We start from the raw sequence: 57,466 nt of genomic DNA on the forward strand, positions 1-57,466 counted from the left end.
AAGATGGCAGATTTGCCGTATATGAAGATCCTTACATTAGTAAATTAATGAACACCATTGGTTCTATGACCTTTGACGGCCTCGGATTTACCCTTTTAGAGCTTTATAGAGATTTAGTGATATCAGCCGACAATCATTTAGTGAACTATATAAATAATGGGGAAGCACCCCATGATATCGGAGAGGAAAGTATTGAAGATCCAATTTACGGTGCGTCATATCCATATTGGTGGACTGACTTGGGACCAACCTTAGTCTTAATGCTATACAGAGACTATATATTTACTTCTGATAGGGGAATTTTAGAGAAAAATTATAATAAAATAAAGGAGATAATTGATTGGCTCATAAGAAAGGATATGGATAACGATTGTATACCTGACTCAAAGGGTGGTTACGACAATTCTTATGATGGAACTCATATGTATGGAGCCTCATCCTATGTTGCATCAATGTTCCTTTCAGCACTAGCTGCATTTATTAAAATATCTGAAATACTAGACATTAAGATTGACACTAAATATTATAGATTTTTAGAGTGTGGCAAGAAGACATTTAACTCATTATGGAATGGAAAATATTTCGTTTTGTGGAAGAAGAACGATGAGGAAAACAGATCGTGCCTAAACTCACAATTACTAGGTCAATTCTGGTGTGATATTTTGGGATTACCGCCTATTACTGATAATGATAAGATAAACACAGCTTTGAGAAGTATTTATGAGCTGAACTTTAGAGCTTCTAAATACTGTTTAACCAATGCAGTGAAGGAAGATAGAGACATAGATACTTCAACAGGTCAACTTAGATCATGTTGGCCTAGAGTTTCCTTTGCAGTAGCGGCACATATGATATTAAGGGGTATGGTTAAGGAGGGAATGGAAGTAGCGAAAAGGGAATGGGAAACGATTAAGGAGCTCAACCCTTTTGATCAATCTTCTAGAATAGACGCAATAGAAGGAAAGTATGTAGGGTTAATGTCATATATAGGAAGTACTTCGGTTTGGCTAGTGAAATTAGCTTTGGATAAGCTACGTTAAAAAATATTCAATAATAATGTATGAATATTATGATGGATTTGTACAATATCAGTGAATAATCCTTAGTTTTTATAATTATTTTTTAAAAATTGAGAAGACTACACTGCCACTTTTTAACGTCATCAACACGTTAAGGTTTTCGTCCAATATAACTAAATCTGCAACATAGCCCCTAGATATCTGTCCTATATCATCTATGTTAAGTAAGGATGCTGGAGAATACGTTGCATATTTAATTGCCTCTTTCAATCCAACAACTTTACTAACCCTTCTTACACCTTCATCTAAAGTTATGTTACTACCTACAAGCTTGTTATTACCTTCAAAACAAGCCTTATTACAGATAATTTTTTCGCCATAAAGTAAAAATTCACCTTCGCCTAACCCTGCAGCTTGTAAGGAATCTGATACTAATATTGTATTATTTCCTTTTAACTTACTTATAATATTTATTGTAATTTCATTAACATGCACTAAATCTGGTATTACTTCAGTGTATATTGGAGAAGTCAACGATACACCAATTATTCCAGGGTCTCTATGATGAAATGGCCTCATCGCATTAAACAAATGCGTAACTGATGATGCACCAAAGCCTATAGCTCTTCTGGTATCATCTGAGTTAGCATCTGTATGACCTAAAGAAACCTGAAAGTTGTCTACGAGGGTCTCCAATTCTCTATCACTCAGAATCTCGGGTGCTACAGTAATCCTCTTAATTTTAAATAGTTTCGAAATTTCTAAAATTCTTTCATTGAATCTAGTGAAGAATTTATGTGCCCCAGCTCTATTCGGATTCATTATAGGTCCTTCAAGGTGTATTCCAATACTTTTAGCTTCATTCAGAATTCCCGCTATGCTAATCAATTTTTCAACATTCTCAGAAATTGTAGATGGAATGAAAGTCGTTACGCCATGTGAATAGTAGTATTTTGTCAATTTTTCATAACTTTCAACACTCTTAACGTCATTCACTAGAATTCCTCCTATACCATGGGTGTGAATGTCAATTAACCCAGGTACTACATACTTGCCTTTCTCTATCTTTATTTCCTCATTACATACTTCACTTCCAATTTTTCTTATTTTTCCACCGGATATTATTATATCATCTCTAAAACTTTCTAATGGTGTTATTATCTCTAACCCTCTAATGCACTTGTTCACTTTCCTTCACCTTGCCATATAGGAAACAAGCAACGTCATGGGAGTATCTAAATAATCCAGGCTCTTCATTATTACATATATCCATTGCAAATGGACATCTTAACTTATACGGACATCCTTTTTCTACCCTTTCGTAATTTATCTTAACGTCCACTTCCCTATATAGGTTATCGATAGATGGTGTAAGTTTTATCAAGTCCATTGTATAAGGATGTAATGAGTCCTTCAGTATTTCCTCCAAATCTCCACTCTCTACAATTCTACCAGCAAACATTACTATTGCATTACCCTTGTTAAATAGATGATAAAAGTATCTGGCTATTGGGATATCATGAGTAATGAACACCATTGTGAGATTGAGTCTATTCTTTATTTCAGCTAGTGTATTTAGTATACCAATCCTCAAAGAAGCGTCAACCATAGTTACGGGTTCATCGGCAACTATTATCTTAGGGTCTACTGAAAGACTTCTAGCTATATTAAGCCTTTGCTTCTGTCCGCCTGAAAGTTGATGGGGATATTTACTCAAAAACTCCCCTGCAGGTGTCAATTTTACTAATTCCAATAAGTTAACTAAACGCTTTCTTAGCTCATCTTTGTTGATCTTTTCCCAACGTAATATGGGAGCTGTTAAGATCTCTTCCACAGTCTTATTAAAGGGAAGTGTTGAGTAGGGGTCTTGAGGAATTAGTTGAACATCCTTTCTATATTTCTTAAATATTTTTCTCTTATTCTTCCAGATGTTATATCCATCATAAATTACTTCACCAGAGGTTGATTTTTGTAAACCGACAATTACTCGTCCTAAAGTAGTTTTACCAGCTCCACTTTCACCTAATACTATAAGTAGATCCCCTTGATTTATGCTCAAAGATATATCCTTTAAAGCATGGAATCGCCGCTTTCTGAACAATCCAACCTTATCTTCAAAAACTACTGAAATTTTCTTAAGCTCCATTAGACCCATATAAGTGACACCTTACCTTTCTATCTCTTACTAAACGAATCTCCGGTAATTCTTCTTTGCATCTTCCGAAAGCTTTGGGACACCTACTTAGAAAAGGACAACCTTTTTCTTTTAACACTAATGATTCCTCTAAGGGAACGTTGATGATCTTCACTTCTCCTTTTAAGGAAGGAATCGAGGACACTAATAATGATGTATATGGGTTTAATGGATTTTTAATGATATCCTCAGTTTTATACTCTTCCATGACATAGCCTTTATACATAACCAACAATCTATTAGCTATTTGAGCTATATTAAGTATATCATGCGTTACATAAATTATTGTAACTCCTAATTCTTGATTTATAGTTTTTATCAACTTTAATAATAATTCTTGATTAAGCATATCTAACGCACTTGCCGGCTCGTCCATTAATATTAACTTAGGATTTAGGAGAAGGCTTAACGCTATCATAACCCTCTGTCTCATACCACCAGATAATTGGAATGGATACATGCTAAGAACACGATTAGGATCTAAACTCACTAATTTCAATAATTCCCTTGCTCTCTCAATTACACTTTTCTTATCTGCTTCTCCGTGACTCATTGCTATATAATAGAAAGTCTCACTAACCGGTAAAACCGGATTTAAGGCATTCTGACTAGCTTGGGGGACATATGAAATTTCTTTCCACAATAATTTTCTAAACTCGTCTATAGGAATAGCAAATAAATCAATACCACTAAAGATTACTTTCCCAGAGACTACTTTACCTGGGGGTCTTATAGCTCTAAGTATAGCGCTAATGAGTGTAGACTTACCAGAGCCACTTTCACCAATAATTCCAAGAACTTCACCCTTTTCAACTCCAAAACTGACATCATTTGCCGCCCTTACAATCCTGTTATTACCCTCATCATAAATCACATTCAGATTATAAACTTCTAATATCATAACATGTATATAGCTTTTGTTACTTATAGATTTTTCTTCTCTAGAAAATAAAAGGGTGTGAAGCAAATTTATATTATGATGCAGAATAAATTATTCGAGTATTTCCAGCTTGTATGGAAGAACAAAAAATCTAGGGCAGGATTTATTATAACTGTATTTTATATTTTAATCGCAGTGTTTGGAGAAATTATATTTCCTAGGACGTACTCTTTACACCCTAGCTCAACTACTATATTCATGCCACCACAATTATCAAACTTTTATCTAATCTTTGGGACTGGTCCATTTGCTGAAAGCATATTAGTGCAAATCGTTCAAGGCGCTAAGTCAGTAATTGAGGTAAGTTTCTTAGCTGGCCTATTCGCTACACTAATAGGGATAGCTGTAGGGATAGTGGCAGGCTATCTAGGTGGAATAATTGATGATATACTCATGGGAATAACTGATATTGTACTAACTTTACCTAGTATAATATTATTAATTGTAGTAGTAAGCGCTTTCAAGACTAGTAATCTAATTATCCTTTCTCTGATATTGAGTATAACTAGTTGGGCTGGATTAGCTAGAGCTGTAAGATCTCAAGTTCTAGTAATTAGAAATTCCCCGACAATAGAAGTATTAAGAGTATTGGGATTGTCTAAGGGGTATATCATATTTAGGGAAGTAGTTCCAACCTTGGGTTCATATATTATAATACACTATATATTTAACGTAGAAGCCGCGGTTTACGCGGAAGTAGGATTATACTACTTGGGAGTATTACCCTATAACCCAAATAATTGGGGAGCAATGATACAACAAGCACTTTCCTATGGAGCAGCTCTAGGTGGGAAGGCAATATATTATCTAGCCTTTCCCACACTTGCAATTGTAGGCTTTATGAGTGGTCTAATATTGCTAAGTTACGGAATTGATGAAATATCTAATCCTAGGATAAGAAGATCATAATAAATGAAAAGTGTTAAAAAATCAAATAACTTTTTTATATTATAACCCTCTCTATCTCCTTCTCATCAAGAATACCACAATTGCAATAATAACGATAATGATAATAATTACAGCAGCAACAATTGGAATAATTGAAGATGATGTCGTTGTAACTGTAGTTGTAGTCACAGAAGTAGTGACCACAGAAGTGGTTGTCGTAGCTACAGACGTGGTTGTCGTAGTTAAAGTAGTAGGAACAGTAGTTGTAGTCACAGAGGTCGTAGTTGCAGTAACTATGGTACTCTTGTATAATGGAACATACCAATAATCTATTAGAGCTTGCATCATTGCAGTACCACCTATACCGTATTGTGCCTCCGACCATATCCATGAATTGGCAGGTGGAGCTGCAATAAGAAGTGAAGGATTGACGATGACGTAATTCTCAATCTCAACTAGAGGTAAAATTGGAAGTAAATATTGGTTCATATAGTATGATAACTGCTGATTAGATTGTATTAGCTGTTGTGTACTATTAGGAGACTCAGTTTCCTCGAGTAATTTATGGAAGTCAATTACAGTACCATTAGGAAGTGTAAGATTTTCATTCCATTGGGTAACATTCCATGGGTATCCTCCAAAATATGAAAGCACTAAACTCCATGGTGCAGTGCCCGGAGAATATGAACTACCCCAATTCTCAAACCATAAATCGTAGCCAGTACCATTTTGCCATGCTTGATGCCACTGGCTAACTACAGTATATATATGTAATTGTACATTAATTCCAAATTGTTGTAATTCTTTCTGAACCTCCTCCATCATAGATAAGGCTTGTGTTGGTGGCGCACCTGCACCTATAGTTAAAGTAAATGGTGTCCCGTTAGGAGTGTACCACATTCCAGATTTCTGATAGAACCCTACACTTTCAAGTAGTTGCGCAGCCTTCGTTAAATTTATATTATATGGATTTAACGATGAATAGTATTGCGGAGATGCCATGAATGAATAGTATGACACGTTGGGAATTGCATTAGGGATGGTAACTGGTGCTGTTAAAGGACCACCCACTGCTGCTATTGCAGTCCTATTTAGAATATATGCAATTGCAGCCCTAACTTGATAGTCTCTTAGCCAAGGATTCTTCAAATTGAATGCCAAACCCCAACCGAAGGGTTGAGGTATTTTGATAACCTCAAGCGTAGTTGGCAAACTCTCTAGTTGGGTTGGTGATAATCCAGTCAAACCCGACCAGTCCAGAGAAACTTGGCCCCCAGTTATTGCAGCTGCTGCTAAATCTGCTTGTCCATATTGATACACTACTATTTGGTTAAATGGTATATATTTGGCGTTATAGTAATAGGGATTCTTATTCAGTACTATTTCATTAGATGACAGTTGTGATAGGTAGAATGGACCACTATACGGATATGTTGTAGGATTGGGTCTAAAATGAGTAATTTCTGATCGAATATTCTTAATTATCTGTCGCGCAAGGTTCATATTGCTAGTGTTTTGTATTTTCGTCCAATTACCTAGTATTTGAGCAATTATAGGTTTCCAAACCTGATAGGGTATTATAATAGCAACTTCCCCTAAGCCTACCGTATTAATTAGTGTATTAGTAAATAATATTGGTGATAAGGTATCATTGGGCCAAGTTTCTATCAGCGTATAATTATTAACTACAGTGTAATTTGGGAATGGAGGCGCACCAAACATATCTAGTATTAAACACGTTGCCATAAGATCATAAGCTGTTAGGTGTTGCCCATTACTCCATCCAGTATCATTTCTAATAACTAATGTGACATTTATTGGTTTAGTCTGCCAAATTTGTTGCCAATTTGAGGGGGAGAAGTTCCAAGAAGTTACTATCACTGGAATTGCTTGTCCGTTAGTAACGTTAATTAAAGCAGAATATGCGTACAGTAAACCGTAAAAAGCCCCACCTAATCCTCCCGCGAATATATTAGGGTTATATGTCGCAAATGAGGAAAATGTTCCCACGTTGGAATTATACCATCCTAGGTAAAGTGTTGATGGGAATACAGAAGATGCTGAACTGGCTATCAATATACCACTCATTGAAGAAAGCATTACAAATATTGAGAATATTATCCCTAGTTCTAATACTAATTCCTTTCGCATAGATATTATTTGTATTTTCCCATTTATAAACTTTGCCTAAACCTTAATGGTATAGTTGAGAAACACTTATATCTTATTAAAAGTAATAATAATTTATGAATAATAAATGGCTGATTAGGAGACTGGCATCGGTAATTGTTGCGATATTTGCTACAATAGTCATAAGCTGGGCCTTATTGGAGTTTTCTCCCTACTCTCCCGCAAATTACATCATGCAATTCATAAATCCACAAGAATTTGCTCAAAAACCTGAACTATATAGTTCACTCATAGATTATTTAAACACTCTCAGACCCCATGGGAATCCGTTAATTAGCGCTGCGGATTACATTTGGAATACGTTACATGGAAATTTGGGCTTCTCGATAATAAGCAACGTACCAGTGGCTCAACTGATTGCAGTTGCGTTACCTTGGACCTTATTCATCGTAGTAACATCTCTTCTAATAAGTTTCTTCCTTGGGATAAGAATAGGCCAGAAACTAGGGTATATGAGGGGGACTAAGACCGATTCCATATCTACCGTTTCGCTATCGATCTTAAGATCTGTACCAATTTACATCTATGCCGTATTACTTATTTACATACTTGCGTTCACATACCATATCTTCCCCACGGGGGGTGCTTACAGCGTAAATGTAACTCCAGGATTTAATCTTCCCTTCATAGCTAGCGTGTTGTATCATGCATTTTTACCAATATTCACATTGACCATAGTAAATTTAGTAGGATGGATCTTACAGATGAGGGCAAACACAATATATGTACTTGGCGAAGATTTCGTAAACTTTGCTGAAGTCTCTGGAATTAAGAAGGATATAATAGAAAAGAAGTTTATTGGAAAAAATGCAATACTGCCCCTATACACTAGCTTAGTCATAGCAATAGGATTTTCCTTTAGTGGGTCAGTATTCGTAGAGCAGACATTTTCCTACCCCGGAGTAGGAAACTTACTAATCAACTCCATAACCTCTAATGACTATCCCACTGAAATGGGAGTATTCATCATAATAATTGTAGCAGTAATTGTAGGTAATTTAATCGCAGACTTGACATATTCGTTCTTAGATCCTAGAGCTAAGGTAGGTGAAGAATAATGGAGGCGTATAAAACGCTATTGGCTATAGGTTATACACTGTTGCTACTTGACGTTTTTTCACTGGTAATCTATAGGAGTTCCGCAACATTATTTCCTCAGATAGTTGTATTGATATTATCAACGTTCATGATAGTATATGCGATCATCCAGATAAGGAACTTAAAATAGCTTCCTTAAAATTTGAATCGGATTTAAAAAGAGCAGTATAGATTTTATCTTCTTTACCGTTGATAAGTATTGAATTATTAGATACTGATACTGAAGCAAATTTGAGATTAACATGACCTGAATCACGTAATTTTTTTAACACTTGTTTGTATGCTAAATCGTATATTCTAAGAAGAGAAGATAAGGTAATCTCCGCCTCCCTTTTTCTGAAGTACAATCCGGGATTATATAGGCCTGATAATAAGTAATCTAAAGTATCTAGCCTCTCTTTCTTCTCGTTAAGACTCTTTAGGTCTACATAACCATCTTCTAGTAATTTGACAACTTGATTTAGGGGGATTGGTTCTAATTTTTCCCCGTTCTCTTCAGGTTTAAGATTAGTCCTTACCAATAAAATTCTAGTATGAGGCTTCGATATGTTTTCAAGAAAATACGCGTCTATAAAAATATTATCAGTCATATAGAATGGCAATAATTTCATCCCCTTCGCCTCTCCTTTAATTGAACAGCGTAACCAAGAAGTATAAGACCGATAAATAATATGACTTCAGAAGATAAATAGCCAATTCCGGAGAACCAAGAGTTGAAAACTTTTATGGTAAACGAAATAGTAGTTAAATTAGAATATGGAAGCGATCTAAACTGAATATAAACTGTACCAGAATTCGGAGAAATATATGATATACTAAATGTATTTGCGTTACTTGCAACTTGTTGGGGTACAATCCCTATAATGTAAATGTTAATAGGTTTTGTAGAATTTCCTTCTATTACTATCTTATCATTTTCTTTAATCACAACTGGAAATCCTTGTGCTCCTTCTTCGGCCAAGGAAATGGTATCCTTTAGAGCGTATACTACTAGAGAAGAATAGAGATACGTGAAAATTACATCTATCAGACCTATAGCTAATATTACAATTGAAACTGCTAAAATTGTTCTCCTTCTCATACAATATATACCCTATTTTCTAGCTGATAAAAACTTTATTTTTTCTAAACCTTTACTTACATACATGACAAAGATTTCGGAAATTGAAGCGTATATTTTAGGTAAGGAGATTACGAGCGCCCAATGGGCGTCATTAATGATACTGGTAAAGGTTACAACAAGCGATGGTAGAGTAGGCTGGGGAGAAACTGTAAGCGCGTTGAGAGCCGAAGCTGTGGCAAATTTTGTAAAGAAGATAAATACTGTATTAAAAGGAAGTGACGTATTTAACGTGGAAAAGAACAAGCTAGAATGGTACAAGCATGATTTCAATATGACCATCTCCTTAGAGTCTACAACAGCCTATAGTGCAGTAGATATAGCGTCCTGGGATGTAATTGGAAAAGAATGGGGAGCTCCATTATATAAATTGCTTGGAGGAAAAACGAGAGATAAAATACTTGTCTACGCAAATGGATGGTATCAAAATTGCGTTATGCCAGAGGACTTTGCGGATAAGGCCAAAGAAGTCGTAAAAAAGGGGTACAAGGCTTTGAAATTCGATCCATTTGGCCCATACTTTAACGATATTTCAAAGAGAGGTCTAGATATGGCTGAGGAGAGGGTAAAGGCTGTTAGGGAGGCTGTAGGTGATAATGTGGATATTTTAATAGAGCATCACGGTAGGTTTAATGCAAATTCAGCAATAATGATAGCGAAAAAGTTAGAGAAGTATAATCCATTGTTTATGGAGGAACCAGTTCACCCTGAGGATATGGAAGGGCTTAAAAAATATAGGGCTAATACGAGCTTAAGGATTGCATTAGGTGAGAGGATAATCAATAAACATCAAGCTTTGCACTTTATGAAAGAGGGATTGGTTGACTTCTTACAAGCTGATCTATACAGAATTGGTGGAGTTACCGAGACTAAGAAAGTAGTGGGAATTGCTGAAGTCTTTGACGTACTGATGGCTTTCCACAATGCTCAAGGTCCGATATTAAATGCTGCAACACTACAATTTGATGCATTTATTCCCAACTTCTTAATACAAGAGTCCTTCTATGATTGGTTCCCAAGTTGGAAGAGGGAGCTAATATATGATGGTACCCCAGTTGATAATGGATATGCAATAATACCGGAAAGACCAGGTTTGGGAGTTGAGGTAAACGAGAAAGTGTTAGAGAGTTTAAAGGTTAAGGGTGAGGAATACTTTAATCCAGAGGAACCGGTGTGGGTAGTTAAAGGAACGTGGAAGAATTACTAGTTAGACCTCACCTTTAGAAATTTCCTCTGGATCTGGTTTTCTACTTATTAGCCTGCCTCCATCTATTACAATCTCAGTTCCAGTAATAAAGGTGTTTAAGTCTGATGCTAGAAAGGCCAATAGGTAAGAGGCCTCTATTGTCCTTCCCATTCTTCCTAATAGAGTTGCCGCTCTTTCATCTAAACCTGCTGGAGGTTCATTATCTTTGGAGTAAATTGGACCTGGTAACACGGTAATAACTTGTATTCCGTATTTTCCCAAATCCACAGCCATACTTCTAGTCATAGATATCAAACCACCTTTAGTAGTGACATAGGCGAAGGATCTCTGTAATGGAAACTTAGATTGAATTGCAGAGATATTAATTATTTTTCCCTTAATGCAGTTTTTAATCATAAGCCTTGCAGCCATTCTTGATAAGAGAAAAGGCGCAGTCAAGTTTAAGCTAATCATTTCATCCCACTCTTCCATTGGAATATCAAGCACTGAATATCGTGAATTTCGTGACGCATTATTTATCAAAACGTGAATTATTCCCACGTTTTTCTCATACCATTCAATAAATGAAATAACTTCTTCTCTCCTTGTTAAATCGACCTTTTTGAAATGTACACCTTTAGGTAGAGAACCAACTTCTCTCCTTCCTATAACGTAAACATTTGCACCTAATTTACTGAAGAGCTCAGCAGTCTTTAGACCTATACCGGAAGTTCCACCAGTTATAAGAGAAACTTTTCCGCTTAAATCCAACTTAATCATATAGAATAATCTTAAACTTGAATAAATAAACTTTGAAGATGTGTAGACTACATTATATACTTTCCAATTATTACGGCTTGTAATATATAAGTATATAAATAGTATACTCCATAATTATCTAAGACGTAGAAACCAGCCTCTTATATGTATATAAAGATCGTATTGTACTCTGATGCTTTAAAACGATTAATCATTTACGCTATACTTTAAAAAGTTAATAATGGTAGTTCTCAGACAAAGTAGAAAATTACTCATTACTATAAAAGTTCTTAAACCGATTACGTTACTTTATAATATGATCTTAAGTTTAATCAAGAATGAGAATACCACATTTAAACCACTAATCCTTCCTATAGTTCTTCTTGCAATTTCTGTTAACCCATACACAGAAAGTCTAGAATTTCACTATCCTGCAATTTATATGATTTCTCACTATCTAGTTTACTTCTCTGGAATATTTGTCGGTTATAAGTACTTTAAGGGCGACGAAATTTCATTAGCACTTGGGTTGATACCACCTATCTTGTGGCACTTACCATATTTTTTCGCATTAGGTGCAGCTTTCGCAACGTATAGGGTAATTCTCGAAATAACACTTCTTGTCGGTGGAATTCTTGCGGGTTCCTCAATTAAATACGTAAAGTTTTACCTAAAAGTTACATTATTCGCACTCTGGATGTTGGGAGACAGTGCACTAGCAATAATATTCATCGTATCGAGTCCGATATATTCAAATGTTGCTTACAATTTCTCTCCATATTCTCCATCATCCCTTCCAATCGCTGGTGTAGCGATGTTCATTGCAATGAATGTGTTCCTAGGGTACGTTATAGCTAAATACATAAAAGGAATAGTAGGGTGAGCCGAAAGGTCTTTCACTAAAAAGGGGGTTCTTTAAAAAATTAAATTGCGTAAAATAGAACAGACGATGTACAAAATAGCGATCCGAAGAATCCTAGTGCCATTAAATAGGCATAGTCTGGAATTAATAAGCCATAAAAAGCTAGACCACCAGCTGCTGCTATTCCTATAAACAATAAATTCAAGAGGGAAAATAGGTATACTGATCTTATACCTTCTCTAACAGATTGAGCAAGCATTGCAGCACCGAAAAACCCCACAAGCATGGCAAGGGTTATATGACTTGACAATGTCAACGCCTCTGAATAGGCATTTAGTGGGAATTTATCATAAAATAATGTAGCTATCCCCGCGTAGAATAATCCAGCTAACAGTATAGTCTCAGTTAAGGAGATATATAACATCAGCCTACTTGGCCTTATTCTAGACTGTGAAACTACCAATTTACTCACCCCTTACTTATACTATATATTAAACAACCGGAGGCAGTTATAAGTGCAAATACAAAACTCATTCCCATTTGAAGCAAGTAATTCACATCTATCACACCTCCAAAATAAAATGATCCAGCAAACGCTGCAAAAAGGACTGAAAGAACGTTTAGAATAGAGATTATAATTGCACCCTTATCCTTATAACTAACTGCGGATGCGAGCAAACCTATGCTTAATATAGCAACTAGAATCGCACCATATAAATGTATTATTAAGGGTACCCCTTGAAGAGGAAGGTTGTATACAGCTAATAACATGCCTCCAGCGTAGAGAGCCAATAATATTGCCACCTCACCAGAAGCTATTGCTGGCATATAATTCATTCTGGACATCATCTTACTTATTTGGATATACTTCTCATATATTAATTCAATAGTTCCCAACACAATCACCCTACTGATAGGTGTTTCCAGCATTCTGAAGCTCTGTATAGCAATTACTCGGAGTTTGACCAGATTGTAATAGCATTTTTTGACATCCAGTTGCTTGGTCATATGAAGATAGATATGCATATCCAGAAAGATCATTAGTGCGTCCTAATATTGTAGGAGCATTTAAGTTCATGCCAATTGCGTAAAGGTAATCAGTATTAGAATCCCAATATAATTGCACGTAAGGTAATGGTCTAACTGTGGGACCAGTCAGTACAGAAGCTCCGTGGTAAGGATCATAAGTAGAACCGTGGCAATCACAATGTATAACTCCGGGTGCATTTGCTTGTTGAGCCGCTTGAAGTGCCACTTCGGGCAAGAAGTTAGGAGTAGGTAAACCAACTTTCATGTATTTTGGCGGAAAGAAGTGAATCTCAGGTGGCGTACATCCCAAATGTTGGCATATGGCTGAAAAAGCTACTATTGAATTATTGGGTCCAACTCCGCCAGGAAAAGTATAAGTCTTACCGTTTTCCGGAATTACAACCGTAGTTGGAGGGATTTTTATAGGATTATCGTTGTCATCGCCTAAATTCAAGAGGAAAGTTATATCACCTTGCATTGGATATTCAAATAATAAGATCTCCGGATTATTTACTGGAATTTGAGACGTCTTAATTGGATTACCGCTGGAGTCGACTATTATTACCCAAGGAAATTGTTTCAAACTTATTTCAGGTTGATTTAGATACGAAATGACCGGAATTGCACTTAATACTGCAGCTGCACCTATACCTATGAGAACGCCCTTTAGGAAAGCTCTCTTGCTGGGATCAAGAGGACCTACATTTTTCTCAGCGTAATTGTACAAATAATCTCTTCCACTTTTCATAAACTCCTTCTCATCAAACCTAGTTTTTGGATCTCTCATTTTTCTCAGAAGTTTAATGACAAATATAAGATCATCACGCTTAATGATAGGTATTCCCTTAGCCATATTACTTACCAATTTTAGAATGCGAGCTATGCCTTAAAAAATTTTATTTTAAAATTTTCCATTGCAAATGTTAGCTTTATTTATTGCACAAAGTTTTTAGTAATTTTATAGTAACATACCTTTTACGAGGGAGTTTATTATGCAATGAAATTAACTAAATAAATAAGTAAAAATAAGCACAAACCTTTACGTGTTAGAAATTATATGATAAAGTGAATAACATATTTATATTTATTTGGGTAAAACTATTATGTTAGTAAATTAAGATTTGACATAATAGTAAATGCCAGTACCTACAATTTTTCTTATAGTAAACTAGATTATGTAATTCTAATTTTAATTAACTTAACTTTAACGGAGTTTAAGTTATTAAATCTTCGAAAAATTTCAAATAAAGATTTATAAGCCTCGGTACTGTAAAAAAGAATTAGGTGTAAATTATGGATATTAAGGAACACGCCGAGGAAGTGTGGTTTATAATTATGTTGATCTTGGTTGCAACATTCTTCAGTTGGAACGTTTACTATATTCTAACTGGAAAGAGCTTCAGTTTAAGATATGGTTTACCAGAATTCTCTGGCTTACCTCCACAAGGACAAGAGGCAGTAAAGTATTTTGAAACTCACCCTCCACCTCCCGGGGAGTATTCTGAGGTCATAAATGGTACACTAGTAGTTAATATTACTGCAGTACAATACAAGTGGATTCCAAACGTTATAGTAGCTAACGTGAGTGAACCAGTAGTACTGATAGTAAACTCTCCACAAGCGGATACTGGATTCTACTTAAGGCTCCCAAATGGGCTAATTAATATAAATGATGTTCCAGGGATTACAAGCTATGTTTATTTTATAACTCCTAATCAGCCGGGAAATTACACGTGGTATAATGCAGAATATGATGGTTATGCTTCTTCATATATGACTGGAACTCTGGAGGTGATATAATGAGTATTATAAAACAAATAAAAAATACTATAATGCCTAAAAACACGTTAAACGTAGTTTGGCTTTACACAATAGGTTCCATATTCTGGCTAGGAGTTTTAGGAATTGCAGCCATGAATCTAAGGACTTATTTAACGTTTAATAGTAATTCCCCCAACGTGGGAGAACTATACTATAGTGCATTAACTATTCACGGCTGGGCCGGTATGTTTGGATTTGTACCTTTAGCTGCGGTAGCTGTAATCGCGTTTGCAATGTATAAGAGTAACTTATCAATTGTACACACTAAGTTAATGTCTATTTTCTTCTGGTTGTCTAACATATTCTTAGCAATTGGGTTTGCTGGATCTCCTGATATGGGTTGGTACATGTACCCTCCACTAGCAATAGAATCGGATAGTAACTTCCACGCCTTTCTGTTTTATACTTCGCCAGCCTTGATGGGTATGGCTTACTTATCCCTAACTTTAGCCTTCATATTACAGATAGCGATGTTCATAACACTGATTGCAGATGCATACGCTACAAAACCAAGAAATGAAAGACTGAACATATTTGGAGCTTATGGAGTAGCTTTTGCAATAGTTATTGCAATAACTCTTCCCGCATTAGCAGCATCTACATTATGGTATACGTTATATTTCTTTGCAGGAGTTCCAGTTAACCCATTGTTATGGGCATTGCTATTTTGGTTCTATGGACATCCCGTAGTATATTACCTTCCATTCCCGTTGTTTGGCGCTTTGTACTACTATGTACCAAAATACGCTGGAAGGGCACTCTTCAGTGAGAAGTGGGCTAGATGGAATATATACTTACTATCAATAGGCTCAATGCTTATATGGGTTCACCATCTGCAAACTTGGCCATTACCTATAGATCTGAGAATATGGGTAAACTTATCCACACTGATTTTAGCCTCAGGGTCTGGTCTTACCGTGCTGAACTTAGGGTTAACAATACTTCTTTCTCAAAAATATAACTGGAAAGACCCAGTGGGAATGGGAGCACTGATTGCATTAGTAGGATTCATATTAGCTGGTGTTCAAGCATTAGTTTTACCAGAGAATTCGATAAATCCACTATTCCACAATACCTATTACATAGTAGGGCATTTCCACCTAATGATATGGACATTAATAGTAATGGGCTTCACTACAGCATTTTTAGATATGTTAAGAAGCACATTTGGTGGATTCAACTTCAGCGAACAAGCTTCTAAGTGGATGAGAATTGGAATGATATGGTGGACTGCGCCATTTTTGGGTGTAGGTTATACCATGTCAGTTATTGGCTATCTAGGAATGTTAAGGAGAATGATAGCTTATCCAGCAATGTTCCAACCATATAACTTGCTAGAGTCGTTCCTAGCTGAAATAGGAATTCCAGGGTTATTAGTAACGATATTTGTAGGTATTTTCGATGCGTTAGCTTATGCCTCTAAGCAAAATGTTTTTTCCACTTCTACCCCCTCAACTCCCTCTAATTTACCCGTAATGGCGGAAGATGGGGTGAGTAAAAATGGGTGAGGAAAAGAAGGGAATTATAGATACTATAATTGATAGAGTAGGTGTAACTGAAGCACCACTGTTTAAGACACCAGATTACATGTATAATCTATCCTATTGGCTAGGTGCAATGGTATCTGCTGCTTTCATTTATACCGTTATTACTGGACTATTCCTCTTAATGTATTACCAACCGGCCTTTGCATATCAATCTACACAAAGTATCATATCTAGCGTACCCTATGGCCCAGTATTATTATTTAGCCATTTATATGGCTCATACATAATGATAATATTAGCATATATACACATGTTTAGAAACTTCTACAAGGGGGCATACAAAAAGCCGAGAGAATTGCAGTGGATAACCGGAGTGATTCTCCTTTTACTAACATTAGGGGCATCGTTCTTTGGATACAGCTTAGTAAGTGATGTCCTTGGAGTAAACGCGATAGATATTGGAGATCAATTATTGGTTGGTACTGGTATTCCAGGTGCAACAACTATAGTAGGCTGGCTGTTTGGTCCAGGAGGAAGTGCAGCATTATCTTCAGATCCCTTAGTGAGATCAGAATTGTTTGATAGATTATTAGGGTGGCATATATTGCTAGTATTTCTGCTGGGAGCTCTATTCCTATTCCACTTCATGCTGGCAGAGAGGTATGGAATGACACCTTCAGCTAAGGATAAACCTAAAGTACCAGCATATTACACTAAGGAAGAACAGCAAAGATTTAATGAGTGGTGGCCTAGGAACTTTGTTTATATGCTATCAGTTGTATTACTAACATGGGGAATAATATTATTTGTTCCCAACTTATTAGCAAATATAAATGGATTACCAATAGTGATTAATCCCTATCCAGCCCCGCAAGCAGGTTCGCCAGAGTCTACGAGTGTGCAACCCTATCCACCATGGTTCTTCTTATTCCTATACAAATTTGTTGATTTCCTATTACCTAACGGAATGCCAATCACTCCAATATTAGTTTTGGCGGTGCTCATTATAGGTCTTTTAGTACTAATCTTCCTTCCATTCTTAGATCCCAGTGACGACTTACGTGTTACTAGGAGAAAGTTCTGGACATGGATAGTTAGTACTTTAGCTGTATATCTGATAGAGCTATCTGTTTGGGGATACTTGGAACCAGGTGTGCCAGTTCCGTTCTCACAAGAGATAGAATACTTAGGGTTACCGTTAATTGTTATAGGAATACTTGTCTACTTATGGCCAGTAAAGCAAAATAATACTCCAATTACAAGGACTGAAACAAAGGTAATTAAAATGAACATAACTCCAATGGAAATACTCTTAGCTTCTGTATCCGCATTATCCTTGGCAGGGACATTTGTAAACTTCCTAGAATTCCCTACAATTATAAACGGAATTATTTTAATACCAGTGGGATTATTTACATTGTATATGCTAAGAAGAGTTGCCGCATTTATAGTCGGAAAAAAACCAGTAGCAGCTGTAGGAAGCAGTGTAGCAGCCAGTTGGAACAAGAAAGCTGCGTTTTATGGAATAGTAATAATTTTTATCGTCTCCTTATTCCTATTAGGTCTAATGTGGACATTACCAAGTATAGGGCCACAATCAACTTATGCTGGAATGGATTTAGGCGTAATTCTAATGCTGTGGGGAATAGCAGTGCAACTTTATCATTATGAAATCTATGTAAAATAGGGGTGAGTGAGAATGAACAAGCTAGGTATAGCAATTTTGGCTCTAATATTTGGAGCCACCGCATTCATGGCTGGATTTATGGCGTATAACTTGTTATGGGACTCTGTTAAAATTATAGCGATAATGGTGGGATAAAATGAAAAACTATACCATAGCTGGAATTATATCGGGAATAATGACTATATTTTTTATAATACTCTCCTTACCTCTTAACTTCATTTCGGCACGTAGTATAGGAGTTGATCCAACAAGTATAATAATGGCAACAGTATACATGCTCTTAGCGAGCATAATATTCATAATACTCTTTAAGGGAATAAACAAGCTATGAAGGTCTATAAGCTTTTTTAAATTATTTTTTATTTATAACTCAAGTTTAACTAACATATATTAATTACAATCACCGTAAACTAGTAGTTAGTTTTAAATATCTTATGCGTCTATATAAAACATTTTTCATAGAAAGATATAAAAAGAAATAGCGTCATGAACTCAGATTTGGATTAACTATATATACTAAATAGTTCTATGATAGTCTATTAGACATGAAGTGGAAATACATTGCATCAATTTATGCAATATACATAATTATATCTGTAATGGTTAAAATTGTAGGAGAAGCTAATTTTCCAGGGAATATGTATTTCCTTTATTTGATCAACCATTCCCAACTTCCAGCATTTAACCCTGTAATGTTATTCTTCAGTAAATACGGCAGGGAGTATATTTGGATACCAGTAACTGCGATCTTGTTCATTATGGGTGGGAAGTTTAGGCGAAGTTCACTCTTATTAATTGGAGGATTTATAATAGCTATAATTTTGGGAGAGGTTTCAAAATATGTAATGGCTCAGCCAAGACCATTTCTAATTCTACATAACGTAAATTTACTAGTTCCAGAATCCACTGATTATTCTTATCCTTCCGGACACGCATTGATAGTGTCTGTAGGTGCAATGATAGTTCTCTTAACTTTACCATATTACATCTCAATACCGTTACTTATAGAAGCACTGCTCACAAGCTATTCTAGAGTTTATATAGGAGTTCATTGGCCTTTAGATGTATTAACTGGGTGGATATTAGGAATAGCAGTAACTTTAACTGCAATGAATCTTGAAAAGTTTATTTCAACAATTTATAATAGACTAGTTAACTCCATTGTTGGTAATAGAAGAAAAACAAATTTAAAACGGCAAAAGTAAAGGAAAAATCTTGTGGAAAAGCTAACAGATTTAGAATTTAGAGCATTGGAAATTTTAAGAGAAGACTCTAGGATAAGTGTTACGGAACTGGCAAAAAGGCTTAATATTAGTAGGAGTACTGCCACAAGGCTTTTAAGAAATCTTAGCAGAAAGGGTGTAAAATTTACTATTAAATTTCAGAATGAACCCCTTATCGCTTTTACAATTTCAGAGTCTTGTCAAAGTGACGAGTGTTATAAACTGTTGGATGGTAGATTTATCAACATAATAAGAGCTAATACATTAGAAGATTTAGAAAATAAACTAAAAAATGTGAAGGGAAAAGATCTAGTATTCATAGGCAAGAGTAGCTTTGTAGTTAAATGTGATTACTGCGGTAAGGAAATATACGATAATCCCTTAACATATAAAATTGGAAGAAGAACGTATTACGCTTGTTGTAACTCTTGTTTGACTGGGTTAAAGGAAAAGTTTGCACGTAATAATGATTTGAATTTACATTAGTTTTAGATTCACTTTGACTCTTCTGAATTTCGAGTAGATACGAATTGACAGAAGAAAAAGTTCTTTATAATAAAACCAATAATTAATATTATGATAATCGATCTTGTTTGTGGAATGGAAGTAGATGAAAAAAGCCAATATAAGACAATGTATAAAGGAAAAGTCTACTATTTTTGCTCATCACATTGCCTTAAGGAGTTTCAGAAGAACCCAGAAGAATATCTAAGGGGTGGACCTAAGGGGATGCCTCATGGTCACTGAGAAGAAAGAGGAGTTGAGAATTACAGATAAGGAGGAACAGCTAAAGATAATTGGAATGCATTGCGCCACATGCGTAATGAGTGTATCTAAGTCTTTGAAGTCAGTTAGTGGTGTTAAAGATGCGGAAGTAAATCTAGCAACTGGTAGTGCAAAAGTAATCCTAAGTGGTAACGTTAGATTAAAGGAATTAGTAAAAGCTGTGAGAAAGGCTGGTTATGATGTTGCCACAGAAAAGTTCACTATAAAATTGAATGTCAACCCAGAGGAAATGCCTAAAATAAAGAGGAAGTTCGAAAACGTTAAGGGGGTAGTCGATGTAAAATCCAATCTTGGTCTAGGAATAGTAAGTGTGGAGTATAATCCTGAATCCACTACTCCGGGGGAAATATTGAAGGAAGCTGGAGTAAAGTGGGAAATAATAAATGAACAACGTAGTGAAAGAAGTATACTCTATAAAGACTTCTATGACTTATTAAAGAGATTGGTAATAGGCATAACATTTACACCTTTAACGTATCTATTTCCATTCTTTTTAGGTATCTTACTATCGATACCGATACAATTTTACTCAGGATTGAGATTTCATAAAGGTGCTTATAGAGCCTTAAAGAATAGAACTACTAACATGGATGTGCTTGTCTCCTTAGCGTCAAACATATTGTGGTTCTCTGGTATTTTCCTTCATAGCACATTTTACGCTGATGCTTCATTATTGATAACCTTCATACTCGTTGGTAAAACGTTAGAAGCTTATATTAAAGCAAAGATGAGTTCCGAAATACGTATAGAGCCTTACAAGGCTACTCTGAAAGACGGAAGAGTAGTTAACTCCAATGAACTAAAGGTAGGTGATATAGTAATTGTTAGGACAGGAGAGAGAATACCAGCTGATGGAATTATTGAGAGTGGGAAGGGAGAAGTAAACGAGGCAATAATTACTGGGGAACAGAAACCAGTATTAAAGAGAAAAGGAGATAACGTCTTAGCTGGTGGTATCTTAGTAAATGGATACCTAGAAATATACGTAACTAGAAACTGGGATAGGAGCTATATTATACAAGTGATAGAGAGTGTAAGAGGAGCCTATAATGCCAGAGTTTCTATCCAAAATCTGGTGGACAAAGTTTCCTCCGTATTCGTACCCATAGTTATTACTCTTTCAGCACTTACGTTTCTTGTTTGGAAATTTGTACTGGGCTATAACTTGTATTCCTCTCTATTTTTCAGTGTAGCTGTATTAGCTGCAGCGTGCCCTTGCGCATTAGGCTTAGCGTCACCTATGGCGATGTTAGTTAGTGTTCGTAGAGCATTAAAAAGAGGTATTATAATTAGGGATGGTAGTATTTTAGAGGAAATAAGGAATGTTAACGTTGCGGTCTTAGACAAAACTGGTACTGTAACTGAAGGTGAGTATGTGATTGTTAGTAAGAAGGAGTTCATTAACGGAGCGTTAGATTTAGCCGCAATTGCAGAAAGTAGAAGTATACATCCTATTGCTAAAGCTTTTCATAAAATGAATATGAAAGATGGTAAGGTTGAACAGTTTGAGGAATTCCCGGGAAGAGGAATATATGCTAGAATAAATGGAAATGATGTAATTGTAGGAAGTAAGGATTTCGTGAAAAGCAATTGTGATTGGAATGTTGAAGACGAAGGAGATATTTTAGTTTGTATTAATGGGAGAGCTGGAGGGATAGTTAACATAAGGGACAAGCTTAGGGATGATGCTAAAAGAGTGATAAATTATATGAAAGAAAGGGGAATTATGGTGATAATAGCCACTGGAGATAGTAGTAATTATGCCGATGAAATAGGGAAGGAGTTAGGTATTGAAGTTCGTAAGGGATTAACTCCAGATAACAAAGCGGAGTTAGTGAAGGAATTGAGGGAAAATGGTAATAAAGTCATATTTATAGGTGATGGGATAAATGATGCAATTGCTATGAGAGAGGCTGACGTAGGTATAGCTATCTCTAGTGGTACTGATTTGGCTAAGAGTGCTGGTAAAGTCGTGATTAACTCATTAGGTGACGTAATAGGATTATTTGAACAAGCAAAATTGGGAGTTAGGAAAATTAAGGAGAATTTGGCGTGGGCATTTGGCTATAATACAGTAATAATACCTATTGCGGCAGGATTATTTTACCCAACCATATATTTACCGCCAGAATACGCAGCTCTCGCAATGGGATTCAGTAGTGTGATAGTGAGTTTATGGTCTCTAGTACCAATTTAACATAGAGGGAAAAAGAAGTAAAAAGTATATCTTAAAAATTAGAACATAAAATTTTTGTATATACAAAAATACTATCTTTTATTAGGCGTTAACGACAACTTCTTTCTTATTAGCCTCTTCTTGTTTCTTCTTTCCTTCAACCTTAGACATAATGTAATTTATCGCTCTTTGTAACTCTGCCTTATGCTTAGTCGTAATGTGTTTTTCTAATTTCCCTTCGTCAAGTTTTTCATTGCAGAGAAGGCATGTGTACATTCCATCTGTTTTATATACAATAGGACTCACTTTGGCATTTGATTGCTTTATCAACGCTATTAGTTTTTTAGCCTTCCCTTCTCCACTAGCTTTCTCCACGAATCTCATTATGTTTCCTCTGATTGTGTGCTTTGTTATTCCATATTTGTATGCCAGTACACTTGGTCTTTCTCCCTCTACTAGATAGCTATATATAGCATCAACTACATATGCTTTATCAGCTAGCATCTTTATGGCTATATATTTTATACTCTCATTAGTCATACATGATATATTCTCCTAGTAGTTTTTAAACCTTTCTATTATAAGTATCTAATACTTATACCCTATTAATCTTATCAACAATACTAATTTAGTATTAAAGGGAGTTAACTTAGAAAGAAAAATCCTTATGTTTTCTGCAAAAAGTTTTTTAGCATTATTGTCAATACTTTAACTAATGATTAAAACAATTGACATTTCAAAGACTTTTAAAATAAAGTATAAGGTGATAAAAGCTGTAGATGATGTTTCCTTTGAGATAGAAAGAAATACGGCTGGGGCTTTAGTGGGACCAAATGGGGCAGGAAAAACAACCGTGATTAAAATGCTTTCGACTCTCATAATACCTAGTTCTGGAGATGCGATAGTTAATGGTTACAGTATAACTAGGGAGGAAAAGAAAGTTAGAGAATCAATAGGTTTAGTTACAGTGAGTGAAAGGTTATTCTATTATAGATTGACTGCCTTGGAAAACTTAGTATTCTTCGCTAGTTTGCAAAACCTATCCCTATCCGATGCTAGGAGAAGAGCAAGGGAGGTATTGGAAATTGTAGGATTATCTGAATGGGAAAACATACCATATATGAAGTTTAGTACTGGGATGCAGAGAAAATTGGCATTAGCTAGAGCACTAATAACGGATCCGCCAGTGCTACTATTGGATGAACCTACCTTAGGTTTAGATCCACTTTCAGCTAGAATGTTTAGAGATTTAGTTAGAAGAATTGGTAGAGATAAGACTATTCTCCTTACCTCACATTACATGAAGGAGATTGAGGAGTTAGCAGAGAAGATAATACTATTAAAGAAAGGCAAAGTAATAGCTGAAGGAAACAAGGAGAATTTAAAGAATTACTTAGGCAAAGTAATAGAAGTAGAAGTAAACGAGTATCCATTAGCGTTAGGTAAATATGTAGTAGAAACTTCAACAAACTACTACATTTTGAGGATACCAGAGAAGGAACTTGATGAATTAAAGGATTATAGGGTAATTAAGGAGGAAGAGCCATCATTAGAAGATGTGTATATATTTTTAATAGGAGATGTTGAGGATTCGGCAAGGTTAGAAGTGGTAAGGAGAGGAGGGTGGAGAGGAAGATGGGGATAAGCGGAAAACTCTACTCTTTCTTATATTTGAGAGGATTTAAGGTATGGGTATCGTATAGAACCCAAACAATATTAACGGTATTAGGTTGGATTCTCCCAGTCTTCACGTATTACTTCACTGGAACTGCATTAGGAAATAGACTAGTGAGTGAAGTAGGAGTAAGTAATTATACAGCATTTTTCACTATAGGTTTAGCTTTCCAAGGATATGTATCTTCCGTAATTTCAACCATAAGTCAAAGGTTAAGTAATGAACAGCTTTATGGAACAATAGAGTATTATGTTATTTCAAGAACTGGAACGTTTGGATTTTTGTTGTATTCAGCACTTTGGGGTCTTACTCTAAATACAATAAATGCGATTATAATTTTGGCCGTAGGATTTGCGTTAAATATACATTATAACGTTAATGCACTCAGTGCAATAGTGATTATATTACTGTTGATATTATCAACATTAGGTATAGGTATGATAGCTGGGGCTGTAACAATGATAACAAAACAAGGTAATCCCATTTCATTCTTCTTCAACACCTTTACAAATCTTATTGGGGGTACAGTATTTCCAGTCACAGTGCTTCCACTATTTGTTAGGTATATAAGTTACGGAATTCCTTTAACATGGGCATTAGAGGGATTAAGAGAGGCATTTTTAAATGGAACTCCTATAACTGCTGTTGCCCAATTTATTATAATATTAGCCATATTTGATATAGTTCTATTGCCATTAGGCATATTTTCATATAATTATGCATTCAAAAAAGCTAGAGAAAAGGGTACTCTAGCAGAATACTAATAGACAAATGACTATTGACCACTATGGCAATACCTTAAAAACTATAAGAGGAAAGATTACTCGTGAGTCAAAATGTTATACCGAGAGAGTATAGATTTAGATGAGTTTTTGACCCTAGAGGCTCTAGGTGCTTACTAATCATGTTATTTTTGTTACTATCGATTTCACTATGAACAGTTTTATTAACAACAGTACGAAATCCGACAACTATTCTATCTTTCTGCAATCTATTACTATATAATACAATTATTGAACAATCAGTCCTTATCCTAATTAATTCGTTTTTGATTGTATTGCCTAAATCATCGTTACTAATTGGTAATATAACAAGGACGTCACTTACATCTTTAGGCAGTATGAGGTTAAAGAACTTCGTATAATCAGAAATTATCCTTAAACTATAACTTTTAAGGTTGAAAATCTCTCTGCTTCTCACTACAGTCATAATGAAGTCTTCGAGGTTTCTAATATCGGCAGAATTAGCTAGCATAACTCCTTACCTTTAATTAAAAATAGTTAACATTTGGCTTTTTAAAGTTTATATATATATGGCACTTTTTATGCTCTATACAAAAGTTATAGCGTAATACATTATTATTAGGTCCAATTATAGTGGTATTCCTTAAAAGACTTTTAACTTTCTGGGGATTAAGGGGGCGGAAGTCCCCCTCCGTACGGTAGACCCAAAATCACCTCCTTGAAAATAAACCTATAGTGTAAATAAGTGTTTCTACTAGATTAAATGTAAAATTCTCTGGATTGAATAAATCAGGAAATAAAAGAATTAATAATAATCTAAACTCCTCTCTCCCCACCTCCCCCTTGAATATGGTATATAAGGAGTAGAGTACAAGGGCCAGCACGAAGATCAACGTGCGAAAAACAAACTTAGTAGAACCAGTAAATGGAAGAAAAGCCTTAATGTTCCTATAAGAGGTCTCTATGGGACCCCTTACCTTATTATACAAATCCAACACTTCCCTCTTGGATAGGTCTAGATTAGTAGCCCTAGCAAAATAAACAACACTCTTTCTCCTCACTTTTTCCTTGCTGTACACGAGAAGCCTGAACTCGACCTGCTCATCCCTCCTATGCCTCTTACTATTAGTTGTGTAATCCCCGTCAAACTCCTCAAACACCTTAACATCCCCAACAGGCACAGCAACTATATACTTAAACTGTGAAATGAAATTGAGCACATCAACTGTGTAGAAACCAGCGTCAAGAGTCATCAACCTTATCTTGAATCCCATTGCCATTACTTGCTCCACAAGAACCTTCACTATCTCGTCCTTAGTCATACCGTTCACTTGCGGAATAAAGGCAAGTAAAAGTACTTTCCCCTTATACTTGGTTGTTGCGTAGTTCCACGAGTTTCCTTTTTCAGAGCTCCCTTTCACTGGTTTCCCATACCACGTCTTGGTTGTCCAGTCTATTGAAAGATCTATCTCCTTTACCCCCTTTAATATCTCCAAGGATATTTTCCTAGCTCTTTCCAATAGCTTTTCAATCACTTCCATCCCTTGTTTCTCTACGTAATTCCTCACGTTCTGTGGGGATACGTCATACGCTCTGGACTTGTTCTCTACAGAGTCGTTCCACAAACACGCGGAGATGAGAGTTTTTGCTACCTTCTCTACCTTTTCCCCTTGGAAGTTCAACATGGAAAGTAATTTATATCCTATTTGTTGAATGTTTGGTGAGGGAGACCGGGTGTTATCATCTTCCTATGTCACGTGGTAATACTCCATCTCCCTCACCTTAAGCCTTTCTTCAATTGAATTCTTTATACTCTTATAAATTTCTTTATCTTTTATAAATTCGATATTATCCTACCAGAAATATTTTTTCTAATATGATTTTGGGTCTACCGGTGAGGGCGGAGTAGTTCACATCTTTTCACAAACATCATACGCTTCTCTGATCAAATCCTCTGCTAGGCTCTTATCTATTTTAGTTGAATATCTATAATTCTCATGAATTACATGAACTTCCATATCAGTGCTTTTCTCGCCCTCAAGATCAAATGTTAAATATTGGACTGTGGAGAACTCTCTACCTTGTTCCCTTCCTCCTTCTGGGATTCCTTGAATTAGCTTGTTTCCTACCTTTAGAAATATTGAATTATATATTCCTCTCAGATTATCGTAGACCCAATCCAAGTCCTTAAAATCATAGGAATGAATATAAAGAGAGGCCTTTATCTTACCGTCGCATGGAAGCAATGTTGAGTAAATTCTTATCTCTTCTAGTATATCCTCCTTCTTTCCCTTCTTATCTAGATATACCATCTCTTGAATCTGTTGAAGAACTGTATCCCTATTTTCAAACAATAACGTCAATCTATCTCCTAACTCTATTCTTCTTTTGCTCTTTATCTCAATAATTCTCCTTATTCTATCCATTCTTACTTTTTCGTATATCTCCCAAGGTAGGATATCTTGTAAGGTTATTTTAACCATTTTTCATCGCCTCCTTTAGCAATTGAATCGGATGTAAGGGTCTTCTGCCAGAAGACTTCTCTATTTGAAGCCCCGCAAGAGGGCATTCAGTTGAAAAAAGATCAGCTTTACTTTGTTTGAAAGCTTCCATCATTTTACTTCCTACCCTTTTAGCAGTGTCATAATTTCTTAATCCCCAGCCCCCATCTATACCGGAACAACCGTTATTGGAAATATCAACTTTCGCTCCCATAGACCTCAACAGTCTAACCCCAGGTAAACCTACTTGTAAGAACTTAAGATGGCATGGAGGATGGTAATACACGTTCTTCTCAATCTTACCCTTTAATTCTATCTTACCTTCATTCTTCAATTTAAATAGGTACTCCGTTGCATCATAAACCTTAGGTATTTCATTATCAAGAATCTTCTTATACTCCCTAATCATCAAAGTACAAGTTGGTATGGGCGAAACCACGTCATAACCTTTCTTTACCAAATCCTCTATGATTTTGGTATTATACTCAGCGTTTTTCTTAAGCCTATCAACGTCCCCAGAATCAAGCATTGGAGCCCCACAACAAACAAAATTAGGAATAATTACTTCTATACCCAATTCGTTATATAACTCTATTAAATCCTCACCGATTTCTGGGAAGAAATTCTCAATTAAGCAAGTGGGAAATAGTGCAACCTTTGCTTTAGGATTATCAATAGTTCTCTGCTTAACTCTTTCCCTTAAACCTTTCTCCGCAACGGGTAGCGTGGGAGCTTCTTTATGAATACCTAATAGCTCCTTATTCTTCTCCATAATTACTTTGGCCAAGGGTCTTGCGAACTTCACACCATCTAACATCTCAAATATAAAGTCCCTTACTGTCAGTCCTCTCTTTTTCTTATAATATAGCCACGCCCATTCCATTAGACTTGGAAAGTCCATGTTAAATTCGTGAGGAGGAACATAGGGACAATTAACGTAACACATCTTACAGTGGAAGCACTTAGAGGCCACATTAAATAAGTCATCTAAGGTTAAGTTTTTGGGACCTTTTTTATCAGTATAAGTAAACATAAGGGGAAAGGAGTCACAATAATTAAAGCATAACCTACAACCGTGACAAACACTTGCTTGTCTTATAAACTCTGACAATAATTTATCGGAATCAAAAAAAGTAGGATTACTTGGATTTAAAGAATACATTACTTGCCTCCCTTTAGTTGATTAAGTACAGCAGTGAATTTCTCTGCATGGCTCTTTTCTGCTCTTGCCAAGGTTTCAAACCACTCAGCAACTTCATTGAATCCTTCTTCCCTAGCTATCTTAGCATAGCCTGGATACATTTGAGTCCATTCATAAGTTTCTCCTGCTACCGCTGATTCTATCATTTGCTCTAATGTCCCTATTGGCTTGTCAGTAGCTGGATCACCAATTCCTCCTTGCCTTATGAAATCTAAGTGACCAAATGCGTGGGCAGTTTCACCTTCTGCTATGCTTCTCAATAACCCAGCAATTTCGGGGTATCCTTCCTCATCAGCCCTCCTAGCGAAATATAGATATCTTCTATTTGCCATAGCCTCTCCGCAGAATGCATGTTTTAAGTTCTCGGCAGTTTTAGTTCCTTTTATCTCTTTCATCTTCTCACGCTATACTACTTTATTACTGCTAGTTTTTAAAAGTTTCTATCATTACTATATACAAGTGTATTTTAAAAAAGAGTTATTCTAACCTATAGGAGAAGGTAGATTTGGAAAGTGCTAGGAATATTACTCCTATTAATAATAGGATTGTTGGTATATAAATGCGAGGCTCTGGAGCGATAAAGTCAAACACAGAGGTAAGAAGTCCGTAATAGAATAGTAATATCGAAAGTATAACTAATACAACACCTGTTATTATAAAGGTCTTGTTGTAGGTATAATACGTGAATAAATCCTGCCAATCAGCTTTCTCATTATCAACAATTATACATAGACCTTTCATAAAGGTTAAAGACTTACCACTGCCGAACATTGCAAAGCCATTTATCTTGTTAAAACCTAATTCTTTTGCCTCTTCATTACCTTTTTTCAAATTAAATTTTATTATATCAACTAATTTTGATGGATAATCAATATTTGAACTTTCTTCAATTTTTCCTTCCTCATTAATTTTTATATGCCCAATATATCCTTTCAGCTTCTTTATATTATCCACTTCTTATCACCTCACCTTTTAGGATAGCCTTTATTAATAAGTCCCAATTGGTTTTCTTGGCATTAGTTATTACTAAGTAATCATCTACGAATACAACTCCCATGTCATCTAATATCATTGCAAACCCTCTAAATGACTCTAGAAATTTTAACTCTTTAGCTTCATTTTCTCCAATTCTCATATTCTCCATTATAATGTTGCTTAATTTATCAAGATCGATCAAGATATCTTGCCCTTGTATTTTAGTGAGCTTACCCTCACGAAATCTAAAGATGGCAATTATACCTGGTATATTATCTAGCATTTTCCTTCACTCATTATCTAAATATGATATTTTACATAAATAAGCTTTTCCTTCAAAATATTAATTTATTACACTAGATCCAAAAGTTATTTATTAATTATATTCCTAAAAAATAATTAAGAGAGAAGTTATTATCTTTTACTCATGATTGCCTTCATAATTTCCTCTGGAGTAGTTGGAGTTTTGGTGAATCTGGCACCAACGGCGTCCTCCAATGCTCTAATTATTACTGCTGGACCTACTATCAATGCAGCTTCACCAACTCCTTTACTTCCAGTTGGATAGTTAGATGGATGATATTGATCAGCAAATATTGAGGTGAACTTAGGCACCTCGACAGCTGTAGGAACATAATAGTCAGCGTAAGTTACGATTAATTGGCCATTCTCGTTAAGCAAGGCTTGTTCATATAGTGCTTGCCCAACAGCTTGAACACCTCCTCCATGAATTTGTGCCTCTGCTAATGCTGGATTTACAACATTTCCAATATCGTCGTACGCTCTATACTCCAACACTCTAGCAATTCCAGTATCATCCACTTCCACTGTCGCTATATGGACTCCATATGGGAAAGTTACATCGTTCTCGTATATTATCTTCTCTACCAGTCCCGGATCATGACTTCTATAAGCTATATTAGCAACATCGTCCCAACTCATCCTCTTACTTGGGTCACTCCTTAACTTGAACTCTCCTTTTTCATATTGAACTTCTTGAACATCGACATTCCAAGTAGATGCAGCGATTCTCTTCATCTTATCCAAAATCTTTTCCGCAACTTTAATCGCTGCAGAGCCGCCTATTGTTACAGATCTTGAACCGTAAGTTCCCATACTAGCTGCAACAGTATCAGTATCTCCCCATATTACCCTAACCCTGCTTATATCTATTTGCAATGCATCAGCGACTATTTGAGCTATGGCAGTTTCCGTTCCTTGTCCATGTGGTGTAGTACCAGTTATTACTAATACATCTCCCCTCTCATCCACTCTAACTTCAGCATATTCCCACGGACCAAAACTGCATATCTCCAGATAATATGCTAACCCTACTCCAACCCTATGCCCTTTCTTTCTCTCCTCTTCAGCCCACTTCTTAAGTTCGTAATAACCTAACCTCTTTACGCCTTCTCTTAATAATCCCACATAGTCTCCACTATCGTACCTTAAACCAAATGGATTTGCATATGGTAATTCAGTGACTAGATTCTTTTCCCTAATACTAACATCGTCTAAGCCTAACTCGTCAGCTACTGTACTCATTATCCTTTCAATTATATATGTTGCTTCTGGTCTACTAGCTCCTCTGTACATAGTAATTGGGGGAGTATTGGTGTAAACTGCAACACTTTCAATATTTAAGTTACGTATCTTGTAGGGACCGGGTATCATCATTGGTATTATCAATGGTTGGATTCCAGCAGTTACTGTTATATAAGCTCCTAGATCTAGTAACAATTTACCCTTGATACCTAAAATGGTACCATCTCTTTTAACTGCTACCTCACCAGTGAAAACATTATGCCTAGCTTCACTGGCTAACATTTCCTCACTTCTGGTAGCCGTCCATCTCACTGGCCTTCCTAAAATGACTGATGAAGCTACAACTGCTAGTTCTTCTGGCATTAAATGAACTTTAGCTCCAAAGGCACCCCCAACATCCGGCATGCTAACCTTTATCTTACTTTCGGGTATACCAAGTATTCTGGAAAATTCTGAACGCATATAGTGGGGTACTTGCGTAGAATACCATACTGACAGTGTACCTGCTTCATATCTAGCCACTATTCCCCTAGGTTCCATAGGATTAGGAATTAATCTTTCATTTATGGCCTCAACTCTAACTACCTTATCGGCTTCGTTAAACGCCTTATCTACTTCTCCTGCTTTAAATGGAATCTTATAAGATATATTAGTCTTTAACTCTTCATGGATTATCACTTGATCTTTCTCCGCTTCTTCCATTTTAGTTACTGGTTTTAAGGGTTCATAATCAACTACCACCTTATCTATGGCATCCCTAACACTATACTTATCTTGGCCAAGAACAATTGCAACTGGTTCGCCTACGTATTTAACCTTATTGTTTGGAAACGCCTTCCTCTCACTATACCTAAATGATCTTATATCTATATACGTTGGCCAAGGTCTAATTCCACCCTTTAATAAGGGGTTGATTTCCTTTGCAGTAAATACTGCAACTATACCATTAACCTTTAATGCGTCTCTAATATCAATTCTCTTAATGATTGCATGAGGATAAGTGCTCCTAACAAAGCCGGCATATAGGGCTGGTATCCTTATATCGTCAACGTATGTACTTTTACCAGTCACGAACTTATCATCGTATAGTCTTTTTATTGGTTTACCCACGTAGCTCATGTTCTTAACCTCCTTGCAGCATCTAAAACTGCCTTAACAATGTTTTGATATCCAGTACACCTACAAATATTACCGTGAAGTCCATCCCTAACCTCCTCTTCAGAAGGATTTGGATTTTCCTTTAATAAGAAATACGTCTGCATTATCATTCCCGGTGTACAGAAACCACACTGAAGAGCGAAATTTTCCTTGAACGCCTCTTGAATTGGATGAAGTTTAGAATCTACTGAGAGACCCTCAATTGTAGTTATTTCCGCACCATCAGCTTGTACTGCAAACAATGTACAAGATTTCACTGATTTGCCGTTTAGTATAACTGTACATGCGCCGCAAGTCGTAGTATCACAACCGATTTTTGTTCCCGTTAAACCTAACTCTTCCCTTAAGAAGTCCACTAACAACATCCTTGGACTTACGTATCTCTCATACAATACTCCATTTACCTTAACTTTTATTTTAACTTTCTCTCCTTGATTAACCATTAACATTTAACTTAACACCTCCTTTAAGGCTTTTCTAGTTATAACCTTCATAAGTTCCCTCCTATACCAAGAACTCCCCCTAGTATCGGAAGGGGGATTTACTTGACTTGAAACCTTACTTACAATTTCCTCTATTAACTCATCATTTAGCCTTTTACTTGTTACACTTTTTTCAACTTCTAATGCTCTGAATGGTCTCTCCCCAACTCCACCATAGGCTAATCTAATATCCTCTATCTCATTTTGCCTTAATTTTATGGCTAATGCTAGGGATACAAGTGCAAAATCTCCAGCTCTTCTGACAATTTTTTTATAAATTGTTCGATATCCCTCCAAGTTTGGTAAAACAATTTCAGATATAATTTCACCTTTTCTTAAATCTGTGGTAAATGCACCTTTGAAGAAATCTAGAGCGTTGACTGATCTATTGCCAGATGCCGATAATAAAACAATTTCAGCATTTAACGCAGTAAGTACAGTGGGCATATCAGCAGATGGATCAGCATTTGCAGCGCTACCACCAATAGTACCTAAGTTTCTAACTTGCATATCTCCTACAACCTTAACTGCTTGGTGAAGTAATGGCACGTTTACCTTTACTAGATCGTTCTTTAGTATTTCATTATATCGAGTTAAAGCGCCGATTCTAGTTGAATTATATGAACTTCTTACATAACTTAATGACGTTACAGGATTTAGGTCAACTATGTAATTGGGCGATATTACACGAAGTTTAAGCATTGGAATTAGACTCTGCCCTCCAGCTAGAGGCCTTGCATCTTCGTGAGACTCTAGGAATTTTGTAGCTTCCTCAGTGCTACTGACCCTAACATATGTAAAATCTGGCGGATACACATATTATATTGTACTTTTAGCTATTTATTTTATCACGTAAAAAATGTTTAGGTAGGAATATTAGGTAATAAAATGTTTCTTTATTTTTCTACATCTAAGTCACAAGGAGAGTTCTAATATAAAAACCAATAGTTGAACATTTTACATTAACATAGATAAAAAGATTAAATATATGCGATGAGAAATATTTTTCTAGAGAAATATTTCACTTTATTTTGAACTGTCTTAACACATTGTTTCTATGAATGTACTTTGTAATAGTTGGTGGGACTATAACAGTACCATTTCCCTTACCTATAACCTTACCTATAATGTGAGGCTCTAGCGACTTTCTCTTCAACTCATCGAAAATTTCATCAATAACCTTCTTATGAGCAAAAATAACTATAGCCCCATTTGTCCCTGCAGTAGAATTTGGTATGATAAAATTCTCTGTTGCGAATTCATGTATATCTGGGTCTATTACTGGGATATCGAACAGCTCTACATCTACTTGTGCCTTTTCAGCAAATTCCTTTATCACAAATAACCCTGGACCAGTAACATCAGTGGTCATAGCTATATGAGAGTTTTCGTCAATTGTCCCTCCAAATGGTGGTAGATGATCATATATTATCTTAGCTATCTCAGTATTAGGTTCTCTCATGTAATTTAGAGCCTTTTTCTTAGCTTCTTCCACTCTCTGTATGGTAATTCCCCTAGCTTCCATATCTTCTATTAGCTCTGGTACAGTCAGCATCCACATAAAGACGTTTATTGGCGTTAATTCACCAACTGGTCTAGTCACTAAGATTTCCATATTCTCATTAACCATATTGTAGTATGTCGGTAATTCGTGATCGGACTTACCTATTACAGTAGCTCCTATCATCAACGTCTTGGAATTGGGTTGAACGTCACTTAATAATTCAATTGAATACTCTCTAGAGTAATTTTCAGCATTTCTTAGCAATTGTTGCTTTAGATCATCAGTTGGAGCATCAACAACGGGGATCATTCTTAAATCTTGAAAAACGCCCTTAGTGAAAAGATCATTTAGAGAATTGGAAATGGCAACATCGACTTGCATCTGAGATCCTGGATCATCCAAGGGATCTACTATTTGAATCGTATCATTATTTGCAACAGTGTAAGATTTCTCCTTTCCTCCATCAAGTCTGAACAGATCCAATACTGCCACTTCACCCTTGGGATTTGAGGTAACTATTGAATGTCCTTTACCTATTGTGAGCTTTCTGCTAGTTTTTATCGAAGTGTAAACTTTCAGTAGAAACTCAGCGAATTTATCTGGATTCCCTGAAGTCTCCTGATTGACTTGAATAAGGCTAACAGCCCTATCCGCATCAAATTCCCCACCGTTTATTACTCTCTTTATATAAATTTTCTCTCTGCTTACGAAAATATCAGCGTCTTCTCTAGGTAGTATTTCTATATTTCTTCTAACCAGCTCATCTCTTATCTTATGTATGGCTGGGTAAACTGTATCTATTAGATCTACTTTTACTGCACAACCGGTTGCGAGGGATAATGGATTCAGTCCCATTTTTTTGTACTTATCTAAATTAACTCTAAATTTATCAATCAGCTTATCAATAGCCATCAAGTTAGCATATTCTCCTAAGAAAATAAAAAGTTAGCTATCATAATGTTTATACATTTTTGTAACTTTCATTTTAAATAAAAGTAGTTTTGAAAATCAAAAATTCCAACAAATTTAAATTCTCAATAAAAGGTTTAGATTATGATGTTAATAACCGAGAGAAGGTCCCCTTTTTATCCTAATATACAAAACGTACCGCCATCGGTAATTAGAAAACTTGTCAAGAATAAGGAAATTCAACTAATTGATATTAGACAACCGTGGGAATACGAAGATCACCATATACCGGGATCAATATTATTACCTTTGGATTACTTTGAAGACTTATTTCAGTTAATGTTAAACAAAAGTAATATAGGGATTATATGTGAACACGCAAATAGGTCTACATGGCTAGTTTATACTAAACCTTCTCTGTTTAAAGAAGTAAAAGTTTACAATATGTTAGGTGGAATAGAATTGTGGATGATGATGGGCTATGAAGTTGAAAAAGGAATGGATGATAATGGCACATTATGGTATAAATTACTAACTAAAAATTTAAGATGAAGCTACTTTTTGCATATAGCGAAAGTCTTAAGAAATATGAATAAAAACATAAAATGATGGAAAGACTTCCGCCCTCAGCAAAACTTGTATTAAAGGTTATCTTGGAAAAGAAGGTAATTAGATTTAAAGAATTGCAGGAGCAAACTAAATTACCTACACGTACGTTAAGATATGCTCTAAGAGTACTTAGGGAAAAAGGCCTAATAAAAACACTACCTTGTTTAGATGACGCAAGAGAAAGAATGTACTCAGTATATGAGGTAGACGAGTGCTATAAACTGTTTAACGATTAAAACTCTTCTATTTCTTCTGCATACATTTCTTCTTCTAATTCTTCCTTCATGTTTTTCTTTATCTCCTCTAAATGCTCCAATACTTCCTTGAGATTTCCATATTTTGTAGGAATATATCTTAGTCTACCGTACGACATCATATAAGAACCGGGGCATAAGAACTTCGGGCCTACCACTATTGCATCTACATTTAGATCTAAAATTACTGACATGGTAGCCTCTTTGCTACCTACTCCAGGGTTCTCATACTGTTCAACTTCCCTTTTCTCCTCATCAATGATTCCTATAATTTCCGCTTCGTCGAGAGGTTTTAATTCTTGTGACTTATCATATGTTAAAGCTATTCTCATAAGCCTCTATTTCAAAACATTTCTTAAATATTTTGTGATCAATAGAGTTAGAAAAATTAGGAAAAAAACCTACTTAGTACTAAATTCCTTTCCTATAGCTCTAATTACAGTAAAGATCACTCCTAAGCCTCTCTGAATTTCTGGATCAGATAATAACCTAATAATACCTCCTAAGGAAACTCGTGGTGGTGACTCTAAAGTCTTCTTTACCTCTTCAGAAGCGATAGCCCTCATCATTCTATATGGCACATTGCTAAGGGTTATCTCAAAGAAATCCATAGCCTTTGGGTAGACCTCTAAGAACTGAGATACATAACTAGATAGATGAGTGATAGCCTCATCATTCAGCATATCTCGTAAAGTCTTTGCTACATAGGCTATATCAAAGGCAACATCTAGTGCCCCATTTCTATCCAATTCCTCTACTTTATTTAAAACGTTTTCTATGAGTCTCATTTTCTTCACAGTCGACTTTATGGATTTTAAAGTATCATCGTCAATTTCCTTTATTATTTCTAAAGAATTGGAAATGTACCTTCCTAAACTTTGTATAGCCTCATCGTTCAACATATCACGAAAGGTCTTAACAACATAAGCAGAATTCATTAAAACGTCTAAAGTACCATCATTTTTCATATCTTCCAATCTCGCTAAGAGATCGTTAATGACACTAGATTTATCCAATAGCACCTTTACTGGCTCAGCCTTTTGAGTTATAAGTTTCATAACCTCTAATGAAGAAGAAACTGTAGAGGCCAGGTTCTGGATAGCCTCATCATTTAACATGTCACGAAGCGTTCTTACTGTATATACCATGTTAACTAAAACGTCTAAAGTACCATCTTCTTTTAGTATCTTCAGTTTATTAACGAAATCTGCTAACACATCTGAATTATCCATAATTGCCATCATATTTTCAAAGATTTTTGGCTTAGAGATAGCCTTGCCAAACTCTAAAAGTGAGGAAACTATGTTCCCTAAACTTTGTATGGCCTCATCGTTCAACATATCACGAAAGGTCTTAACAACATAAGCAGAATTCACTATGGCATCTAATGCACCCGATTCCTTAAGCTCATTAACCTTTTTTAAAGCCTCATTAAGAGCTGGGGTTAAGTCTACGAGCTCTGCCAATTCATCTATCTTCTTTTCATCAATTTTTGAAGCAATCTTCTCAAGGTTAATAGTCTGCATGTTCACCACACCGAAATTATTTGTCCACCTTCAACATCCATACTAAATGTAGTTATGCCAGCTATTTCATCAACTATGTCACTATAGTCATCTTTGGTATATCCAAATAATTTGCTAGCATAAGAGCAAGCGTATATTTTAACCTTACCGCTCTTCTTAGCTTTTCTAAATAAACTTATATAATCTTCTTCTTTTTTCTCAACCATAGTCTTAGAAGATATGTCTTCACTCTTTACTTCTGGATTTTTAGTAAACCCCTTAACTGCATCCATTGTCAAAAAGACGTAAACTTCATCACCAATAGATGATACTATAACTGTACTCATTGCGGCATATGTTAATCTTGAACGTTCATTTGAGCCCACTATGATACCAGTCTTCATCTTAAACCACAGCTTTAGCTGTAACAGTCCAGTACATCTTATTGTACATTATCTTTCCCCACCAATGTACATATGAAGGTGGTGGTGGACTCTCGTTCATAGTATAGCTGAATCTTATGTAAGTCGCTTGATCAGTGCCAGTAGCTATATAGCATAGAACATCTCCTCCATAGTGTTTAACTCCAAGATTACCCTTTATGTCGTTTGCAATATTGTGAGCAACAACATAAGATTCGAAATCTGCAGTTGAACCTGCCTTAGAAACTGGCAAATCAGTAGCATCACCCATTACGTAAACGTTAGAGTGATCCTTCATTCTAAGTGTAAATTTGTCTGTTGGAACCCATCTCCTTCTATCACCTATTCCAGAGTCCTCAATAACCTTAGCACCCATATTGGGCGGTATGCCAATCAGCATATCGAACTTTAACTTCTCACCTTCTTGGGATTCTATAACTTTGTTACTAGGATCAACACTGGTTACCGTAAATGGTGAGTGAACCTCTATTCCTCTTTGTTCAAATAATCTCAGCATAAACTTGTTAGTTATCGGCCTACCAAATACTCCTTGAACGGGATATGTGTAAATTATTTTAGTTTTATCCCTAATCCCTCTCTTTCTTAAATAATCGTCCAAAATTAATGTAACTTCTAATGGAGCTACTGGGCATCTATGAGGTAGTTTTGCCGTGTTAACAACAATTGTACCTCCATCAAATTTCTCCAGTGCTTCCCTCATTTTAATAGCAGCATCATACTCGTATACCGTATGTGCAGCAGATCTATAGCCTGGAATCTCGTCCCATGTGTAATCCACACCCGTAGTTATTACCAAGTAGTCATAGTTATGTGACGCTCCATCCGCGGTTTGAACTGAATGATTAGCAACATCTATCTTACTAATCGTACCCTTCTCTCCATGTAGGAATTTGATTCTAGGATCCAGTAATTCGCTCTCTTTTCTAACTAATTCACCTGGAGTTTCGAGACCAAAACCAACTAATAGTTGTCCTGGCAAATAGATGTGCTCATCTGATTTATTTAACGCTACTATTTCAACGTCTCCTCTATTAACCTCGTGTTCTAGCTTTTGAACTAATCTGTTTGCTACAATCGTACCCGCAACGTTTCCTCCTGCTATTATAATCCTTTTAGCCATTTACTTCATCTCCTATTTACTTATCAATAACACGTATTTGCTACCTTCTTGCGATTCTTGGACGATCTTTAAACCCCTCTTCTTACTCCACAAAGTAATGTCCTTTTTAGTAGCATCATCACCCAAAATAACCTTAACTGCTTCGCCCTCCCTCAACTCATCAACAACACTAGACAACTCACCAATAGGCCCAGCACATGAAGAACTAGTTAGATCAAGCTCCTTATATATCTTAAGACTACTCAATTTTTGACTCACCTATATTCTATGTTACATTCATACTTTATAAATATTACGTTTATTTCAACAATATATTTTTTCAAGAATGTTATTACTTAATTTAGTTATACCTAAAATTACAAATGTTTTTAAATTTAAGTATTTCTATACTGTATATAATTATACATAAAACTACATTATGAAATTATAAGCTGGAAATCTTTGTTAATCAAATCAGTGAAAGCGTAATGATGTTCCTCATCTCCAATCAATTTTATTGTGTTAGATAGTTTATCCCTAATGTTCAAATGAGGTGGAGATGCGCAATAACCACACACACCTAATACAATGCCTTCTCTTAACGCCTTTTCATAGGCCGGTCTTAATCCTTTATAGGGACTTTCAGATACTGGTATTTTAGTACCTAATCCATCAAAATAGACGTAAACCTCATGTCCTTCTTTCTTAAGCTCTACTGCATAATGTAGGGCATGAGCTGCCCTTATGGATTCAGATAGATTATTTGGATCATCCATTATTACGAAAAGAAGTTTAGTCATGTTTATTATTTCTCTTAATTAGTTTTAAAATTAACTATTTTTGCTTATTATAAATTACTCTTTAATAACTACCCTCTTAGATTTACCCTCAAATCTAGGCAATGTGCCCAAACTTACAAACTCCACTTCTGGCGTTACAAATGCTACTGTTCTAATTTCTTCTATCAGTTTTTCAACTAACTTTTCTGATGGTTTTTCAGTTTCTACTTTAATTATTAATCTATTCTCTCTATTAGTCTTATCGACAACTATTTGAAACTCTTTCACTTCCTCGTAAGACATTAAAACATTAGCAATAGCAGTAGGGAAAAGCTTAACCCCTTTATAGAATATAACATCATCTAATCTCCCCTTTAACATTCTGATCTTAGGAAACGGTATTTCATCATCGCTTTCAATAAGACTAGTGATATCTCTTGTCCTATATCGGATTAGTGGCATCGCCTCTTTACTAAGCGTAGTTATCACCATTTCTCCTTCTTTATCTTCAGAAACTCTCTCACCGGTCTCTGGGTCAATAATCTCAACCAAATAATGATCAGTCCATATATGTAACCATTCGTGATTATCGTCTGGACACTCTTGCGCAACTCCTGGTCCTAAAGCTTCAGTCAAACCATAAATTTCTAATGCTCTTCCTCCCCTAGTCTTTAGGCTTAATTCATCCTCAATTCTCTCCAACATCTCTTTCGTCATCGCCTCAGCACCGGGAATTGCTAGCCTAAGTTGCAATTCCTTCTCAGCATCTATGTTAAGTTTACGCAGAGTCTCAGCAACTAGTAATTCGTAAGAGGGAGTACCAGTTATTACAGTAGTTTTAAAATCCTTTAATGCTCTAGCTAACGCTTCTGTTCTACCGGTACTCCACGGCATTACCTTTGCACCTATTCTCTGAATACCTTGATGCAAACCTATCCCACCAGTGAATAGCCCGTAACCATAAATGTTCATAACAATATCGTTCTTTGTAACTCCGGCAGCGACTAGACTTCTTGCCACGAGGTTCGACCACACTTCAACGTCACTCCAGGTGTAAGCGTTTACTGTAGGAATTCCCGTCGTCCCAGACGTCATGTGCCATCCAACTAAATTTTCAAAAGGTACTGCTAAGAAATCACCACCATGTGGATAAGCATGCCTCCTTAGATCATCCTTATATGTAAAAGGAAGTTTAACCAAATCTTCTGGGGCTTTTATATCATCTGGCGTTAATCCCCTTTCTTTAAACAACTTATGATAATATGGGGAATTTTCATAAACTCTCTTGATTAAACTCCTAAGTCTAAATCTCTGAACCTCTCTAACCTCTTCCTTAGTTAATGCCTTGGGATCTACCTCGTTATAAGTTAACTTAAGGCTCATCAAACCACCTCGCCAATTATTCTCGTGCCATCCGTAATTAGTCTTACCTTACCACCCACCTTAGGCTGGCCTTTAATCCACGCCATTAGATTTATCCCATCTTTCGCCCTCACTATTCCTATAATGTAATCCTCATAATTTTCGAAACCTTGGGGTTTCTGAGATACTATACTATATGTCATTATTTCACCCTCATTAGATACCTTAATCCACTCCATCTCGTTCTTGCCACAATTGTAACAATCCTTTTGAGGGGGAAAGTAGACCGAACCGCAATTCTTACATCTAGTAGCTACGATTTCCCCTCGCTTTACAGCTTCAATAAATTCGTCGGGGTACTTAATCTTGTACTTTATTGATAACGGTATTGCGTCTACTTGCATTCAAGATCACCTTCTTAAAACCATAACATATGCAAAGTGACCAGTACCGCCTACATTGTGGACAAGCCCGATATACTTTTTAAGAGGCTGTTGTAATTTGTCAGCCTCATCCCTCAATTGTTTAGTTATCTCGTAAATCATCGAAAGTCCAGTAGCCCCTAATGGATGTCCCTTAGCTTTTAGACCACCGAATAAATTCACTCCTACTTTGCCTCCTTTCTCGCTTTGCCCCTCTTCTATGAACTTGCCTCCCTTTCCCTTTTCTGTAAAACCTAAATCTTCATATCCCATTATCTCAGCAATTGTAAATGCGTCATGTACTGTTGCTACTTCAATATCGTTAGGAGTTACCTTAGCCATGTTATAAGCTTGCCTTGCCGCCAATTGAGTCGCTTTAAATCCAACCCACTCTCCCCTTCTTGCAACGTAAGCGTAGTCATTCGCATAGCCAATTCCAGTTATCCAAACCGGGGAATCAATTTTCAATTCCTTCACTTTCTCCTCTGATGCAAATATTGCAGTGGCCGAACCATCACTTATGGGACAAGAGTCAAGTAGCTTTATTGGCCATGAGATTGCTCTGGACTTGAGAACTTCTTCTACGGTGACTGGTTTTTGAAAGTGGGCTTTAGGGTTCATTGCACCGTACTTATGCGCTTTTACCGAAACTAGAGCCATCTGCTCTTCAGTCGTACCATAAACTGCCATATGTCTTGTGGCATAAAGGGCGTAATAGGTTGGGAAGGTGGTTCCATAAAAGTGGTATTCCCATTGATAATTACCCCCTCTACCTCCTATTGCCAACGATGTTGAAGTGTCAACTTCAGTCATCTTATCAACTCCTACAGCAATTGCCATATCAACTAAGCCTGAAGCGACAGCGGTATATGCAGATAAGCTTGCGGCTAATCCCGTTGCACACATTGCCTCTACACGTAAGGGAACCTTCCCTGTCAATCCAGAGTATTCAGCAACAATTGGAGCAGGGTATAATTCTATACCCCTATAAGCAGTACTACCTACAACGACTAGTTCTATATCAGTTTGAGATACGCCACTATCATTTAATGCTTCTTTAATAGATTCCCAAGCTAACTCTTGAACGGAAACGTCATCTCTTCTCCCGAATTTTGAATTACCTACTCCTATTACAGCGACTCTTCTTGTCATATTGGACTAACCAAGATTTCTTACAATACTAAACTATATAAACTTTTGTGAATAGTACTATATGCGGGTGAATTACATATATATGTATAGTACAATACAAATAGAAGCTAGAGAAAATATAGCAATTATAAAACTTAACAGACCAGATAAGTTAAATGCAATCAATTTCCAGATGGTTGATGAATTAGTTGATGCCTTGAATAAGTTAGATAGTGATGACAAGATTAAGGTCATAATAATAACAGGAAATGGTAAAGCGTTTTCTGCTGGAGCAGATGTTAAAGAAATGCTGGAAACACCTCTCGAGGAGATAATGAAAAAGGGTCATATGCCATTATGGGAAAAATTGAGGACATTTAAAAAACCAGTGATAGCTGCATTAAATGGCATTACAGCTGGAGGTGGGCTGGAATTGGCAATGGCTTGTGATATCATAATTGCTTCAGAATCTGCAAAATTAGGTCAACCGGAAATAAACTTAGGAATCATGCCAGGAGCAGGGGGAACTCAGAGATTAACTAGGGTATTAGGAAAGTATAAGGCTATGGAGCTAGTACTCACTGGGAAGTTAATTGACTCTAAAGAAGCGGAAAGATACGGTTTAGTGAACAAGGTAGTACCAGATAATGCGTTAATTGACGAGGCAATTAGGTTAGCAAAGGAAATAGCTGAAAAACCAATGATATCCTCGATGTTAGCCAAAGAGGCTGTTGCCAAAGCGTGGGATACCTTACTACAACAAGGATTGGATTTCGAAAGAAGGAATTTCTATTTGGCTTTAAGCTCGGAGGAAGCTAAAGAAGGTATGAGAGCGTTTTTAGAGAAGAGAAAGCCCAGGTGGGAGAATGATAAAAGTTGAGAGTAGGGAAGGTTATGCAATAGTCACAATGAGTAGAGCTGATAAACTAAATGCATTGAACTTGCAAATGAGAAATGAATTTATATCAAAACTTAAGCAAATTAACGCGGATCCGAAAATTAGGACTGTAATAGTAACTGGAGAAGGAAGGGCATTTTGTGTGGGAGCTGACGTAAATGAGTTCGCTCCGGATTTCGCCATAGACTTACGGGAGACATTTTATCCAATAATTAGGGAGATTCGTTTCTCAGATAAAATCTATATAGCTGCAATAAATGGCATTACAGCTGGAGCTTGTATAGGAATAAGCTTATCTACAGATTTTAAATTCGCCAAGCGTGATGTGAAATTCGTTACTGCATTTCAAAGACTTGGGCTAGCTTCAGATACTGGAGTAGCCTATTTCCTTTTGAAGTTGACTAGAGATCAAAGAGCTTATGAAATAGCTGTCCTAGGTGGGGAATTCACTGCTGAAGAGGCTGAGAGATGGGGCCTATTGAAGGTATCAGAAAATCCGCTTCACGATGCTGAGGAGATGGCGAATAGAATAAATAATGGACCATTTCAGTCTTATATTGCTGCAAAGAGGATGGCTAATCTAGTATTATATAATGATCTAGAAAGGTTCTTAGAGTACGAATCCGCCATACAAGGTTATTTAGGCAAAACGGAAGATTTTAAAGAAGGTATATCATCGTTCAAAGAGAAAAGAGAGCCTAAATTTAAGGGAATTTAAATGCTGAAAGAAAGTCCTTTCCTTAAATTTCTTGACATAGAATTAGAGGAGATAAGGGAAGGTTATGCTAGAGTTTCTGGAGTTATAACTAAAGATTTCCTAAACGTGCATAACACTGCCCATGGCTCGTTTATCTTCGCTATTGCTGATGCCGCTTTCGAGTACGTTAGTAACTTTACCCGTGATTCAGTAGCCTTACATATGGATATTGATTTTAGAAGACTTGTAAAAGAAGGAGAGAAAGTTATAGCAGAGGCATTTGAGGAGAGTACCGGAAAAACTACTTCTCTATATAGAATAATTGTAAAAAATGAAGAGGGAAAACTTGTAGCATACGTTACTGCTTTAGTTTTCCATCTAGACGATAGAAAGTGAAGAAAATGTCGCCATTGACCTATTTTGCTTTTAAGACGTGTTTGCAAAGTCATATTTTACACTCTTACTCTAAGATGAGATCCCTTATATAAATTTAGGTTAATAACAACATTATCTTATATATAGTCTTTTTCATAATAGCTGCAACGGGGGCTAAAAGGGAGTTAAATCTAGTGTTAGTAATGGGAGCTGTTGGGCTGAGTGTGCTAAGGACCTTAATTCGCTTTGAACCCAACAGCCCTCAAGATATATTAGACAAAATGCACTATTAAAACTAAATGAGTGTGCTAAGGACCTTAAAAAGGAAGCTAATTAGCAAGAAGCCCAAGAACCTAAACGAGACAAAAGCTAGGGCAATACTTGGAAGGAATGAAAATTAGCGAAATAGCAAAAATACTACAAGTTCACAAGAGCACAAGTGGATCGACGAATTCGAAAAGGAGGGAGAAAAATGCCTATTCCACAAGGAAAGAAAAGGAAGAAAAAAGAAGGTAAACAAGAGGGAAATAAAGGTAGAAGAAATACAAGGAAAAACCATATGGGAAGCAAAAACATAGAGGAGAAATTCAACTTAAAAATAAGCTACAGCTTGGAGAATAGCGAGAAAAAGACTGAAAATACCCTACATAAAACCCTACAAGATCGACAAGCCAATAGATGCTGACTTAGGGAGAGGTTTAGGGGTGTTATTAAGAAGGGTGTAAAAGTGTTTTTCATGGACGAGTCTGGTATTCGTCATGATCCCTCTAGGGTTTATATGTTGTTAGGGTTGATTATCCAAGTGTTAATATTCTAGCTTGTATTCCCTTGTTTGATGGTAAGCCTTGTTTTATGCTCACAATGTTGATTCTAGGGTCTTTGTTGAGTTTCTTTACTTGCTTAGGGTTAGGAATTCTGGTAATGTCGTGTTGATAATGCTAAGTTTCACAAGTCTTCTTATGTTCTCGCTACTGCTTCTAGGCTTAACATTACTTTGCTTTTCTTGCCTCCCTATTCTCCGGATTTAAACCCAATTGAGTTGGTTTGGAAGGATTTGAAGCGTTGGGTTAATACTTATTATTACTCGTGTTATGCTCTAGAATTGAGGATGAGTTCTATTATTTGGTTTCTAAGGGTAATTATACTAGGTATTGGATTAATAAGTTTCATGACATGCTTGAGGAAGGTATAAGTATGGGAAAATTTTTCTCATATTTGATTTATTATCTATTAACAAGTTTTATCTCACAATAATACAAGCTTTTCTCAATGTTTTTCTATATTTTGTATTGAGGGAAGTTAAAAGCCTGTTGCAACTATTATGAAAAAGACTATATTAGTATTACTTGGGTGAACACGGAATTTTCTACCTAGTTCCCATGCGATCACACAAGGAATACTCCCTCTCTCACTCTAAAAAGGCATTATACAAGATATTCTCTCAATAAAGCATAAATAATTCATATAATTTGCTTCAAATTAACAAAATCATTATCCACACTCAGATAATGAGAGAAATCTAATTTCCATCCTTTTTATAGTGTACCTAATCTTCATTAATTTCGTAAAGTATCTGGAAAAACTTATATATTAGAATCAATAACATATATATGGTGAACGGATGGATATAAATTATGAGAATGATCCAATATATCCAGAGAATAATGTGTATCCACCAACATGGGAGTTTGATGACGAGAAAGCTATGAGACTTTATAGGAGAGCTAAAAAGGAGCAGTGGGACGAGGAAGATTTAAACTGGAAAAAGTACGAGGAAATAGTTTCAGGCCTTGATAGAAAACAGAGATTGGCGTTAGCGTACTGGTGGGCTCTGCTATCTAACTTCGATAATGCGACACCGGTATTCGCTTACGCATTAGTTAAAGCCAGTGAAAGGAGTCTACCAGTAACTATCAGAGCTCTCCTAACAACCATAACTTATGATGAAAATAGGCATAACGTATTGTGCGGATTTGCAATAGATAAGGCTATGAAAGGATTTCCCTTTAATTTCAAACCGCAGGATGATTTGGAAAGAAAGGCTAAACTTAATGTCGAGTGGGTTTGGTGGAATGGTTCTAGATATTGGAAAGGTTATGTTGAAGCTTATAATAAATACACATTGGATATTTTATTTACCTCATTTATGATGGGCGAAGCAGCAGCTACAACAGTATTTAGCGGAATGAAGGATAAGACTAAAATACCTACCTTTAAGGATACCTTCAGAAATCTAACTGTAGACGAGACTAGACATTATGCTTTTACTTATCTTATATTAAATAATAACTTGAATAAGATGAATGAAGAGAAGAAAATGTTTGTAACTAAACAGATGAGAGCTGGATTTGTATTCCTATCACTGATAACTTATAAGCCTCCTAAGGAGTTCTGGAAATTACCTCCTTGGTATGAGGAGGTACATGAGAAAATGGAGGAGCTAGCAATTGATGCTGGTTTAGGATTACCAACAATAGAGGAGAGAGAAAGGATATGGAGAGAGGCTGTAGCGAGAGTTGCTAGCAATGTTAAGAGGTTTAACGTTAAGGTTCCATCAATGCCAGAGATTGGCATAAATGGGGACGAGGATATAGAACTAAAAGAAGACGATTTAGTAGCTGCAATATTCTAAATTCGCAAACCTTTTTAGTAGGTCTTTAATTTTTATATATTAATGGAGAAGAATATGAGGAGAAGAATTCAGAAGATTAAAGGTGGCAGTTACATAATAACATTACCTCCAGAATGGGTTAGGAGAAATAGCTTAGATGCTAAAAGTGAGGTTTTTGTTATAGAAAAAGATGGAGAATTATTAATAAAACCTATAAGAGATTACATTACCAAGAAGACCCTTGATCTTGATCTTATTGATTTAGAAACTAGCAAATACTTGATAACAGTATACTACATGCAAGGGATTTCTGAAATAGAAATAAAATCTAAGTCTGTAATATCAGCCTCTATAAAAGATGAGCTGAAAAATTTGCAATTGTACTTGCCAGGTTTAACAATTGAGAGTGAAAGTTTTAACTATATTACATTTAAAGTTCAAGATAGTTTTAACACCAATCTGGCTGAAAGGATGAAAACTTTCTCTAGTAAATTATTGAGACTACTGGAGGATCTGGAAAAGATAATTGAAAATCCTAACAAGGAAATGGCTGTAGATTTGAAAAATCGAGCTGAGGAGTTAAATAAATTATACAATTCAATAATAAGGGAAATAGCCATAGTTTCACAAAAAGAGGAGGAATTTGAGATAAAAAATCTACCCACTAGAGATTTAATACTCTATGCTATAGCAATGCGTGACATGGGAAGAATGCTATCTCATATAAAAACCACATCCCTAGCCGTAACTGAATGTATAAACACATCCAATAAAGAACTAAAATTCATAATTAAAACCATCGTGAATATGTTTAAGAGATCTCAAGAGGTGTTTTTTGATAAAGATATAGATCACATAAGGGACATAAGGGAAAGTATGAAAGAAATAAACAAGATAGTGTATGGAAACGAGATAGAATGTAAAGAACTGGCAAGAGAGTTGGCTAGGATAGCGAGCTACTGTGTAGCTCTAATGGATGATGGAGTGCATAAAAGTGTTAAGATATAGTGTAGATATTTCTCTACGATAAGATCAAGTAAATTTTAATTCATAAAGTCCTATCATTATTATTTTAAAAAAGTCTACATATAAACGATGCATATTTCCATAAATTTTTTAAACATAGAATGATAAGCATCTTGGGATTATAAATGTCTAGCCTAAAGGGTTTAGCTTTTTTATTAGTAATTTTAACAAGCATGATTATACCATCACTATTTTTCTTACAAACTTCAGCACAAACATCACTCACAATATCTCCATCAAACTCATCTATACTTGTCGACGTTTCCCAAGTAGCGCCTCCAGATGCACTTGACCCAGCGACTGGGTTTTACGTTCAAGATGGACCATTATATCAAGCAATCTTTCAAGAGCTAGTGGAATATAACGGTTCGAATTACTTACAAGTTGTCCCAGTTATAGCCCAGAACTGGTCAACAACAAACTATGAGAACTGGACATTCTACATCAGACATGGAGTATACTTTCCAGATGGAGTACAAGTAAATGCTAGTACTGTTTGGTTCTCTTTTTACAGGATTATACTAATGGGACAAGGTCCTGGTGTGGCTAACTATATTGAACTATTATTCAATTCAACTCAGTATGGGCAGACTGGATATGCCTTACCGTGGGGTGTCGCAGCAGCAATACAAAATGTTACTGGATTACCAACTACTAAGAACGCAACGCTAGCTGCGAAGGTACTTGCATCGATACTATCCCATTTCAACGCTGCAAACACTACAATACAGAAAATCATGGAATACCCGTATCAAGCAGTAGTGGTTGAGGGGCCTTATAAGGTTAAGATAAGTACACTTGAACCCTATAGGTATTTCCTATTAGATATAGCTAGCTGGTGGGGAGCGATAGTTAATCCAGTCTTTATTGATGAACATGGCGGAGTTCAACCAAATACTCCTAACTCATATATTAATGATAATGGCATGGAAGGGACTGGTCCCTATGTGATCAAAAGTGTGGGACCTAGTTTATCTGAAATTGTATTAGTGAAGAATCCAAACTACTGGGCTAACAATTTATCTAACATACCAGTTGTAGCTCAACCTGGACATATACCAGTTATTGACATAAAATACGGATTAAGCCACAACGCTAGAGTGGAAGATTTTGCAACGAATCAAGCCCAAATTTCATATGTTAGCTTACCATTCCTACAGCAGATATACTCTGCATATCAGTATAATAAATATGTAAGTTTCAATCAAATATTTGTGAATTTAGGTTATGAGGCAGCAGTATTCTATATCGCAATGAATACACAAATCTTCCCTACTAACATTACTGCATTTAGACAAGCAATAGTTCACGCTATAAACTATACTGCAGAGTTAGATGTATTCAAATTCCAAAATCAAACACTAGCAATAGAGTATTTAGGTCCAATATCTCCAGTATTCCCACTGTATAATGAAGTTATGCAATTAGATAAATTACATCCCTACACCTATAACTTATCCTTAGCCTTACACTACCTGAATGAAGCTGGATACGAGGGACACTTCTATGTTGTGTTGCCTAATGGAACTACGATAGGTGATACCAATGGTAAGCAATTAAGCACATTAACTATATATGCTTTAGCACCTGTGAATGAGTTAGAGCAAGAGCAATTAACAATAGTTCAGGATAGTTTACAAAAGATAGGGATTTCAACATCAATACAATATGTCTTACCTTCCGTAACCGATAACTGGATAACACCAAATGGTACACCAGCGCTAATAGATTTAGGGTGGTTCCCAGATTGGCCAGATCCGATTTTCCAAGAATTAATGGCACAAACTGATGTATTATATGGTGGAATATCTGGAGATTTAGCTTGGGTTAATATTTCAACATTACAGCAAATATATGAGAATTTATCATTCTTAACAAATCAGACACAACAAACTTTAGAGGTTGCTAAAGTATATCAAATATTGTATCAAGAAGCGCCATACGCTTGGTTACCAAATCCTGTAGTATATTACTTTGTCCAGCCTTATGTGAAAGGATTTGTATACAACCCATTTATAGGCTATTACTATAACTTAATGTACTATCAACCATACACTGTAACCATATCAACTTCAACTAGCATAACCTCTTCTACTACAACAACAACTACCTCATCTTCACCATCCACACTAATTTATGCAACAATAGGAATAGTAGTCGTGATAGTTATAATAGTAGTTGCGATAGTCCTCTTAAGAGGAAGAGGTAGAGGAGGAGGCCCAGGATTTTAAAGTCATTCCTTTTTTCTTTTTTCCTTTCCACGTTATTCTGTGAGAATAAATATATTAGTACCTTCAAACTTTATTTAAATGGACATGGTATGTCCATAAATACTGTCTTCTTTATTATAAGAAGGATCATTAATGCTTTCATTACCTTACTATTACTAATTATATTAGTTTTTATTATGATACATATCATAGCACCAAATCCTTTAGCCTTGGCAAGGCTATATACTGGACCACATGCAACTTATACAGAGTTAGAACAAGTAGCGAAACAATACGGACTAGATCAGCCTCTTTATATCCAAATAATTAACTACATAATTAATGTATTGCATGGAAATTTAGGTATAGATCCAACATATAAGGTACCAGTAGTAACGCTTATCGGTAAATATTTGCCAAGAACTCTAGAATTGGTAATACCAGCAACAATACTTTCCGTAGTTATTGGCTTATTCACTGGTGCTATAGCAGCATCAAACAGGAATAAACCACTGGATTATCTAGTCCGTGGCGTTTACTTAGTTACTTGGGCATCTCCGCCATTCTTAATCGCTGTTATATTACAATTAGTGATAGCGTATTATCTCAGATTATTACCTCCTACCGGTACTGTTAATCCCGTTCTTACTCCACCAAAGCCTATAACACCTTTTCCTTTGCTAAACGCAATGTTAGCAGGAGATTGGCCTTATTTTTCTAGTCTAGTTCACCATATGGTCTTACCAGTTATAGCAATAGCATTAGTCAGTTTTGGAATAGTGACCCGAATAGCCAGAGCTTCAATGCTAGACTATATGGAGTCTGATTTCGCTAAACTTAGTCTTATGAAAGGGCTAAGTAGAAGAAAAGTGGTATATGGTGTGGTTCTAAGAAATGCTTCAATACCATTAGTAACCTTAATTGCGTTGCTTTTCGGATACTCGGTAGCGGGAGCAGTTGTAATTGAGGATATATTCCAATATCATGGAATGGGGTATTTCATTACTCAGGCTATAGAAAGTCTAGATTACACGTCAATTTTGGGAACAACAGTAATTGTAGGAATTGCTATAATTATAGCAAATCTAGTTGCAGATATACTTTATGGGGTTCTAGATCCAAGGGTGAGGATAGTTGAGTGAAAATTCTGGAATTAGGTTCATGCTAAAGGCTTTAATTAGAGATAAGGCTGGATTATTGGGCTTAATAATAGTAAGCCTATTTCTACTGTGGTCTTTAATACAAGGAATATTAGAGATATTGTCCAGTTATCTTAGGAAACAGTATTTAGGTTATATACTCCTTCCTCATAATCCATATCAATATAATTTGCAGTTAGCCTTCCATCCTCCTTCGTCCACCTTTCTTTTAGGTACTAATGCAGAAGGAGAGGACATTTTTTCAAGAATTTTATATGCACTACCCAGAGATGCATTCGTGGCCATAGTAGTAGTGTTTTCAGCAATAATCATAGGAGGAATACTAGGAATACTTGCAGGCTATCTAGGTGGTATAATAGATGAAATCTTAATGAGAGTTACAGATGCCTTTCTATCCTTACCGGCATTAATATTAGTTATTGCAATAACTGTGCCATTGAAAGCTACGTTCTTAGCTACCATATTAGGCTTGGCAATAGTATGGTGGCCAACCTATGCTAGATTTTATAGAGCCCAAACGTTAAGGATAAAGAATATGGATTATATTTCTGCAGCTAAATTAAGTGGAGTCTCTCGAATATCATTGTTCTATAGATATATCTTTCTAAATTCCGTAGATCCAGTATTAGCATATGCCGCATTAGACTTCGGTAACGTAATATTAACTTACTCAACCTTAGCGTTCTTAGGAATAGGTATAACACCTCCAATCCCGGAGTTAGGAGAAATGGCAGCAAACGGTGTTACTGGGTTACCCCAATATTGGTGGTGGGCGCTATTTCCAGGGTTAACTATTCTAATTATTGTTATAGGGTTCGTGTTGCTAGGTGATAGATTGCAGGATGTGGTAGCTGGAAGAATAGCCTATTAGGTGAGTAAAATGGTATTGCTTCAGATTAGAAACTTAAACGTTTATTATAATACAATAATAAGTTGGATTAAAGTATTAAGTGATGTAAATCTAGATGTAGAAAAAGGGGAAATAGTAGGAGTTGTTGGAGAAAGCGGTTCTGGGAAATCCACATTAGGTCACGCAATCTCCAGAATCCTACCTCCGAATGCGAGAATTCAAGGCGATATCATAATAGATGGAGTTAATTTAGCTAAGTTAAAAGACAATGAATTGCAGAAATATAGAGGAACATGGGTTTTCATGATATTTCAAAATCCATTAAACAGCTTGAATCCAGTAAAGAAGGTAGGTCATCAGCTATTAGAAGCTGTTAAAATAAGGTATCAAAGAGATGGAAAGAAAGTAGAAGAAGAAAGTTTAATGAAAGATGTTATTGAAGTTCTCAAAGATTTAAGACTTCCAGATCCTTATTCCATTATTGATCGATACCCTCATCAACTCTCAGGTGGACAAGTTCAAAGAATAGTTATTTCAATGGCTTTATTACTAAAGCCCAAATTGCTCATAACTGATGAACCAACATCTGCATTGGACGTTACAATACAAGCGCAAGTGGTTAATCTATTTAAACAATTAAATAAAGAAATAAATACAAGCATAATCTTTATAACCCATGATATTTCCTTAGCTTACGTAGTTTCGGATAGAATAGTAGTAATGTATGCTGGAAGAATTATGGAGGATGGAAAAGTTGAAGAAGTCTTAAAATCGCCAATGCACCCATATACACAAGGGTTAGTGGCAAGTATACCAACTGGAGATAAAAATCAAAAGTTAACTGCAATTCCAAGTAACCCGCCATCGTTTTTTGCATTACCTACTGGATGTAAGTTTAGTAATAGATGCAGTAAAGTTTTTGATGTTTGTAGGAAGAAAGAGCCCAGTATTATTGAGAAAAATGGAAGAAAAATAAGGTGTTGGTTATATGAGTGATAATGTACTTTACAAGGCAGTCAATATAAACAAATACTATCTTGCAAAGAAGAGGGGAATACTGGAGTCGTTAGCTAGAGAACCCCCAATATATGTTAGGGCATTAGATAACGTATCCGTGGAAATAAGAAGAGGCGAAGTCTTAGGTGTTGTGGGTGAAAGTGGTTCTGGTAAAACCACATTAGGTAAAGTACTAGCTACACTAGAAAAACCCACTAGTGGAAACCTATTCTTTATGGGAATGGAGGTAAATGGTCATAACGTAAATCATGTTAGAAAGCATATACATATGGTTTTTCAAAATCCTATGACATCCATAAATCCAAGAATGAAAGTCAAGGATATAGTTAAAGAAGCTATGAAGGAGAAAAGGGAAGAAAGAATCAAGAAGGTGTTAGAGGAAGTTGGGCTAGATTATAATTACGTAAAAGATAAGTATCCTAGAGAGCTATCTGGAGGGCAAACACAGAGAGTCGCAATAGCTAGAGCGCTTGCAAAAGAGCCGGATTTTTTAATTCTAGATGAACCAACTTCGGCTTTAGATGCCTCAGTACAAGCGCAAATCCTTAATCTACTTGTAGACTTACAAAAAGAAAGAAAACTCACATACCTCTTCATTACCCATAATATTGCAGTAGCTAGATACATCTCTGATAGAGTCATAATTATGTATGCTGGAAAAATTGTGGAAGAAGGAAATACAAAAGAAGTTATTTCGGAACCAATGCATCCATATACTCAATCACTGCTTAGCTCAGTACCAGAATTGGGAAAGAAGGAGCTTAAACCACCTAGCGGGGAAGTGCCCAGCTTAATAAACCCACCTAGCGGATGCAGATTCAATCCTAGATGTCCTTTTGCTATGCCAATATGTAAGGAAAAGGAACCACCATTGGTGGAAATAAATGGAAGAAAAGTCGCTTGTTGGTTGTACGAAACCAACTGGAAGAAGGCTTCTAGTTGAGGGAACTATTATACTTGTGATTTTTTCTTTATCCTTGGAGATAACTAGCATAATTAATTATCTTATTTTCGTTGGAATATGGTACGCTATATTATTTATTATAATTGCGTGGTTTAAGAGCCATACTTACTGTATCTCGGAAAAAGAGATAATAATAAAATCATTCTTAGGTAAAAAAGTAGTCAAAGCAGAAAATTTTAAAGAAACATTTATATCACAGGGACCTATAGCGAAGAAATTAAATTGTGGCTCAATTTACATTATATTAAAAAACGGAAAGGCCACAATCTTATATGATATAAAAAACCCAGAAAAATTCCTTGAAAGAATTCAGAATTCCCGCCCTTAAATCATCACGTTATTCAGTGCCTAGCCATGACATCATTTAAGATAATTTAGATATAACGTCTTTTATCTCATCGTAGTTTGGTTCCTTTGTTGGATCTTCGGAAACCCACTTATACCTTATTATACCGTTTTTGTCAATTACGAATACTGATCTCTTAGCGAGTACATATCCCTTTAGGATTGGCAATTCACCAGCTACACCATAGGCTTTTACAGCTTCCCTATTAAAATCACTAACAATAGTGAAATTTAGCTTATTCTGCTCCTTAAACGCCTTATTACTAAATGGCGGATCTACACTAACTCCTATAACTACTGCATTAACTTCGTTAAATTTAGCCATAGAGTCTCTAAAAGTACACATTTCTTTCGTACAAACTGAAGTAAACGCTGCTGGGTAAAATGCTAGGACTACTACTTTACCTTTGAAATCAGATGGTATTTTAACTTTTTTCAAATCTGTATCTACTAATTCTAATTCCGGAGCTTTCTGTCCTATTTCTACCATATAAAAGATTTAGCAATTAGAGATAAAAAGCTCAACACTAAAAGACTTTTAAAAAGTTTAAGTAGATATTCCAGGAACTGGTATAGAAAGATCAATCTCCCTAGAATCCCTTAGCATTTTTACATTAACTTCTGAACCAACCATCTCTTCCAGTATTGCTAGTAAATCTATAGGAGATTTAACTTCTTGGTTATTGACTTTTAGTATAATGTCACCTCGTCTTATGCCATATTTATAGGCACTTCCATTTGGATCTATGTTCATTACAAGTAAACCACTTTGTTTCCTTACTCCCAGATACGTCGCTAATGCTTTGTTTAACTTTATTACTCCAACTCCTATATAAGGTCTTATATATCTGCCAAACTTCATGACGTTTTTTACGAAGCTATCAATAAGTTTAGACGGTATTGCAAAACCTATATTCTGAGCTTCTCTTATCATGGCAGTAACAGTACCCACGACCTCACCTTTGGTATTTATAAGAGGCCCTCCACTATTGCCAGGGTTAACGGCGGCATCTGTTTGAATCACATATATAGGAAGACCATTAGGTGTCATTATAGCCCTTTCTTCACTGCTGATTATTCCCATGCTCACACTGTATAAACCCAAAGGATTTCCCACTGCTAATACTACCTCTCCAGTTTTGTATTCCTTAGCAAATTTCAAACTAGGCAAGTTTAGTGTAGTGCTTAACATTGCTAAATCATGATAGGGATTTATGGCAACTACTTGCGCTTCCTCTCTGAATCCATCTTCAGATATTACTACTATCTCTTCAGAATTTGATATAACGTGATAAGATGTTATTAGAACATTTTTCCCTATAGAGTAGCCGGATCCTATACCTTCAGCAACTTGAGGCATAAAAAACTGGTCTAGAGCAATCTGCTTCGTTATTATGGTGACCACTGATGGAGTTACTTTTTCTACTAAATCCTCATACATCGTATATGTTAAGCTTGGCAAGCTATTTATATTCTTTCACCTTACGAGAAAATAGAAAAAGATACTTAAAAATATATAAATTGTTGAAAAACTCACAGTAGTCTTCATTACATTCTTCTAAAGTCTGAAATACCACCAAGTGGAACGAAAATAAACTCAAAAATCCTTTTAAGGTATCTGATCGACATTGAACCTATGAATAAGGGGATAATAGGTATCGTAATAGTGTTATTAGTATTAGTTAGTGGAATATACTACGGTTACTATTACTTTACTACTGGAGTTGTAAATGTATACGTCCAAGATCCTCCAACCACTCAAGGATATAAAATATACTTAACCATCTCTTCCATTATGCTACATAAAGTTAATGCTAGTAATGACTCTTGGATAACAATTTCCAATAAGACAATTACTATACTATTAACTTCTAATATGACATTTCTAGCCTCTTCTAGAATACCTTCTGGGGAATACAATGAGATATTTCTAGAGATATCTGCGGCTCAAGTTCAACTTGGAAATATCAATATCTCAGCGAAAATACCTAGCGGAGTATTTAAAATACATATTATAAACGGTATGGATCTAAAAGGAGGTTCTTCACAATCGCTACTGATAAGCTTTCCTCATATAACCTATACCAATGGACAAATAATAATAAGTCCTTCAATTACTGCTGAAGTTATTAGCTAAATTACAATATCATATGTAGATAGGTTAATATGCTTTAGATACGCAAATATACTTAATGATGGATCTAGACTCAAAAGGTAAAGGAACACCTTTTATCTTTTACGCTGCTTACTATCCTCCACTTTATTCTAAACTTAAAGCCAAAACTTTAAGGGAACTAGTTGAGGGTATCAAGAAAGCTGACAAGTATATGTTATTTTACCACGTTTTCCACCCAATTTTTAGTTCTCATCTTATACCAGAAGAGTATTCTAACGATTTCGCACACTGGATAGCTGAGAGTTTAGGAGATAAAGAATTAGCCGAATTGGTTTCTGACATACCTGGTGCTGAGCCTAGAACTATAGAAGATATTAGAAATGATTTGATAGAAATCCTGAAACCAAGAGTAGATGAGAGAAGGGGAATAGAGAA

64 protein-coding genes and 2 pseudogenes (2 of these 66 only partly in view) are annotated in these 57,466 nt (G+C 35.9%); 33 read left to right on the forward strand and 33 right to left on the reverse strand.

Features of this window, described 5'->3' with window-relative positions:
- Positions 1-1,040: the 3' portion of a glycoside hydrolase family 116 protein gene (locus tag YN1551_RS14390; RefSeq protein ID WP_012718193.1), read on the forward strand. The gene continues 946 nt to the left of window position 1, outside the view; 1,040 of the gene's 1,986 nt are visible here — the last part of the coding sequence; its start codon lies beyond the left edge, outside the window; the stop codon is at positions 1,038-1,040.
- A gap of 75 nt (positions 1,041-1,115) precedes the next feature.
- Here YN1551_RS14390 and nagA read toward each other — a convergent pair whose 3' ends face one another.
- The 3 genes from nagA to YN1551_RS14405 are packed head-to-tail and all read right to left on the reverse strand — an operon-like array spanning position 1,116 to position 4,114.
- Entirely contained in the window at positions 1,116-2,207 is a 1,092-nt protein-coding gene (gene nagA, locus YN1551_RS14395; RefSeq protein ID WP_012718194.1) for an N-acetylglucosamine-6-phosphate deacetylase, read from the reverse strand.
- On the reverse strand, positions 2,191-3,174 hold the full coding sequence (locus YN1551_RS14400; RefSeq protein ID WP_012718195.1) for an ABC transporter ATP-binding protein: 984 nt from the start codon (positions 3,172-3,174) through the stop codon (positions 2,191-2,193). The genes nagA and YN1551_RS14400 overlap by 17 nt, the downstream gene beginning before the upstream one ends.
- A complete protein-coding gene (locus tag YN1551_RS14405) occupies positions 3,155-4,114 on the reverse strand; it encodes an ABC transporter ATP-binding protein (protein WP_048052400.1) in 960 nt (319 codons plus the stop codon). Before YN1551_RS14405 ends, YN1551_RS14400 begins: the two co-directional genes overlap by 20 nt.
- Before the next feature lie 75 nt (positions 4,115-4,189).
- Between YN1551_RS14405 and YN1551_RS14410 the strand changes: the two genes are divergently transcribed.
- Entirely contained in the window at positions 4,190-5,062 is an 873-nt protein-coding gene (locus YN1551_RS14410) for an ABC transporter permease (RefSeq protein WP_012718197.1), read from the forward strand.
- Between the two features lie 51 nt (positions 5,063-5,113).
- On the opposite strand, the gene YN1551_RS14415 is transcribed toward YN1551_RS14410, so the two are convergent.
- A complete protein-coding gene (locus tag YN1551_RS14415; protein WP_012718198.1) occupies positions 5,114-7,192 on the reverse strand; it encodes an ABC transporter substrate-binding protein in 2,079 nt (692 codons plus the stop codon).
- A gap of 95 nt (positions 7,193-7,287) precedes the next feature.
- Between YN1551_RS14415 and YN1551_RS14420 the strand changes: the two genes are divergently transcribed.
- Complete coding sequence (locus YN1551_RS14420; protein WP_012718199.1) at positions 7,288-8,289, forward strand: ABC transporter permease; 1,002 nt, start codon at positions 7,288-7,290, stop codon at positions 8,287-8,289.
- On the forward strand, positions 8,289-8,459 hold the full coding sequence (locus tag YN1551_RS17220) for a hypothetical protein (RefSeq protein ID WP_012718200.1): 171 nt from the start codon (positions 8,289-8,291) through the stop codon (positions 8,457-8,459). Before YN1551_RS14420 ends, YN1551_RS17220 begins: the two co-directional genes overlap by 1 nt.
- Here the strand turns inward: YN1551_RS17220 and YN1551_RS14425 are convergent.
- Both YN1551_RS14425 and YN1551_RS14430 read right to left on the reverse strand, forming a co-directional pair.
- Positions 8,434-8,940, reverse strand: coding sequence for a hypothetical protein (locus YN1551_RS14425; RefSeq protein WP_012714600.1), 507 nt, complete (start codon positions 8,938-8,940; stop codon positions 8,434-8,436). The genes YN1551_RS17220 and YN1551_RS14425 overlap by 26 nt on opposite strands.
- Positions 8,937-9,410 carry a hypothetical protein gene (locus YN1551_RS14430; protein WP_012718201.1) on the reverse strand — a complete coding sequence of 158 codons (474 nt, stop codon included), beginning with the start codon at positions 9,408-9,410 and terminating at the stop codon, positions 8,937-8,939. The genes YN1551_RS14425 and YN1551_RS14430 overlap by 4 nt, the downstream gene beginning before the upstream one ends.
- A 64-nt stretch (positions 9,411-9,474) precedes the next feature.
- Here YN1551_RS14430 and YN1551_RS14435 point away from each other — a divergent pair, with 64 nt between their 5' ends.
- Positions 9,475-10,656, forward strand: a complete 1,182-nt coding sequence (locus YN1551_RS14435; RefSeq protein ID WP_048052401.1) for a mandelate racemase/muconate lactonizing enzyme family protein — start codon at positions 9,475-9,477, stop codon at positions 10,654-10,656.
- Here YN1551_RS14435 and YN1551_RS14440 read toward each other — a convergent pair whose 3' ends face one another.
- Complete coding sequence (locus tag YN1551_RS14440) at positions 10,657-11,415, reverse strand: SDR family NAD(P)-dependent oxidoreductase (RefSeq protein ID WP_012716838.1); 759 nt, start codon at positions 11,413-11,415, stop codon at positions 10,657-10,659.
- A 220-nt stretch (positions 11,416-11,635) separates the two neighbouring features.
- Here YN1551_RS14440 and YN1551_RS14445 point away from each other — a divergent pair, with 220 nt between their 5' ends.
- Positions 11,636-12,277 carry a DUF1404 domain-containing protein gene (locus tag YN1551_RS14445; protein ID WP_012714604.1) on the forward strand — a complete coding sequence of 214 codons (642 nt, stop codon included), beginning with the start codon at positions 11,636-11,638 and terminating at the stop codon, positions 12,275-12,277.
- Between the two features lie 40 nt (positions 12,278-12,317).
- Here YN1551_RS14445 and YN1551_RS14450 read toward each other — a convergent pair whose 3' ends face one another.
- Genes YN1551_RS14450 through YN1551_RS14460 form a run of 3 tightly spaced genes read right to left on the reverse strand, consistent with a single transcriptional unit; the run spans position 12,318 to position 14,138 of the window.
- A complete protein-coding gene (locus YN1551_RS14450) occupies positions 12,318-12,728 on the reverse strand; it encodes a hypothetical protein (protein ID WP_016730350.1) in 411 nt (136 codons plus the stop codon).
- A complete protein-coding gene (locus YN1551_RS14455; protein WP_012718203.1) occupies positions 12,725-13,186 on the reverse strand; it encodes a hypothetical protein in 462 nt (153 codons plus the stop codon). Before YN1551_RS14455 ends, YN1551_RS14450 begins: the two co-directional genes overlap by 4 nt.
- A complete protein-coding gene (locus YN1551_RS14460) occupies positions 13,164-14,138 on the reverse strand; it encodes a Rieske 2Fe-2S domain-containing protein (protein ID WP_012718204.1) in 975 nt (324 codons plus the stop codon). The genes YN1551_RS14455 and YN1551_RS14460 overlap by 23 nt, the downstream gene beginning before the upstream one ends.
- A gap of 440 nt (positions 14,139-14,578) precedes the next feature.
- On the opposite strand from YN1551_RS14460, the gene soxA reads away from it, so the two are divergent.
- The 9 genes from soxA (at position 14,579) to YN1551_RS14495 (ending at position 22,486) form a co-directional block, all read left to right on the forward strand.
- Positions 14,579-15,085, forward strand: a complete 507-nt coding sequence (gene soxA / locus YN1551_RS14465) for a proton pump complex quinol oxidase subunit SoxA (protein ID WP_012712568.1) — start codon at positions 14,579-14,581, stop codon at positions 15,083-15,085.
- Positions 15,085-16,614: a proton pump complex quinol oxidase subunit SoxB gene (soxB, locus tag YN1551_RS14470; RefSeq protein WP_012718205.1), complete on the forward strand. Its 1,530-nt coding sequence runs from the start codon at positions 15,085-15,087 to the stop codon at positions 16,612-16,614. The genes soxA and soxB overlap by 1 nt, the downstream gene beginning before the upstream one ends.
- Positions 16,607-18,280, forward strand: coding sequence for a proton pump complex cytochrome B SoxC (gene soxC, locus YN1551_RS14475; protein ID WP_012714607.1), 1,674 nt, complete (start codon positions 16,607-16,609; stop codon positions 18,278-18,280). The genes soxB and soxC overlap by 8 nt, the downstream gene beginning before the upstream one ends.
- 12 nt (positions 18,281-18,292) lie before the next feature.
- Positions 18,293-18,415, forward strand: coding sequence for a hypothetical protein (locus YN1551_RS17925; protein WP_012714608.1), 123 nt, complete (start codon positions 18,293-18,295; stop codon positions 18,413-18,415).
- A gap of 1 nt (position 18,416) precedes the next feature.
- Positions 18,417-18,611: a hypothetical protein gene (locus YN1551_RS14480; protein ID WP_012714609.1), complete on the forward strand. Its 195-nt coding sequence runs from the start codon at positions 18,417-18,419 to the stop codon at positions 18,609-18,611.
- A gap of 214 nt (positions 18,612-18,825) precedes the next feature.
- Complete coding sequence (sepP, locus tag YN1551_RS14485; protein WP_012718206.1) at positions 18,826-19,485, forward strand: undecaprenyl-diphosphatase SepP; 660 nt, start codon at positions 18,826-18,828, stop codon at positions 19,483-19,485.
- Between the two features lie 12 nt (positions 19,486-19,497).
- Positions 19,498-19,989 (forward strand): TRASH domain-containing protein, encoded by a 492-nt coding sequence (locus YN1551_RS14490; protein ID WP_012712573.1) that lies wholly within the window; start codon positions 19,498-19,500, stop codon positions 19,987-19,989.
- 90 nt (positions 19,990-20,079) lie between these two features.
- Entirely contained in the window at positions 20,080-20,250 is a 171-nt protein-coding gene (locus YN1551_RS16340; protein ID WP_012714612.1) for a YHS domain-containing protein, read from the forward strand.
- Positions 20,240-22,486, forward strand: coding sequence for a heavy metal translocating P-type ATPase (locus YN1551_RS14495; RefSeq protein WP_012718207.1), 2,247 nt, complete (start codon positions 20,240-20,242; stop codon positions 22,484-22,486). Before YN1551_RS16340 ends, YN1551_RS14495 begins: the two co-directional genes overlap by 11 nt.
- Before the next feature lie 81 nt (positions 22,487-22,567).
- Here YN1551_RS14495 and YN1551_RS14500 read toward each other — a convergent pair whose 3' ends face one another.
- Positions 22,568-23,005, reverse strand: coding sequence for a hypothetical protein (locus YN1551_RS14500; RefSeq protein ID WP_012712576.1), 438 nt, complete (start codon positions 23,003-23,005; stop codon positions 22,568-22,570).
- 175 nt (positions 23,006-23,180) lie between these two features.
- Here YN1551_RS14500 and YN1551_RS14505 point away from each other — a divergent pair, with 175 nt between their 5' ends.
- The gene (locus YN1551_RS14505) at positions 23,181-24,110 is read left to right on the forward strand and encodes an ABC transporter ATP-binding protein (RefSeq protein WP_012718208.1); all 930 of its coding nucleotides are present in this window, start codon (positions 23,181-23,183) and stop codon (positions 24,108-24,110) included.
- On the forward strand, positions 24,101-24,904 hold the full coding sequence (locus YN1551_RS14510) for an ABC transporter permease (protein ID WP_012718209.1): 804 nt from the start codon (positions 24,101-24,103) through the stop codon (positions 24,902-24,904). The genes YN1551_RS14505 and YN1551_RS14510 overlap by 10 nt, the downstream gene beginning before the upstream one ends.
- Before the next feature lie 67 nt (positions 24,905-24,971).
- On the opposite strand, the gene YN1551_RS14515 is transcribed toward YN1551_RS14510, so the two are convergent.
- The 11 genes and pseudogenes from YN1551_RS14515 to YN1551_RS14565 form a co-directional block, all read right to left on the reverse strand.
- Positions 24,972-25,394 (reverse strand): DUF4898 domain-containing protein, encoded by a 423-nt coding sequence (locus YN1551_RS14515; RefSeq protein ID WP_012718210.1) that lies wholly within the window; start codon positions 25,392-25,394, stop codon positions 24,972-24,974.
- 199 nt (positions 25,395-25,593) lie between these two features.
- A pseudogene (locus YN1551_RS14520) lies at positions 25,594-26,627 on the reverse strand (ISH3 family transposase).
- 166 nt (positions 26,628-26,793) lie between these two features.
- Positions 26,794-27,366, reverse strand: coding sequence for a DUF3501 family protein (locus YN1551_RS14525; protein ID WP_012714617.1), 573 nt, complete (start codon positions 27,364-27,366; stop codon positions 26,794-26,796).
- Positions 27,359-28,546, reverse strand: a complete 1,188-nt coding sequence (locus YN1551_RS14530; protein ID WP_012718212.1) for a heterodisulfide reductase-related iron-sulfur binding cluster — start codon at positions 28,544-28,546, stop codon at positions 27,359-27,361. The genes YN1551_RS14525 and YN1551_RS14530 overlap by 8 nt, the downstream gene beginning before the upstream one ends.
- The gene (locus tag YN1551_RS14535; protein ID WP_012712582.1) at positions 28,546-28,980 is read right to left on the reverse strand and encodes a rubrerythrin family protein; all 435 of its coding nucleotides are present in this window, start codon (positions 28,978-28,980) and stop codon (positions 28,546-28,548) included. Before YN1551_RS14535 ends, YN1551_RS14530 begins: the two co-directional genes overlap by 1 nt.
- 82 nt (positions 28,981-29,062) lie before the next feature.
- The gene (locus tag YN1551_RS14540) at positions 29,063-29,539 is read right to left on the reverse strand and encodes a hypothetical protein (protein WP_012718213.1); all 477 of its coding nucleotides are present in this window, start codon (positions 29,537-29,539) and stop codon (positions 29,063-29,065) included.
- Positions 29,532-29,843 (reverse strand): DUF2173 family protein, encoded by a 312-nt coding sequence (locus tag YN1551_RS14545; RefSeq protein WP_012714619.1) that lies wholly within the window; start codon positions 29,841-29,843, stop codon positions 29,532-29,534. The genes YN1551_RS14540 and YN1551_RS14545 overlap by 8 nt, the downstream gene beginning before the upstream one ends.
- 131 nt (positions 29,844-29,974) lie before the next feature.
- Entirely contained in the window at positions 29,975-32,224 is a 2,250-nt protein-coding gene (gene cutA, locus YN1551_RS14550; RefSeq protein ID WP_012718214.1) for a glyceraldehyde dehydrogenase subunit alpha, read from the reverse strand.
- Positions 32,221-32,712 (reverse strand): glyceraldehyde dehydrogenase subunit gamma, encoded by a 492-nt coding sequence (cutC, locus tag YN1551_RS14555; protein ID WP_012714621.1) that lies wholly within the window; start codon positions 32,710-32,712, stop codon positions 32,221-32,223. The genes cutA and cutC overlap by 4 nt, the downstream gene beginning before the upstream one ends.
- On the reverse strand, positions 32,713-33,561 hold the full coding sequence (gene cutB, locus YN1551_RS14560; protein WP_012714622.1) for a glyceraldehyde dehydrogenase subunit beta: 849 nt from the start codon (positions 33,559-33,561) through the stop codon (positions 32,713-32,715).
- Positions 33,562-33,766: 205 nt separating this feature from the next.
- Positions 33,767-35,161 (reverse strand): SelD-related putative sulfur metabolism protein, encoded by a 1,395-nt coding sequence (locus YN1551_RS14565; RefSeq protein WP_012718215.1) that lies wholly within the window; start codon positions 35,159-35,161, stop codon positions 33,767-33,769.
- A gap of 141 nt (positions 35,162-35,302) precedes the next feature.
- On the opposite strand from YN1551_RS14565, the gene YN1551_RS14570 reads away from it, so the two are divergent.
- Together YN1551_RS14570 and YN1551_RS14575 are read left to right on the forward strand one after the other, a co-directional pair.
- Positions 35,303-35,710 (forward strand): rhodanese-like domain-containing protein, encoded by a 408-nt coding sequence (locus YN1551_RS14570; RefSeq protein ID WP_012714624.1) that lies wholly within the window; start codon positions 35,303-35,305, stop codon positions 35,708-35,710.
- A gap of 56 nt (positions 35,711-35,766) precedes the next feature.
- Positions 35,767-36,003 carry a winged helix-turn-helix transcriptional regulator gene (locus YN1551_RS14575; RefSeq protein ID WP_016730361.1) on the forward strand — a complete coding sequence of 79 codons (237 nt, stop codon included), beginning with the start codon at positions 35,767-35,769 and terminating at the stop codon, positions 36,001-36,003.
- Here YN1551_RS14575 and YN1551_RS14580 read toward each other — a convergent pair.
- The 9 genes from YN1551_RS14580 to YN1551_RS14620 all read right to left on the reverse strand — a co-directional run bounded on the left by YN1551_RS14580 (position 36,000) and on the right by YN1551_RS14620 (position 42,783).
- Positions 36,000-36,353, reverse strand: a complete 354-nt coding sequence (locus tag YN1551_RS14580; protein ID WP_012714625.1) for a hypothetical protein — start codon at positions 36,351-36,353, stop codon at positions 36,000-36,002. The genes YN1551_RS14575 and YN1551_RS14580 overlap by 4 nt on opposite strands.
- Before the next feature lie 69 nt (positions 36,354-36,422).
- The gene (locus tag YN1551_RS14585) at positions 36,423-37,547 is read right to left on the reverse strand and encodes a helical membrane plugin domain-containing protein (RefSeq protein ID WP_012714626.1); all 1,125 of its coding nucleotides are present in this window, start codon (positions 37,545-37,547) and stop codon (positions 36,423-36,425) included.
- 2 nt (positions 37,548-37,549) lie between these two features.
- A complete protein-coding gene (locus tag YN1551_RS14590) occupies positions 37,550-37,930 on the reverse strand; it encodes a DsrE family protein (RefSeq protein ID WP_012714627.1) in 381 nt (126 codons plus the stop codon).
- A gap of 1 nt (position 37,931) precedes the next feature.
- Positions 37,932-39,089 (reverse strand): NAD(P)/FAD-dependent oxidoreductase, encoded by a 1,158-nt coding sequence (locus YN1551_RS14595; protein ID WP_012716849.1) that lies wholly within the window; start codon positions 39,087-39,089, stop codon positions 37,932-37,934.
- Between the two features lie 12 nt (positions 39,090-39,101).
- Complete coding sequence (locus YN1551_RS14600) at positions 39,102-39,335, reverse strand: sulfurtransferase TusA family protein (protein WP_012712595.1); 234 nt, start codon at positions 39,333-39,335, stop codon at positions 39,102-39,104.
- A 170-nt stretch (positions 39,336-39,505) separates the two neighbouring features.
- A complete protein-coding gene (locus YN1551_RS14605) occupies positions 39,506-39,868 on the reverse strand; it encodes a hypothetical protein (protein WP_012718216.1) in 363 nt (120 codons plus the stop codon).
- Between the two features lie 54 nt (positions 39,869-39,922).
- Positions 39,923-41,230, reverse strand: coding sequence for a phenylacetate--CoA ligase family protein (locus YN1551_RS14610; protein ID WP_012718217.1), 1,308 nt, complete (start codon positions 41,228-41,230; stop codon positions 39,923-39,925).
- A complete protein-coding gene (locus YN1551_RS14615; protein ID WP_012714631.1) occupies positions 41,230-41,613 on the reverse strand; it encodes a Zn-ribbon domain-containing OB-fold protein in 384 nt (127 codons plus the stop codon). The genes YN1551_RS14610 and YN1551_RS14615 overlap by 1 nt, the downstream gene beginning before the upstream one ends.
- 6 nt (positions 41,614-41,619) lie before the next feature.
- Complete coding sequence (locus YN1551_RS14620) at positions 41,620-42,783, reverse strand: thiolase domain-containing protein (RefSeq protein ID WP_012712599.1); 1,164 nt, start codon at positions 42,781-42,783, stop codon at positions 41,620-41,622.
- Positions 42,784-42,844: 61 nt separating this feature from the next.
- Here YN1551_RS14620 and YN1551_RS14625 point away from each other — a divergent pair, with 61 nt between their 5' ends.
- The 12 genes and pseudogenes from YN1551_RS14625 (at position 42,845) to YN1551_RS14685 (ending at position 54,898) form a co-directional block, all read left to right on the forward strand.
- Entirely contained in the window at positions 42,845-43,642 is a 798-nt protein-coding gene (locus tag YN1551_RS14625) for an enoyl-CoA hydratase-related protein (protein ID WP_012714632.1), read from the forward strand.
- On the forward strand, positions 43,629-44,378 hold the full coding sequence (locus tag YN1551_RS14630; protein ID WP_012714633.1) for an enoyl-CoA hydratase-related protein: 750 nt from the start codon (positions 43,629-43,631) through the stop codon (positions 44,376-44,378). The genes YN1551_RS14625 and YN1551_RS14630 overlap by 14 nt, the downstream gene beginning before the upstream one ends.
- On the forward strand, positions 44,379-44,753 hold the full coding sequence (locus tag YN1551_RS14635; RefSeq protein WP_012718218.1) for a hotdog fold thioesterase: 375 nt from the start codon (positions 44,379-44,381) through the stop codon (positions 44,751-44,753). It abuts the gene before it with no gap.
- Between the two features lie 278 nt (positions 44,754-45,031).
- A pseudogene (locus YN1551_RS18135) lies at positions 45,032-45,861 on the forward strand (IS630 family transposase); the annotation flags it as partial.
- Between the two features lie 492 nt (positions 45,862-46,353).
- Positions 46,354-47,364: a hypothetical protein gene (locus YN1551_RS14650; RefSeq protein ID WP_012718219.1), complete on the forward strand. Its 1,011-nt coding sequence runs from the start codon at positions 46,354-46,356 to the stop codon at positions 47,362-47,364.
- Between the two features lie 42 nt (positions 47,365-47,406).
- Positions 47,407-48,351 carry an AbrB/MazE/SpoVT family DNA-binding domain-containing protein gene (locus tag YN1551_RS14655; protein ID WP_012718220.1) on the forward strand — a complete coding sequence of 315 codons (945 nt, stop codon included), beginning with the start codon at positions 47,407-47,409 and terminating at the stop codon, positions 48,349-48,351.
- Between the two features lie 143 nt (positions 48,352-48,494).
- Positions 48,495-50,600 carry an ABC transporter substrate-binding protein gene (locus YN1551_RS14660; RefSeq protein ID WP_012718221.1) on the forward strand — a complete coding sequence of 702 codons (2,106 nt, stop codon included), beginning with the start codon at positions 48,495-48,497 and terminating at the stop codon, positions 50,598-50,600.
- An 89-nt stretch (positions 50,601-50,689) separates the two neighbouring features.
- On the forward strand, positions 50,690-51,721 hold the full coding sequence (locus tag YN1551_RS14665; protein ID WP_012714641.1) for an ABC transporter permease: 1,032 nt from the start codon (positions 50,690-50,692) through the stop codon (positions 51,719-51,721).
- Positions 51,714-52,610 carry an ABC transporter permease gene (locus YN1551_RS14670; RefSeq protein WP_012716856.1) on the forward strand — a complete coding sequence of 299 codons (897 nt, stop codon included), beginning with the start codon at positions 51,714-51,716 and terminating at the stop codon, positions 52,608-52,610. Before YN1551_RS14665 ends, YN1551_RS14670 begins: the two co-directional genes overlap by 8 nt.
- A 9-nt stretch (positions 52,611-52,619) precedes the next feature.
- A complete protein-coding gene (locus YN1551_RS14675; RefSeq protein ID WP_012718222.1) occupies positions 52,620-53,585 on the forward strand; it encodes an ABC transporter ATP-binding protein in 966 nt (321 codons plus the stop codon).
- Positions 53,578-54,549, forward strand: coding sequence for an ABC transporter ATP-binding protein (locus YN1551_RS14680; RefSeq protein ID WP_012714643.1), 972 nt, complete (start codon positions 53,578-53,580; stop codon positions 54,547-54,549). The genes YN1551_RS14675 and YN1551_RS14680 overlap by 8 nt, the downstream gene beginning before the upstream one ends.
- Positions 54,491-54,898 (forward strand): PH domain-containing protein, encoded by a 408-nt coding sequence (locus YN1551_RS14685; protein ID WP_012714644.1) that lies wholly within the window; start codon positions 54,491-54,493, stop codon positions 54,896-54,898. Before YN1551_RS14680 ends, YN1551_RS14685 begins: the two co-directional genes overlap by 59 nt.
- Positions 54,899-54,934: 36 nt before the next feature.
- Here YN1551_RS14685 and YN1551_RS14690 read toward each other — a convergent pair whose 3' ends face one another.
- The gene (locus YN1551_RS14690; RefSeq protein WP_012712611.1) at positions 54,935-55,405 is read right to left on the reverse strand and encodes a peroxiredoxin; all 471 of its coding nucleotides are present in this window, start codon (positions 55,403-55,405) and stop codon (positions 54,935-54,937) included.
- A 57-nt stretch (positions 55,406-55,462) separates the two neighbouring features.
- Positions 55,463-56,356 (reverse strand): S1C family serine protease, encoded by an 894-nt coding sequence (locus YN1551_RS14695; RefSeq protein ID WP_012714645.1) that lies wholly within the window; start codon positions 56,354-56,356, stop codon positions 55,463-55,465.
- Positions 56,357-56,551: 195 nt separating this feature from the next.
- On the opposite strand from YN1551_RS14695, the gene YN1551_RS14700 reads away from it, so the two are divergent.
- On the forward strand, positions 56,552-57,052 hold the full coding sequence (locus YN1551_RS14700; protein ID WP_012712613.1) for a DUF4382 domain-containing protein: 501 nt from the start codon (positions 56,552-56,554) through the stop codon (positions 57,050-57,052).
- Positions 57,053-57,107: 55 nt separating this feature from the next.
- Positions 57,108-57,466: the 5' portion of a DUF5752 family protein gene (locus YN1551_RS14705; RefSeq protein WP_012718223.1), read on the forward strand. It continues 298 nt past the right edge of the window; the window shows 359 of its 657 coding nt (coding positions 1-359); it begins with the start codon at positions 57,108-57,110; its stop codon lies off the right edge, out of view.

Source organism: Sulfolobus islandicus Y.N.15.51 (assembly GCF_000022485.1).
Classification (GTDB): domain Archaea; phylum Thermoproteota; class Thermoprotei_A; order Sulfolobales; family Sulfolobaceae; genus Saccharolobus; species Saccharolobus islandicus.

What these genes read in the sequence shown, in the direction of transcription:
- YN1551_RS14420 (WP_012718199.1), top strand. Translation starts at nt 7,288, where the DNA reads ATGAATAATAAATGGCTGATTAGGAGACTGGCATCGGTAATTGTTGCG.
- sepP (WP_012718206.1), top strand. Translation starts at nt 18,826, where the DNA reads ATGAAGTGGAAATACATTGCATCAATTTATGCAATATACATAATTATA.
- YN1551_RS14625 (WP_012714632.1), top strand. Translation starts at nt 42,845, where the DNA reads ATGCGGGTGAATTACATATATATGTATAGTACAATACAAATAGAAGCT.
- YN1551_RS14415 (WP_012718198.1), bottom strand. Translation starts at nt 7,192, where the DNA reads ATGCGAAAGGAATTAGTATTAGAACTAGGGATAATATTCTCAATATTT.
- YN1551_RS14610 (WP_012718217.1), bottom strand. Translation starts at nt 41,230, where the DNA reads ATGAGCCTTAAGTTAACTTATAACGAGGTAGATCCCAAGGCATTAACT.
- YN1551_RS14530 (WP_012718212.1), bottom strand. Translation starts at nt 28,546, where the DNA reads ATGTATTCTTTAAATCCAAGTAATCCTACTTTTTTTGATTCCGATAAA.
- YN1551_RS14500 (WP_012712576.1), bottom strand. Translation starts at nt 23,005, where the DNA reads ATGACTAATGAGAGTATAAAATATATAGCCATAAAGATGCTAGCTGAT.
- YN1551_RS14405 (WP_048052400.1), bottom strand. Translation starts at nt 4,114, where the DNA reads ATGATATTAGAAGTTTATAATCTGAATGTGATTTATGATGAGGGTAAT.
- YN1551_RS14695 (WP_012714645.1), bottom strand. Translation starts at nt 56,356, where the DNA reads ATGTATGAGGATTTAGTAGAAAAAGTAACTCCATCAGTGGTCACCATA.
- YN1551_RS14665 (WP_012714641.1), top strand. Translation starts at nt 50,690, where the DNA reads ATGTCCATAAATACTGTCTTCTTTATTATAAGAAGGATCATTAATGCT.
- soxA (WP_012712568.1), top strand. Translation starts at nt 14,579, where the DNA reads ATGGATATTAAGGAACACGCCGAGGAAGTGTGGTTTATAATTATGTTG.
- YN1551_RS14455 (WP_012718203.1), bottom strand. Translation starts at nt 13,186, where the DNA reads ATGCTGGAAACACCTATCAGTAGGGTGATTGTGTTGGGAACTATTGAA.
- YN1551_RS14675 (WP_012718222.1), top strand. Translation starts at nt 52,620, where the DNA reads ATGGTATTGCTTCAGATTAGAAACTTAAACGTTTATTATAATACAATA.
- YN1551_RS14680 (WP_012714643.1), top strand. Translation starts at nt 53,578, where the DNA reads ATGAGTGATAATGTACTTTACAAGGCAGTCAATATAAACAAATACTAT.
- YN1551_RS17220 (WP_012718200.1), top strand. Translation starts at nt 8,289, where the DNA reads ATGGAGGCGTATAAAACGCTATTGGCTATAGGTTATACACTGTTGCTA.
- YN1551_RS14525 (WP_012714617.1), bottom strand. Translation starts at nt 27,366, where the DNA reads ATGGTTAAAATAACCTTACAAGATATCCTACCTTGGGAGATATACGAA.
- YN1551_RS14580 (WP_012714625.1), bottom strand. Translation starts at nt 36,353, where the DNA reads ATGAGAATAGCTTTAACATATGATAAGTCACAAGAATTAAAACCTCTC.
- YN1551_RS14655 (WP_012718220.1), top strand. Translation starts at nt 47,407, where the DNA reads ATGGAGAAGAATATGAGGAGAAGAATTCAGAAGATTAAAGGTGGCAGT.
- YN1551_RS14605 (WP_012718216.1), bottom strand. Translation starts at nt 39,868, where the DNA reads ATGACTAAACTTCTTTTCGTAATAATGGATGATCCAAATAATCTATCT.
- YN1551_RS14435 (WP_048052401.1), top strand. Translation starts at nt 9,475, where the DNA reads ATGACAAAGATTTCGGAAATTGAAGCGTATATTTTAGGTAAGGAGATT.
- YN1551_RS14700 (WP_012712613.1), top strand. Translation starts at nt 56,552, where the DNA reads ATGAATAAGGGGATAATAGGTATCGTAATAGTGTTATTAGTATTAGTT.
- YN1551_RS14615 (WP_012714631.1), bottom strand. Translation starts at nt 41,613, where the DNA reads ATGCAAGTAGACGCAATACCGTTATCAATAAAGTACAAGATTAAGTAC.
- YN1551_RS14575 (WP_016730361.1), top strand. Translation starts at nt 35,767, where the DNA reads ATGGAAAGACTTCCGCCCTCAGCAAAACTTGTATTAAAGGTTATCTTG.
- YN1551_RS14570 (WP_012714624.1), top strand. Translation starts at nt 35,303, where the DNA reads ATGATGTTAATAACCGAGAGAAGGTCCCCTTTTTATCCTAATATACAA.
- YN1551_RS14535 (WP_012712582.1), bottom strand. Translation starts at nt 28,980, where the DNA reads ATGAAAGAGATAAAAGGAACTAAAACTGCCGAGAACTTAAAACATGCA.
- YN1551_RS14660 (WP_012718221.1), top strand. Translation starts at nt 48,495, where the DNA reads ATGTCTAGCCTAAAGGGTTTAGCTTTTTTATTAGTAATTTTAACAAGC.
- soxC (WP_012714607.1), top strand. Translation starts at nt 16,607, where the DNA reads ATGGGTGAGGAAAAGAAGGGAATTATAGATACTATAATTGATAGAGTA.
- YN1551_RS17925 (WP_012714608.1), top strand. Translation starts at nt 18,293, where the DNA reads ATGAACAAGCTAGGTATAGCAATTTTGGCTCTAATATTTGGAGCCACC.
- YN1551_RS14595 (WP_012716849.1), bottom strand. Translation starts at nt 39,089, where the DNA reads ATGGCTAAAAGGATTATAATAGCAGGAGGAAACGTTGCGGGTACGATT.
- YN1551_RS14515 (WP_012718210.1), bottom strand. Translation starts at nt 25,394, where the DNA reads ATGCTAGCTAATTCTGCCGATATTAGAAACCTCGAAGACTTCATTATG.
- soxB (WP_012718205.1), top strand. Translation starts at nt 15,085, where the DNA reads ATGAGTATTATAAAACAAATAAAAAATACTATAATGCCTAAAAACACG.
- YN1551_RS14565 (WP_012718215.1), bottom strand. Translation starts at nt 35,161, where the DNA reads ATGGCTATTGATAAGCTGATTGATAAATTTAGAGTTAATTTAGATAAG.
- YN1551_RS14460 (WP_012718204.1), bottom strand. Translation starts at nt 14,138, where the DNA reads ATGGCTAAGGGAATACCTATCATTAAGCGTGATGATCTTATATTTGTC.
- YN1551_RS14585 (WP_012714626.1), bottom strand. Translation starts at nt 37,547, where the DNA reads ATGCAGACTATTAACCTTGAGAAGATTGCTTCAAAAATTGATGAAAAG.
- YN1551_RS14635 (WP_012718218.1), top strand. Translation starts at nt 44,379, where the DNA reads ATGCTGAAAGAAAGTCCTTTCCTTAAATTTCTTGACATAGAATTAGAG.
- YN1551_RS14410 (WP_012718197.1), top strand. Translation starts at nt 4,190, where the DNA reads ATGATGCAGAATAAATTATTCGAGTATTTCCAGCTTGTATGGAAGAAC.
- YN1551_RS14545 (WP_012714619.1), bottom strand. Translation starts at nt 29,843, where the DNA reads ATGCTAGATAATATACCAGGTATAATTGCCATCTTTAGATTTCGTGAG.
- YN1551_RS14590 (WP_012714627.1), bottom strand. Translation starts at nt 37,930, where the DNA reads ATGAAGACTGGTATCATAGTGGGCTCAAATGAACGTTCAAGATTAACA.
- YN1551_RS14620 (WP_012712599.1), bottom strand. Translation starts at nt 42,783, where the DNA reads ATGACAAGAAGAGTCGCTGTAATAGGAGTAGGTAATTCAAAATTCGGG.
- YN1551_RS14445 (WP_012714604.1), top strand. Translation starts at nt 11,636, where the DNA reads ATGGTAGTTCTCAGACAAAGTAGAAAATTACTCATTACTATAAAAGTT.
- cutC (WP_012714621.1), bottom strand. Translation starts at nt 32,712, where the DNA reads ATGTTAATGGTTAATCAAGGAGAGAAAGTTAAAATAAAAGTTAAGGTA.
- YN1551_RS14425 (WP_012714600.1), bottom strand. Translation starts at nt 8,940, where the DNA reads ATGAAATTATTGCCATTCTATATGACTGATAATATTTTTATAGACGCG.
- YN1551_RS14510 (WP_012718209.1), top strand. Translation starts at nt 24,101, where the DNA reads ATGGGGATAAGCGGAAAACTCTACTCTTTCTTATATTTGAGAGGATTT.
- YN1551_RS14440 (WP_012716838.1), bottom strand. Translation starts at nt 11,415, where the DNA reads ATGATTAAGTTGGATTTAAGCGGAAAAGTTTCTCTTATAACTGGTGGA.
- YN1551_RS14495 (WP_012718207.1), top strand. Translation starts at nt 20,240, where the DNA reads ATGGTCACTGAGAAGAAAGAGGAGTTGAGAATTACAGATAAGGAGGAA.
- YN1551_RS14430 (WP_012718201.1), bottom strand. Translation starts at nt 9,410, where the DNA reads ATGAGAAGGAGAACAATTTTAGCAGTTTCAATTGTAATATTAGCTATA.
- cutA (WP_012718214.1), bottom strand. Translation starts at nt 32,224, where the DNA reads ATGAGCTACGTGGGTAAACCAATAAAAAGACTATACGATGATAAGTTC.
- YN1551_RS14505 (WP_012718208.1), top strand. Translation starts at nt 23,181, where the DNA reads ATGATTAAAACAATTGACATTTCAAAGACTTTTAAAATAAAGTATAAG.
- YN1551_RS14400 (WP_012718195.1), bottom strand. Translation starts at nt 3,174, where the DNA reads ATGGGTCTAATGGAGCTTAAGAAAATTTCAGTAGTTTTTGAAGATAAG.
- YN1551_RS14685 (WP_012714644.1), top strand. Translation starts at nt 54,491, where the DNA reads ATGGAAGAAAAGTCGCTTGTTGGTTGTACGAAACCAACTGGAAGAAGG.
- YN1551_RS14630 (WP_012714633.1), top strand. Translation starts at nt 43,629, where the DNA reads ATGATAAAAGTTGAGAGTAGGGAAGGTTATGCAATAGTCACAATGAGT.
- YN1551_RS14690 (WP_012712611.1), bottom strand. Translation starts at nt 55,405, where the DNA reads ATGGTAGAAATAGGACAGAAAGCTCCGGAATTAGAATTAGTAGATACA.
- YN1551_RS16340 (WP_012714612.1), top strand. Translation starts at nt 20,080, where the DNA reads ATGATAATCGATCTTGTTTGTGGAATGGAAGTAGATGAAAAAAGCCAA.
- YN1551_RS14650 (WP_012718219.1), top strand. Translation starts at nt 46,354, where the DNA reads ATGGATATAAATTATGAGAATGATCCAATATATCCAGAGAATAATGTG.
- YN1551_RS14480 (WP_012714609.1), top strand. Translation starts at nt 18,417, where the DNA reads ATGAAAAACTATACCATAGCTGGAATTATATCGGGAATAATGACTATA.